Here is a 56,390-nt window from a genome sequence, read left to right on the forward strand (position 1 = left end):
TTTTTTGATTGGTTGACTCTCAACCGTGACGTGTTTGCTGCTTACAAAGCTAGTTTGGGCTTTATTTGGGCTTAATTTTTGTTTAAGTCGCGATAGTTAAAAATCCTTAATTACAATGTTTACTCTCGGATGAAAACTGCACCCTATAACGATAATCATTAGTCATTTGTGATTTAACAAATGACTAATGACAAAAATTTAATAAGTTTTTGTTGGTAGTTGTTGCTCTAATTTAAGCAATGCTGCAACTCGCACCTCTGTAGCAGGGTGACTGGAGAACAAGTTACCTAGAAACTGTCCAGAGATGGAATTGATAATTAATAACGGCTCAAATGCTGGATTAGCATTTAAAGGCATCTGCCTTGCTGAGGCTTCTAAGCGTTGTAATGCCCTGGCTAAAGCACGGGGATTACCAGTTAATTTAGCAGAACCTGCATCAGCAGAGAATTCTCGTGTGCGCGAAATTGCTAGCTGAATAATTGTCGCAGCCACTGGCGCAAGCATTACTGTTAACAAAACTCCCAAAGGATTTGCCCCTCTGTTATCATCTCGTGAACCACCGCCAAACCATAAGCTATAACTCACTATTTGCGCTAGGAATGAGATAGCACCAGCAACAGTAGCAGCAACAGCTTGGGTGAGGGTGTCACGATTAATAATGTGGGTAAGTTCGTGGGCGATAACGCCTTCGAGTTCGTCATCTGGCAATATATTCAAAATACCTTCGGTGACAGCAACAGCAGCGTTTTCTGGATCGCGTCCTGTAGCGAAGGCGTTAGCACCTTGGCTTGGAACAATGTAAACTCTGGGCATGGGAATCTTAGCGCGATCGCTTAATCTCTGCACCATCCGATAAAGTCCTGGTGCTTCCACTTCACTCACAGGCTGGGCGCGGTATACTGCCAGGGCAATCTTATCTGATTGATACCAGGAAAACAAGTTTGTTACTGCTGCCAAGCCAATTCCGATGATCAAGCCACTACTACCGCCAATTACCCAGTAACTAATTGCGATCAAAAGACCACTTAGTACAGCTAGCAAAGCAGCCGTTTTCAATTGATTTGTCATATTTTTGCTCTCCTGCTAATGCTGTGGAAATTTTCTAGAAAACAGCATTACTTAAGCTACATTTTGATTCTATCCAGCTAAACTTAGATATATGGTACAGAAAACCTATCAGAGAAGTACGGTTTTCCTACTTAACTTTTATAAATACTAATTTAGTAGTTTTTGATAGTTGTTCTATTGGTAAAAAAACTATATTAATCGATAACAAAAAGACATCTATCTATAGTAGTAAATTGTTTATCCACGCAGAAATTACAAGTGCGATGCCTACGGTGGGCTACGCTTACGCCATTAGGGATTTCTAAGAAATGTTCATTTTTTCATAATTTTGCATAAGTCCTGTTAAACTCAAATCAATGGCGATGGAGCTCGCCGAAACCGCCTTTCCAGTCCTAAAAATGATCACTGAAAGGCTGATGGCTCCTACTTTCTCCGCTGACTGCGGGAGAGTAGGGCTTGGCTAAATGCATTACCTGACTCCCCTGTAGAAAGTGTAAGTCTACAAATCGCACCTCAAGGAGTCATGGTATGAAACACTTTCGTCAGTTTGAACCGTTTATTGCATTACCACACCTAATTAAATGGTTGCCTATTTCCGTTGTGGTTGGCATTCTTGCTGGAACAGCTTCAGCGGCTCTTTTAGCATCATTAGAATGGGCAACTGATTGGCGAGAATCACATCGCTGGATTATCGCTTTCCTGCCCCTTGGAGGGTTCTTGAGTGGTTGGATTTATCATCAATTCGGTCGGACTGTAGAAGCTGGAAATAATCTTTTACTTGAAGAAATCCATAAACCTAAAAATATTATTCCCTTTCGGATGGCTCCTCTTGTTTTGCTAGGAACAGACCTTACACATTTATTTGGAGGTTCAGCCGGTCGTGAAGGTACAGCATTGCAAATGGGTGCTTCTTTAGCAGACCAGTTAACTAAAATATTACATTTTCAAGGAGCTAATCGGCGAATTTTATTAACGGCAGGTATCAGTGGAGGATTTGCTTCAGTTTTTGGTACTCCCTTAGCTGGAACCGTATTTGGTCTAGAAGTTTTAGCGATTGGTAAAATTAATTACGACGCTCTTTTCCCTTCTTTAATTGCTGCGATCGTTGGGAATCAAGTAACCTTACTATTGGGTTTGCATCATACTGCATACCGACACGCTCCTTCTATACCGACGCTCACAATTTGGGGGTTGATTGCTGCCATTATCGCAGGTGCAATCTTTGGAATTGTCGCGAGATTCTTTGCTCAAGTAACTCACAAAATTGGTCACTTCTTTAAAGCAAAGATATCTTATCCTCCAATGCGTCCTTTAATAGGCGGTGCGATCATCGCAGCAATTGTTGGGTTAAGTGGTACAACGAAGTACATTGGACTTGGTATCCCTACTATCGTTGATTCTTTCTCCACTAAGCTACCTCCTTGGGATTTTGCAGCAAAATTTGGTCTGACTGCTCTAACTTTAGGAGCAGGTTTTAAGGGAGGAGAAGTGACACCTTTGTTTTTTATTGGTGCAACTTTAGGTAATGCTTTGTCGTTGCTTTTAGCATTACCTGCACCACTGTTAGCAGGAATGGGATTTGTGGGTGTGTTTGCAGGTGCAGCAAATACACCTTTAGCATCAACTCTAATGGGAATTGAATTATTTGGTTTGGAATCAGGGGTATTTATTGGTATTGGCTGTGTAGTAAGCTACCTATTTTCAGGTCATTCTGGAATTTATACTTCACAACGTATTGGGTTGAGTAAATACTCTGCTGTATATTTAGAAGAAGGGGTGACTTTGGCTAATTATGGACGAGAAAAAGTTGAGCCGAAAATCGATTTACCAGATGATGGCGAAAAAGGAAGAAGTAATTCTCATGAGTAATTTTTTGATGCAATTAATGGATGATTGAAAAAGTGGCTAGTTTACTGCCGTAAGTATAGCAACGTTGGAGTAGTCATGTATGAGCGATCAGTATTGTATAAAGTAAAGTAGCTATTCAATTAAAAGGAAACTGAGCAATAGTACATAAATTTGCTGGGCAAAAGGTGTCTGAAATCCTGAAATACAAGAAGGGTAGTATAAAACAGGCTCGACTCCCGGAAGAATCGCCCAGTTGGGATAAGTTTTGTGAAATGTTATGGGAGGAGATTGAAGCGGGAGCAGAGGTAAATCAACCGGGTTTTAAAGTTGTTCGCAAGTTATTAAGCGATAAGAGGTTTGACAAATGAAGAATCATGGATTTGGCAAAATAGTTACTTTTCTAAATCAATTAGAACAAGAGAAAATTAGTTACACTCTAGCTCATCATCGAGATGAAACGATTATGGTAAATGTGGCTGTGCCTGGTGAACGATGGGAAGTGGAATTTTTTGAGGATGGTTCGGTTGAGGTAGAACGATTTTTTAGTAGTGGAGAGATTAATGGGGAAGAGGTTTTTAGTGAATTATTTGCTATGTATTCAGAGCCAGATAGGAATTCTATTAAACTTAGCCAAAATGCTAAGTTAACAAATACAATTTGAAGGCGATCGCACCTTTTAGTGGATTAATTTTTACTGCATATAGGAGGTGTGCCGAAATACGTGGCAAATGGGACAAGTTGTAAATAATTATTAAAATACTTGCTTTAATATCCCTTATTGGGTTAAATGTCTAGTTATTCAGATTGCTCTAAGGTCATGCAACGCCCGTTCAGTAATCATTTGAATGTATTCAGACTTGGCGTCAGTGTATGCTTGGCGATTCGACGCGAACTTCTGCGCCAGTTCACGCTTGAGGAGTGCATATCTATGCGCTTCGGAGGAATATTTGATCAGGTAGTTACGAAACAATAGGTGACGACGGAGTTCCTTGCTATCGCGTGGGCAAACATAGAGGTGGTGGCGCGGTGCGTTCGATGGCCAGAGAAAGGCTTCGCGCCCTTTGATACCGAGATCGCCCTGATGCACATATCCAAGGGTGGCAAGCGCAAGGATAGTAGCTCTAATGTCGGCAGTTGATGGCACCACTACATCCATGTCAATAATTGGCTTGGCAGCAAGTCCAGGCACGGATGTGCTGCCAACATGTTCGATAGCTAACGCGCTTTCGCCGAGAACTTCAGCCACAGGAGTTTTCAACTTCTCGAACAGTGAGGGCCAGCTGGGATCATATTCAACGACGACAATCTGTTCAGGCATGAAAGAAGTGTCACTCTTTAATAAACATTATGTGATATTGATCAAAATTACTCTATTAAATTAGCACCCTTATCTATAATTAATCTTTCCAAAACTTTTTAAATTATCCAGATACCTAAGTCAATCAACACCTGTGTTTGCATTAGCACATTTGTTAGGCATTAAGTCAATGCCTCATTTGACAGTAACTCACAATGAGCGATGCCTATTTTATCATTTATTGAATCCTCGCTCTCAATTCTTCTAAAGCTTGAAAACTTCCTACTTGCCAACTACGTTCCACCGCAGCAGGGATAATTTGAGTAATCGCTATATCTTCAAAATTAGGACTAGTGTTAGATTTTATGTATTTCCCATCTCTCAGCAAATAAATAGAAAGACTCCCGCTATCGTAAACCCACAATTCTGGGACTCCAATGGCTTCATAAGCATCGAGAGTAGTTTTTGATGTGACATCAGTCTCAATCGCTAAATCTGGTGGTGGATCATCAGGTTGCAAGCGGCGATGACCAATCATTTGTTGATAATTTTGAATATAAAAGCAAGCATCAGGTTCAACTCCTGCTACACCTTGCCGTTTAAAGGTGGTGGAACCAAAAGGTTGGTATCTGATATCTTTAGCCTTCAGCAATATCTTGACAATATCAGAAATTAAATCTTTGGGTATTTCATGTTCTGGTAAAGGAGCCATAATTTCTAAAGTACTCTGGCTGTAGGCAATTCGTGTAGTTCTTTTTTCTCCCAATTCTTGTAAAATAGATTCAAATTCTTCCCAGCTAACATCTGGAATAGTCACCATGCTACCAGGTGCTAACTGCATCTGGCTAACAGGTTTGAAAACGGTGATAGCAGCAGTCATAATCAGAATATAAGTAGGCTGAGTTTCAATAATTATCTATCAGGTTGCGGTGGGTAATACAGCCCACCGTAACCTTTAGACTAATAGATTGAGTTTAACAAAAGCGATCGCCTTACACCTTAAACTTCTCAGCAATCCGCTTCATCGCCTCTTCCACATTTTCCCGACTGTTAAACGCCGAAATGCGGAAGTAACCTTCACCCGCAGCACCGAAGCCAGAACCAGGTGTTCCTACAACGTTGACAGTTTGCAGTAACTTATCAAAGAATTCCCAACTGGATAAACCATTAGGAGTTTTCACCCAGACGTAAGGTGCATTCACGCCACCATAAACTGATAATCCGGCGGCTGTGAGTTTCTCGCGGATAATTTTGGCGTTTTCTAGATAGAAACTCACCAATCCCTTGATTTGTGCTTGTCCATCTTCGGAGTAAACCGCTTCGGCTCCCCGTTGAACGATGTAAGAAACGCCATTAAATTTGGTGGACTGGCGACGATTCCATAGTTTCCATAGTTCCACATCGTAACCATCGGCGGCTTTTGCTGTAAGTGTCTTCGGTACAACAGTTAACGCGCAACGAGTTCCTGTAAAGCCTGCATTTTTGGAAAAAGACCGAAACTCGATCGCAACTTCTCTTGCACCTTCAATTTCATAAATTGAGTGGGGAAGTGATGGATCGGTAATATAAGCTTCGTAGGCTGCATCAAAGAAAATAATCGAGTTATTAGCTTTGGCATAGTCTACCCATGCCTTTAAATATTCCTTGGTAGCAGTTGCGCCAGTGGGGTTATTGGGAAAGCAGAGATAAATTAAATCGACTTTTTTTGAGGGAATTTCGGCGGTGAAGTTGTTTTCAGCCGTAATCGGCAGATAAACTAAGCCTTCAAACTCGCCTTTCTCGTTGGCATCCCCCGTATTTCCCACCATAACGTTAGTGTCTACATACACGGGATAAACAGGGTCAGTAACGGCGATGATGTTATCATGACCAAAGATTTCCAGAATATTGCCAGTGTCGCACTTGGAACCATCAGAGATAAAGATTTCTGAAGCATCAATTTCGGCTCCCCGCGCTTGGAAATCTTGAGTAGCTATTTTTTCCCGTAACCAGGCGTAGCCTTGCTCTGGGCCGTAGCCTTTGAAGGTATTGCGATCGCCCATTTCTTCCACAGCTTTAATCATAGCTGTGCGGCAAGCTTCTGGCAAAGGTTCGGTAACATCACCAATGCCCAACCGGATCACCTTAGCATCAGGATTCGCTTCAGCAAAGGCATTCACCCGCCGAGCAATTTCTGGAAACAAATAACCCGCTTTCAGTTTCAGGTAGTTGTCGTTAATAGTTGCCATATGTAGATTATGAAAAACGCCCTCAAACAGCTTACTGCTAATTTATAAGGGCGATAACTTTGTTGTGTTGCTAGGAGTGGGGGAGACAAGGGGATAAGGGGACAAGGGAGACTACTAAACCCAATGCCCAATGCCCCATAATTAGATATTTACTGGCTGTTTATTAGTTTCTGATGTGTAATAACTGTTGCGATCGCCAATTTGAAACTGCGTGAGTGATTCTTGACCTGTAATCAATCTTGCTCCCCGATTACGGGTGAAATAGTTCCATGCCCACTGAATCATTACTACTAATTTGTTGTTAAATTCAATTAAGAAGTAGATGTGAATCAATAGCCAAAACAGCCATGCAACAAAACCTTTCAGCTTGATAAAGCCGAAATCGACCACAGCAGAATTGTGCCCAATCATTGCCAAACTACCATGATCGGTATAAGCAAAGGGTGACAAACTATTACCTGTAAGCCGCTTTTGGACTAGCGCTGCTACATATTCACCTTGTTGCTTTGCTACAGGTGCAACACCAGGTAGCGGTTTACCATTTTGATGAGAAAAATTTGCTAAGTCGCCAATTACAAAAATATTAGGATGTCCCTTAATACTCAAATCAGGTTCGACAATAACGCGTCCAACGCGATCGCATTCGGCATCTGTGCGTTCTGCTAGCACTTTTCCCATTGCTGAAGCTTTCACACCTGCTGCCCATAATACTGTTTTTGAGGCAATCTCTTTAACTTCATCGCCTTGTTTGAGGGTAACAATATCATTTTCAATATTCGTTACCAGTGTTTTTGTCTGGACAATCACCCCTAACCGCGTCAGGGATGCTTCCGCTTCTTGTGATAACTCTGGTGCAAAGGGTGGCAGAATCCGATCCAGACCTTCTAATAGCAAAATCCTAGCTTCCGATGTGTCGATGCTGCGGAAATCTTCTGTGAGAGTTTGGTTTGCTAATTCTGCGATCGCGCCAGCCAATTCTACACCAGTTGGGCCACCACCGACAATTACAAAGGTTAACCAAGCACGGCGTTTTTCTGGATCAGTTTCTTTTTCTGCGGCTTCAAAGGCTGTAAAAATCCGGCTACGCATTTCTATGGCATCTTCTACTGTTTTCAAGCCTGGGGCAAATTCTTCCCAGTTGTCTTTGCCAAAGTAGGAATGCTTCGCACCTGTAGCGACAATTAACGTATCGTAAGGTATTGCTTCGTCGCCCACAATTACTTTTTGTGCTTCTGGATCAATATTATTCACCTCTCCCAGCAGCACTTTCGTATTCTTGCTCTTGCTGAGTACAGAACGCAACGGTGAGGAAATATCCGCAGGAGATAGCGCACCTGTGGCGACTTGGTATAGGAGGGGTTGAAATAGATGAAAGTTGCGTTTATCAATCAGGGTAACGTTTACTGCTGCCTTGGCGAGTGTTTTGGCCGCATAAAGTCCACCAAAACCACCGCCAACAATTATTACTTGATGAGGTGGATTATTGTCAAGTGAGTTTACCATAAGAAATATTATCCTGTATTCCGACTATTGTAACTATTCTTAACAAACTTGTATCAAAATTGTCATCATATATTTTGTATTGTTTTTTACATTTGATTGAAGATTAAAGTAATCAAAACGACAGGATAAACAGAACTTTTCAAGATGGAGACTTAGACAATAAGATTTGGCAATATTTGAATTAATTTTTACTTATGTAAATTTATCAAAGGTAGATGTATGATTTATGCAAACTCACTCAGAACTAGTTGATTCTGGTGTTTGTGTCAAACGTGGTGAATGAGTTCGCCGCCAACGAGTAAAGCTATAGATAAGAGCAGCAAAAATTAACAAATAGGGACTGTAAACAATTAACCAAATACTCAGCTTGAGTAAGCCAACGGAAAATGCCCTCAAAGAGTGAGTGGAGTTGTTCCAAGTTTCCTGAACTTGCAAACCAAAGGCAGGTTGGGGACTGGTGCTAGAAACTGCTGCTTCTAGGTTCAGCGTAATAGTGGAATAAGCAACTTGATTTTGTAGGCTTTTGAGTTGGGCATCAATTTGTTCTATTGTTTCTCGGACATTACTCAGTTCTTGGGCAACACTAAGCACATCTCTAACAGAACCTGCCCGATCCATAATTTTTTGCAGATTGGCTTCAGTTTTTTGCAAATTGGTTAATCTAGCTTGGAAATCCACCAGGCGATCGCCTACATCTTCCGCAGTGATATTGCGACTCTCGACAGTGCCCAATTTAGCTAGTTGTTCTAATGTAGATTCCAGCAGATTCTCTGGTATCCGCAATTGCATTGTTGCTGTGTAACGCGGGTTGTCGTTTTTGGGTTGTTGTTGTTTCAACCCGATCAAATCCCCTTGCTGTTTATTGATAATTTGCGAAACAGCATCAATAGTCTGATCTACAGAGTTGACAGTCAAAGAGATTGCTGCCTTTTTGATGAGTTGGGGACGAGAACGGGCTATTGGTGAAGCTTCCGCCTTTTGGGAAATACTGCTTTCATTAGCAGGTGCAGTTGCTTGATTTGCCCTGCCATCGGCTGCAATTGGAGGTAAAGCCTTATTTGCTGACTGATGGGAAGAGGCACAACTGGTGAAAATCACCCCTCCTAATAACACACTCACAAATAAAGCAGATGTGCGCGGTAATTTAGTCGAAGCGTACATAATCTACCCCTAGATGGATGAAGTTAATCCCAGTATTGCTCATATAAAACTCAAAACCTGTATTGTTGCGATTTCTGTAACAAAGATGAAGAGTGCTTTGGTAAAGTAAATCCCCATCCGTAACGTAATTACGAATTACGAATTGTTAATGGCTCATAGTTCCGTGGTTACTCAATTTGAGGTATACTCATAAGCCTGCAAATTAATGACGACGCTTGCTGACAGGAGATGCTTCTATGGCCCGGATGTACTATGACGAAGATGCCAATTTAGACCTTTTGGCTGGAAAAACTATTGCCATTATTGGCTATGGTTCGCAAGGTCATGCCCACGCTCTCAATTTAAAAGATAGTGGTTTGAATGTGATTGTGGGATTATATCCGGGTAGTAAGTCAGTAGAAAAAGCTGAAGCAGCGGGGTTAACTGTGAAGAATGTTGGAGATGCTGCCAATGCTGCTGACTTCATCATGATTTTGTTACCAGATGAAGTCCAAAAAACGATTTACAAAAACGAGATTGAACCCAATTTAGAGGAAGGGAATGTGTTAGCTTTTGCCCACGGTTTCAATATTCACTTTGGGCAAATTGTACCACCGACTAACGTAGATGTGGTGATGATAGCACCCAAAGGGCCGGGGCATATAGTCCGGCGGACTTATGAACAGGGTGAAGGTGTACCAGCGCTATTTGCAGTTTATCAAGATGCCAGTGGTCAGGCACGCGATCGCGCCATGTCTTATGCTAAAGGTATCGGTGGTAGCCGCGCTGGTGTTCTCGAAACTACTTTCCGCGAAGAAACTGAAACTGATTTATTTGGCGAACAAGCAGTATTGTGCGGTGGTTTGAGTGCTTTAATCAAAGCAGGATTTGAAACTTTAGTTGAAGCTGGTTATCAACCAGAATTGGCTTATTTTGAATGTCTGCATGAAGTCAAGCTGATTGTTGACTTGGTTGTAGAAGGTGGTTTAGCCAAAATGCGCGATAGCATTTCTAACACAGCTGAATATGGCGATTATACCCGTGGCCCACGGATTGTTACCGAACAAACCAAAGCTGAAATGCAGAAGATTCTCAGCGAAATTCAATCTGGACAATTTGCACGGGAATTTGTTTTAGAAAACCAAGCTGGTAAACCAGGATTTACCGCTTTGCGTCGCAAAGAAGCTGAACACAAAATTGAGGAAGTTGGCAAAGATTTACGCGCTATGTTTAGCTGGTTGAAAAAAGCTTAAGCAAAAGGGGGAGTCGAACTGTTAAAGTTGCGGCTACACTAGCCTAAAAGCGGAGTGACTTCTCGTAACTCAACAATTAACATTGAATGTTAGGTTTCGCAATCGAACACTCAACCTACAATTATCCTTACAGCTATTTTGAGATAAATAGCTGTAACTTAACCCTATTGGGAGATAACCTTGTTTTTCAGCCGATATATTCTAGAAATTCTCCTCTACACCGGAGAACATTGTACAAAGAAGCCAGGAATTATGTTCCCTGTAGCTTCTTTGGAGTATATCACCATGAAATCTTCTAGTAATTTTGATTGAGTAGCTTAAATCTGACACCTCTTAATTAGGCAAAATTATTAAAAGAATTCTGACTCCTGACTCTTGAATTGTGTTTGATAAATTACCATCCCATTGTTCCTGGACTACCTTTAAATGGCCCGACAATATCAGCAGTAATCCATCCCCCATAGAAATCACCAGGTTGAGACATAACTAGCTCATCATTTACATAGCAAGCATCCATTAAACTAGGATAAAAAGCATAATATTCTTGAATCGTTACAAACTCAGGTGTGGGGTCAAAATATCGCCAAGCAGCGTTATTTATATACTTCTCACCGATGCTGATATCATAATATTGACACTTACCTTTCCATTCACACCAAGTTTTTTTAGGTGTTTCTATGAGATATTCTAGTTTAATGTCTTCTGAAGGAAGGTAATAAACAGGAGGATGGCTAGTTTCTACGACTCTTTTAGCTTTACTTGTTTCTGCTAAAACAATACTATTAACAATTATCCGAATTGATTTGTTGCTATCTTCTAAACGAGCCGGACGCGGATAATCCCAAACTGATTCTTGACCAGGTTGTGGTAGGATAGGATTTGGTTTCATTCTCAATAATCTCCTTTTAAATCTTGAGCAATTCTAAAACCGACGTGTTGATAAAAGTAGGGACGAAACCAGTTGCGATAGGTTGGTAATGCCATTGCACCATTAGTAGCCCAAGAACCACCGAGCATCATCTGATGTTTGCCATCAAAAAAGGGTGCTGCTTGATCTTCGTAAAGCGGATGAGGTTCAAATTCTGGTAGGGCGTTGAAAGTGTCCCCCAACCATTCCCAGACATTTCCTCTAAGATCATAAAGCCCACAAGCGCTATTAGCTGGTTTGAACATTCCCACTGGGCTGGGGGAAATGAATTGTAAGTTGAGATTAGAGTTAGTTGATAAGTGGTTATCCTTACAGGTAAGTAAAGCTTGATTCCATTCGGCTTCACTCATCAAGCGGATTTCTGAGCCTTGAGAGCGACAAAATGCGATCGCTTCGTAGTAATTGACTTCCACAGGCCAGTCTAGGGGTAAGTCTATTTCATCGAATGTGGCTCGATAGCGGTAGCCATCCTGCAAGGGTATCCAGAATTTGGGATGTTGGACATTGTAGAATTGCTTCCAATCCCAAGATTCAGCATTCCAGTAGTCTGGATTGTTGTAACCACCAGCTTGAACAAATTTCAGATATTCTCCGTTAGTGATTAGATATTGACTAGCTAAAAACGGTTTTACTTCAACAGTGCGATCGCCATATTCGCTATCCCAACCGAATGTAAGATCATCCTTGGGTTTTCCTAGTTTCACCACACCACCGGGAACCCGGCGCATTTCATTGTTGGGAATATTCCCTTTGCTAGGTGCATAATTCCAGCCTTGGGGACGTTTTAGGCAATTAGTAGGCAATTGACGCACCAGCATCGAAGAGGTTTCAAAGTGAATGCGACTATGTTCTATTCCCATCAGCAAAGCCCAGAAGGGATGCTGTTGATGAATCGGGAGATCCAAAGAAGTATTTTGAATCACCTTTGTAATAGCTTCTCGTGCTTTGTCTCGATATTGCCAAACTTTTTCTACATCAGGCCAGCTAACCCCTTTCATCGCTGCGTCGAGTTCTGTCGGTGTTTCTGGATTAACTCCGATTTCAAATAGGGTTTCATATTGGGAATTAATTCGAGCTTTAATTAAACCAACTCTAATTAACTTGTTGATGAAAAAAACAGCTGAGTGACCAAGATAAAAAATTAGACGGTTTCTTAATCGATCAGGGTTAAAATAAAAAGTTTCTTCCCTGACCAAACTTTTCATGAGTGTTTCTTCAAGCTCCCAAGAATTTTGAAAGTAGTTGAGCAGGCTTTGTGAACTGCAATCATTCAGTGTGGGGACTTGAGTCGATGTCAGTTTATTTATCGTTGAAACTAAAGGCATGATATTTTTGACAGGAGATTAACTGCACAAGTTACATAAACTACAACTTATTACAAAAATAAGTGTTGTTTATCACATTTTTTCTTGTGTCGTCATGATCAGCGAATTTGCTCAATTTGTAAATAGACAAAGAATGTATTTTAAAATACTTAAACTACGGGTTGCCAGAATAATATCAATAATGAATTAGCGTTCAATTACTTATCTTAACTGAGTTTCAGATGATTTTTCTGGAGTGCAAACATAGCACTTCTCGTTTGTATGGAATACACTCTGACCTTTCTCCTAAAAGGACAGAGTTTCTGGGTTCCTCGTTCCTAGCCTCTGGCTGGGAATGCCTGTTGTGAGGCTTTGCCTCCTAAATTTGCGGCAGAGCCGCTTTTAATGCATTTCTAGCCAGAGGCTAGAAACGAGAATTTTTTGTAGCTACTTTTGGCATCGCTGATTGGTATGCAAACCATGTCAAATATTTTACTCCATTTCCATCCCCTTAGGGGGAGGAAGTTACGTTAATCTAATTCGTAGTTTCTGGGTTAAATTAATCGTGCAGTGATTAACAAATCGTTTGTGCATAATTAAATTTTCTTGATAAAAATTTGGAGTATTAAGCAGCCAGTAGATTGTTTAACTGCAATTCACACTGTTGAAAAATATAATTGATAGTAGCAAAGAGTTTATTTAACTCATAAATTGTGGAAGGTAGGATATTTCTAGTAAATATTTCTCCTTCTAACTTGCCAAATTGCCATGTTACTCCATTAGAAACAATACCGAAGATAGTTATTGACAATTCACCGTTCAGTCTTTGAGCAGCAATCATTTCTGCTAAACATTGTGCCCAACTAGTTTCAAAATTATCTTGTTTTGCTTCTACTAAGATGAAGTATGGCTTGTCAAATACAACTTTCCATAATGGAGAACGTTTAGCCAAAATATATTCAGGAAATCCTGATAGCTTTTCGTCATTATTCAGAGAATAATGACTCCATAAAATAAACTTGCTGCTATATAGTTTCCAAACTTGTTTTAACACTGGGGATATCAAGTTTTCGCATATAGCAAACTCAGAACAGTCAACGGCTCCTTCTCGCATCGTAAATTCTAAATCTTCTCGAAAGTAGTCAGAGACATTAAACTCAAATTCGCCTATAAAATTAGCTTCTGTATAAATAACCTGAAATGCTTTGAGGACTTCACCGATGGTTTTGTAATTACTAAAAGCCATATTGACCTCCTGAATAATTTTGTGTTGCTTTAGCGGTAGAACTCTTATTTATATTGTCTCTTAAATGATTGATGAGAGCATGAGTCCAATCCTGCTTGAATTGCTGATCATCTTCATAGCTCGATATGTCATCAGTTCTATTACTGCTGATTAATTATTGTAAGTATCTCAGTAACTTTTCTGGGTCGTTGTTGACATCAATCCATTGCATCTTGTCAATTTCTAGTTTAACTACACCTAAGCCACGCGATCGCCCTCCACCCAGAGGTATTTGTTCTGTCTCAAACTGGTGCAAACCAATCATCAACAGTCCCAATTCTCAAGGTTCTGCATTTTCTATCACAGCTTTAAAATCAAATTGTGTCGCAGCCGGAACTACTTGGAAATCGTAAAGTTTAGAATCTGCGGCTGCTTTTGAGAGGCTTTGAATTCTCCCCCAAGGGTTGTAGGGTTGGGAGGTTAGGTTTTCCTGTCTTGTTTTCCAGATAAGAGTGAAAAATCAGGTCGATCATTACCTTAAAAGTGCTGCTCACTTCGGTAAAGTTGTGATTGAGATTGAATAATCATCAGATCAACAATATTCACGATAATTGGCAGAGAAAATGGAGACTGGTGTTAAAGGAGAGATTTAGCGTCAACCTCCTCACAATCCATCTGCACCACACAATTTCTTCCTTGTGCTTTTGCCTGGTAGAGTCCCTGGTCAGCAGTAGCAATTAAGGTTGCGGGAGATAATTGGCTATGAGGAGTGATGGTTGCCACACCAAGACTTAGCGTGATGAATTCACTGACCTGAGAATGGGGATGAGGCTTTTTTAACGCACTAACATTGTTCTGAATATCTCTTGCAACTGCAATGGCCGATTCGATATCAGTATTTGGTAAAATAACTGCAAACTCTTCTCCACCATAACGAGCAACTAGATCAGCGGGGTGTTTAACTGTCTGAGAGATTGCCTTGGCAACCTGTCTGAGTGCATCATCTCCTGCCAGATGTCCATGCGTATCGTTGTAAAGCTTAAAGTAATCAACATCGCACAAAATCAAAGATAACGAGGCTTGCTCTCGTGCCAACCGTTGCCACTGTACGTTGAACGTGTCATCAAAGCAGCGTCGATTTGCCACTTGGGTTAGACCATCTGAACAGGCAAGGCGCTGTAATTCATGATTTGCTTGTTGTAATTGGTGGTAAAGTTCTGATTGCTGAATAGCGATCGCAGCTTGTCCGGCTAACTGGTTAAACAAGTTAATCTCCGATTGCTGCCATTGTCTGGCATGATGGCATTGGTGAGCGATCAATAGTCCCCACAAACCGTCTTGCTGCAAGATGGGCACGACAAGATTTGCCCGAATTTCCAAACTCCGCAGGAGGTCAACATGACACGGCGATAGTCCCGCAGTTTCAATATCTTTGATCGCTTTGGTTTTACCTTGTTGATAGTAAGCTGCACGCGTGGATTTAAAGCACGTGTCCATGACGTGAAATCCTAGAATCGACATACACCCTTCTGCTAAGGATTCTACAGCGACTAACCCACTCCAGTCTGGCTCAAACTTGTAGATTATCACTCGGTCTACCTTAAACAGTTGTCGCACCTCATCTACCGTGGTTTGCAAAATCTCGTCTAACTTCAATGATTGTCGAATGCGCTGCGTCACAGCAGCTACAATTCGCTCAGACTCCTTTTGGTGTTGAACCTGCTGCTCAACATGCTTAGAATGTGCCGATGCAACAGTTAACGCGATCGGATCAAAGTGAAGAGTTGTAGTGACAGGCACTGCACTGGGTTTACCAATCAAATAGCCTTGAGCAAAAGTTGCGCCTCGTTCTCGCAGCCAGTTCAGTTCCTCAATGCACTCAATCCCTTCAACGACGCTCTGGATATTTAACTTTTGAGTAATCTCCAGAAGCTTCTCTGTAATCGAAGCTTTGTAAGGGTTTTGATGTACATCTTGAATTAACTCCATATCCAACTTAATAAAGTCTGGACGTAACTGATGCAGCAAGTTTAGGCTGGAATAGCCAGAACCGAGGTCATCAAGGGCTACTAAAAAACCAGCATCCCGGTAGTATTTGAGCACTGTCTTTAGATGGTCTAAATCTTGAAAATTGTCTGACTCCACCACCTCAAAAACAACCCGCTCATGGGAGATGCCTGCTTGATCAATTGCCTCTAGGGTACTGTGTAGGCAAAAAGCTGGATCATAAAGTGACGTTGGTGCAAAATTGATGAAAATCTGCCCGCTTACTTGATGGCGGCTGAATTGAGCGATCGCGCTCAGGCGAGCAACTCGGTCGAGTTGTGGTAAGAGTCCAGCTTCAGTTGCTAACTCCAGAATTGGTCCCGGTAGCACTAAATTGCCTTGTTCATCCAGCCCCCGCAAGAGTGATTCATATCCATAAATCTGCGATGTATCCTTAATTGAGACAATTGGTTGGAAGTAACTGGTGAATCGTTCCGTTGCCAGCATTTCAACCAGCCAGTCGGATTGGTTGAACTTAATAAAGCGTTGTAATGAGGTTATGTCACTAAAATCATGGAGTTGAGGTTGGATAGCACCTTGAAGGAAAAGGACTTGCGTCTCTCTTAATTCTCTCGGTGCAAGTAATTGGGCCAGGTTACGGGCAATTTCTTGTGACTGTCCAGGTCTACAGTCCAAACTCAGACCTGGACGCTTGTGCATCAGTTCATACTTCAGGGCAAACTGCTGTAGATAGGAGGTGACTTTTTTCAGTGTATGGGGAACGGGGAACCAGAGAAAGAGCCTGCCTGCCTCCTTAGTCCGGCAGCGTGCAACATTGCGACAAGCACAGGTTTTGGAGATAGCACATATTTGGCTCATAGCTAACTAATCTGCTCAATCCGATTTCCTTTATTATTCCCACTATTTTTAATGTAAAAGATAAACTACACTTCAAATAGATGAAGATTTGATGAGTTTAGTTAATTGAATAATTTAGTTGAGGAGTTAACTCACCAACACATCCATAAGGTTATACTAAATGCTTAAGTAGTTATCGGTGTATTTTGTGCAATTAAGCCAATTAATGAGGAATTATATTAACAAATTAAGTTACTAACTCAAGGCAAATATCAGTCAAAATAGGAATAACTTTTAGCTGGATTAATTAAGAGTAAATATATTACTTAAAAAAGAATCTAACTTCAATAAACCAATACGCTTCGGTTAAAACTTGATCCTCCCTAACCCTCCTTTTTAAGGAGGGAATTAGAGCAAGCGTATTGCTCAATAAATAACAAAAGCTCTCAAACAAGTCAATAAAGTATCTCCTGTTTTAGGGAGAATACATGATTTAAGTTGCAAACTGCTGAGATAGAGATTGTGATCTCAAGTCAGGGCATCACAACTTTTATCATAAATTTAATTTATCACTATAACAAATAAGACTATTTGATTTTATTATCAAAGTTGCTTTATCCTGAAATCAGTAGAGATTTGAACTTTGAACTCTCTACGGAGGATTGGGACTCCAACCGAGAACTTAATAAGAATAACTTCTACAGTAATCAGTACCGGAGCGCCCATTCCTGAGCCACTCGTTCAGAGTTCAAAGAGCAAAGTAATGCTAAATTACCCAAAGAAGTTTTAGTGTATCTACTTTTCAACTTTGAGAAAGCAAAGAAGGACAATAGCTAAATGCTAGAGCAGCAGATTGATTGCCCCATCAGACCCAAGACAAGTGCAATGATCATGAAACTTTTCCAAATCACTCTAGTGGTCTTAGTACTTTTGATCAACTTAGCAATTGCTTTCCCTTCTTGGGCAGAAAGAGCGCCTTCTTTTACTAGCAATTCTAACTACTTTCAAGTAGGGCAAAAAGTCATTTGGCTTTACAAGGCTCGCGCAGATTCTAGCGATGTCCAAAGAATTCCTGCCGAAGTAGTCAAGTTAAGCTCCAAGCAAGTGCAAATTAAGGTGTACAAACATAACAACGAATTTGTTAATCGTTGGGTGAATCCAAACAAGCTTGAGAATTCCCAAAAAGTTAAAAGGTCAGTACTCTAAAATTGAGCCAGATGGAAGTAAACCAGTCCTAGCCAGCGACAAAAGTCTTTACTGGACAAAGTATTTGGATTTAGGGTGAGATACCAAAAATGTTTCTTCCAAAATGGAATGCTCCCAAGCTAGCCAATTTAGAGTAGCCTGTTGATGGTACAAAAGTCGATGTTTACAACGGGCGTAGTTACGTTACAGCCCTAAACTTCTAAACTATTTTATTTTTTGTAAATTAAAAAAACTGAACCAATCGGCCCAAGGTTTTCTACATAAGTTTTCTGGTTATAATATAATCCTGGAGACATCCCTCCATCAAATAAAATCCCTTCTTGAATCTTACCTAAACAGTTATTGCTAGCAATGCCTTCTAGGACATTATCAAACATATCTGGCAGTAACTCTTGATTAACTTGAGACAATTCAATATTTGAATTAGCTTTTAAGTCATTAACTAATAGTATTACATAGCCTTGATTAGTGATAGCTGCCAGAGAGCGATTAGTTGCATTTTTACAGGCAAATTCTCCCAAATCTTGACAAATATCTTTAAACTTACCCTGACGATAGAATCTGCCATTACCGCCCACTAAATTATAATTTAGAATATCGCTCTTTCTTCTACCAGTTTGGATAGTAGCCTGTCGCTGGTTGGGTGTACCTCCTGATATCCCAAAGGAAGAACGTTTATTTTTAAATGCTCCTGAATACTCTACGCCACGAGAAACATTTAAGCCTTGTGGTTTATCATCAGTACCTATATAGTCGGCATTAATTGCGGCAATGGGTAGTTGGCCGTTTAATTTAGCATTCTCATCGCCGATCAGTTCATGAAACTGTTTTGGTACATATTCTTTACGCAGTTTCCCCCTACTATCTTTGGCGTAGAGTTTATGAGATAGACCAACATTAACTTTGAAATCTAATTCTGCTGATTTGGGATTAAAAATAATCACATTGTTAATACCTCTTTGATTTTTTTTACCTTGATTATTGGTTTTAAAAAAATCAATACTGAACTTAGCATCTTTACCAAGGCAAGTTTTAGATGCTTTTGTGACTGAATTTGCCTCAATCTCTTGACAACCTGATAAAAAGCTTGCACCAATTATCAAGCTAAATAACAAAAATAATTTTTTTGTAGACATATAATGCAAAAAAAACCGCTACAGAATTACTATAGCGGGGAATAATTTGAAATTTTAGTTTGGAGTTAATCTAAGAGCCAAAACTTAAGAGAACCATTCTAAAACAGCTTCTTCTTTGGTGTTAGTATTCCGAGATGGTGTCTCACGATTAAATTTCATTTGAATTGACCGGGTTTGCTCACCATCAGCAGCTACAGCCAAAATCGGATAGTCGATTAAACCATCCTGGAAGGACATCTGGAAGCGGAATGTCCCATCTGGATTTAACTGAATTGCCCGGCCACCAATGGTTACGGTAGCATCAGGTTCAGTTGCACCGTAGACTATCAACTCAGCATCGGCAATTAACCAGAACTGGCGCGGACGAACTGGTACAGCGGAAGCCGAGAAGCCAACACCTGACATTCCTGCACCAGAAGCAGTTAAGCCAGATCCGGTGGGAATTGCCCACAGACCCACACCAGATGGGAAAATGTAGGAGCTAATGGCTTGTTCAGGACGCGCTGAACCTGGTACTTGTTGCTGGGAGCCGAAGATAGAACCAGCAACCCGTTGTGCTTCAGCAGATTCGGCTAAACCAAATATTTCGTCGTAGATGGGGTTACCGTTGCTGTTGCTGTTGCTGTTGCCATTCACATTCACACCATCATTGGCGGTAACTGCAATCTTCTCAGCAGGGTGAACCAGTTCGTACTGAGTCTCACCACGCAAATCTTCTTCAAAGTTGACAGTGATGAAGACATCTTCAATCCAGTCAGAAGGATAGACGGGAGGAATGTGTACTTTAGCAGAACGAGCTAGTACCAACCAGCGACCATCAGCAGCACGATAACCGATATCGATCACATAATCGCGATCGCTAACTGGAACTGGTAGATACCATTCTCTAGCTAGTTCATCAGCAGGATATTCTTGAATACTGTGGGGGCTTTGGTATTCGATATTGATGTCGGTGACATCATAAATCCGTAGTGCGAGTTGTTGTCCTCCTTGTCGGCGCAGTTCCTGTTTATGTTCATTCGGAATATCCCAGTAAGTGTAAGCCCACTGAGGATCGCGCGGTAAGAGGACAATCCGGCTTTCACCATAGCCAGAGGGCAGATCGGCGAGTCCTTCATCAACATCAGCCAAAGATCCACCAGTCCGATCTTCTTGACCTAATTCAAACTTAGCTGCTTCCACGGTTTCTTGTGCCTCCAACGAACGAGATGGACTAAGCAAAGTTTTGCTGCGCTGGACTTCTAAAATTGATGCCAGCAATTGTGATTTACGCATTCGGCTATAGCGAGAGATGCTATATTCGCTGGCAACTCTGCGTAGTTGCCGTAAGGTCATCTCCTCTAGTGGTGGGCGTTCTTTTGCCATTTATTTGGCCTCCAGTAGTTTAAGCGGTAAATGATTTCCCCTGGTTAAAGAATGCTATATAAAATGTCATCCACTCCAGATGAACTTCTTATTCCTGACTCCTGGTTTTGCCCAGTTTTTAAATTGAGATCACTTCCAACCAATTCCTTGTGATGCCAAAATCAGCATTTCTTTGGGATCAAAGAAGTTCTATTTATTATGTTAAATCAATATTAACCACTAAGCATATATCGGGATCAAGGGGTTTCAAGAGGTTTTTTACCTGTTTCACGAATTTATCAGCTCTTCTGGGATCTTATTGTCATGTTTTCATAACATTAGTAGCTGTTTAGCTGTTGAGTAATGGTGATAATGTCAATTTTTCATGACATTAGGTTGTGGGTTAGCCAAAAACCGTAATCCATAAACAAAGGAGTAGGATTCAAAGGGGTTATGTCGTTGATCACAAAACAGGTAAGCCAGTGCGGATGATGGGCGGGATCATTGATATTACCGAACGGCTTGCCGTGCTGCGCGATCGTAATTGGGTGCAAGTAGAATTAGTTAGCTAAAACTTGCGATCACAAGTTTTGGCTAATATCACCCTGAAAATTCGTCAGTCTTTACAAATCGAGCAAATTCTTCAAACTCCTAACTCCCAACTCCTAATCTCCAATCAACTCCACTGCATCTCGTCCATCGCAATTTTGTAAGTAAACTTTGACAACTTCTTCTTTAGCAGTAGGCAACTGCTTGCCAATAAAATCTGGGTGAATTGGTAATTCTCGATGACCTCTATCTACTAATACAGCTAAACGAATCACCTCTGGTCTACCGTACTCGTTGACTGCGTTCAAAGCAGCGCGAATCGTCCGTCCTTTGAAAATAACATCATCCACGAGTACAACCGTTTTCCCCGTCAGGTCAAAAGGAATTTCGCTTTTTGTTGGAGTCCGCAATCCAATTTTATCGAGGTCATCTCGATAAAATGTAATGTCCAAAGCGCCGACTGATACGGGTACACCTTCGAGTGTCTCAATCTGACGCGCCAACAATTCGGCTAATAACGCACCCCTGGTATAAATACCAAGAAGCACTAGTTGAGACAAATCACGTGTCCTTTCCACAATTTGAGAGGCGAGGCGAGTCAAGGTACGACGGATTTCTTTTGATGAGAGAATTTCAACTACTTTGGCAGACATAGCGAGTCATAAGTTAGGAGTGATGAGTTAAGAGTTAGGAATTTTTATTCTTAACTCTTAACTCCTAACTTTTAACTTTATATTTATCATTACCTATTTGGGAGTATTAAGAATATAGCGATCGCTATCCCTAACCATAGCAAAAAACAATATCGAGTCAGCTGCAAAGCATTCTGAATAGAAGTTGCAGTAATCGGATAAATAGCATCTCCTAGCAGTGGTTTGTACTTAGCTACCCCACGATACCAATTTGTACCCCCCATCTGCACACCCAAAAAAGCAGCATAGGCGCACTCACTCCAGCCAGAATTGGGACTAGGATCATTAATTGCATCTCGACGACAAATTCGGTAAACATGCATCGGTTTACCTGATAACAGCGCCAGAGTCACAACTGTTAACCGACAAGGTAGCCAAGTCAAACAATCTTCCAACCGCGCACAGAACCATCCCAAATAAGTATACGGTGCTTCCCGATAGCCCACCATTGAATCAAGGGTACTGCTGGCTTTGTATGCTAAAGCCAAGGGAGTTGGCCCCACAAGTGGCACAAAGATACCAACAATTGCATAAAAAAGTGGAGCCATTACCCCATCGGTAGCATTTTCTGCAACCGTTTCTAAAACGGCTCGTGAAATTTCTGCTTGTGAGAGGTTTTGTGTATCTCGACCAACGTAATTACTTAAAATCTTCCGAGCCTGCCCCAAATCTCCCGCTGTTAAAGGTTGTAAAACAGCCACTGCTGCTGCTCGCAAACTTCTGCCAGCAAAACAACTAGCCAAAAAAATACTATCTATTGCAATTCCCAACAACGGATGAACCCATCTGGCACTTTGAATAATCAAAAAGCCAACAAGGCCGCTACCAATTATTAGGATAATGCCTAGTACAATTCCAGCTAGGCGTTGTGTTAAAGAATTTTGACACAATTGCAGAGAAAATTTAGTCAGGCGAGAAATTACCCACCCCATAACTTGCACTGGATGAGGCCAATCCCAAGGATCGCCAATTAAGTAATCTAAAAGTGCAGCAATTATTAAGACATAGATGCTATTAGTCATAAGTTACTGGTCAAGGGTCAACCAATTTTAGATTTTGGATTTTGGATAATGGAATTGACCCTGACCACGAAAACGAACAGCGGTACGTTCGCGTTAGCGTCTCCAAGAGTTGTCCGGAGCATGAACCAAAAAACCTAAAATCTAAAATTCGTGGTCAAGAGGAGCCAGTCATGTGCGGGAGTTACCTTTGTTAAATGAACTGGCTCTCAAGGGTCAATATTTGGATTATTGACTATTGACTATTAACTCTTTACTAAACCACAAAACTAGCCTCTTCTCCAAGGGAAGCCTGCCAGCTACGAGCATCGTAATAAAGGTCTGCCAGAGTAATACTGTACAAAGCTTCTTTAAGCTTTTGGTTGAGTCTCTGCCAGAGGCTAAATGTTACCCAATCTTCAGCTTGTGCAGGTGCTGGGGTGTGATGGGGTAAATGGCTAGTCTCGCCAACTGCTTCTAAAATTTGTCCTATAGATATTTGTGCAGGCTCTCTTGCCAATTGGTATCCACCGATGCTACCACGAATTGATTTCACTAAAGACGCGCGACGCATTTCTATTAGTAATTTTTCGAGGTAAGGAGCTGGGATATCTTGGCGTTTGGCGATCGCTCTCACTGATACAGGACCATATCTTGGCTGTAAACTCAAATCTAGCAACGCCTTCACACTATAGTGTCCTCTGGTAGTTAGTTTCATTTTGGCAAGGTTTATTGTTTAGTCAATAGTCAATTTTCCAGAGTCCAAATATTGACCCTTGAACGGTAGTTGCTCTTTTTGGGGAAACACGCTTATTACTCCATTTGGGGAGACCCTAAGACCGCACTGCCTCCTCTTCCTTTGATTAAGGATCAGTTTTACTTATCATTCTCTGACTCAGTTATCATCTAAAGCTTGTAAACAACCTTTTGAGCGTTAGTTTAGAAAACTTAAAACTTGTATAGTCTAGCAGTGATTCACTAACTATATATATATAGTTATCAGCATTGCCAGCATTCTGTAAAATAGATTGTCTTGGCAATATTGTTAATCACATAACAATTGTGCCTATGAGTGTAATATACTTGGCTAGGTTGAGATAAAAACTAAAGGATTATGTTCCTATTAGCTCAATGTCAGCTAAAATAAAATCGATTCAAACACTTCAAACATTCATTTTCGACCTAAGTTAATGCCTAAACAGAAAAAAATTGAACCCCTAATCGGTGAAGAACTGCTCAAAAAAGTCAAAGAGCTAGAGAGTGAGAGCAAGGAAGACAAAGCCAAAAAGTGCGGCTACTATACCATTACCAAAAACGGTATAGAACGCGTCAATATGATGAAGTTCTTAAATGCCCTAATTGATGCCGAAGGTATTCAGTTGGACAGTACACCCAGTGCTAATGGGCGTGGTGGACGTAGTGCCAGCTATAGAATTAGTGTGCAATCGAATGGTAACTTACTTATAGGTTCAGCTTATACAAAACAGATGAATCTTAAACCAGGAGATGAATTTCTGATCACTTTAGGCAAAAAGCACATTCGTCTGAGACAGGTAGATCCAGAAGATCGGGAAGATGATGAAGCCATAGAAGCCACAGCTTAATAATACAGTCAAGAGTCCAAAGTCAATAGATTTTAGATTTTGGATTGACCCCGCCAATAAACGGATGGGGCTTGAAGATTTTGAATTTTGGATTTGTGTCACCCACAAGGGGTGAAAACGCGTAGCGAGACATTAGTCTGGCATCAACCTAAAAGACGCAAGGGGAGCGCAGCGTTAGCTAGTCCGCGAACGCGAACAGCGTCTCGTAGAGAGCGTCTGGCTCGCTCTAAGCGAAGGCGAACAGCCTCTCTAAGAGTTGCCATGCCGTTGTGCAAAGCATTTCGCAGCGTAAAGCCTTCTCTTTGAGAAGGCTTTACGCTGCGCTATCGGGTTTTCTTTCAATCTAAAATTGGCACTCAAGAGTTATTAATCAAAAGTCCAAGATTTTTGACCCTTGACTAATTATTAATAACTATATCTGTGGTGGGTAAGACTGGTAAATAGTGGCCAAGTGCCTTACGCGTAACTGCTAAATTGCAGGTTAATGCAATTTGCTCTCTTTCTAGTAAACCCAAAATGCGATCGGGTTTGTCTCGTGCTACCACTGGTAATTGATGCAAACCTCGAAGAGTCATGCGGTCTAAAGCTTCAGATAATAGTTCATCCTGCCATGCGTAGAGGATTTCAGTAGTACAAATGTCTATGAGGGTTTGACTGGATAAATTATCTGGAATTTCAGTTAGCGAATTTGGGTAAGTTTGCCAAAGAGCAAGGGCGCGGTTAATATCTTCCAGAGAAAGTATACCAACTAATTGCTCTGCTTCATCAATTACTAAAGCACTCCGGGCGCGATCGCGGATCATTTCCACAGCTGCATCTAACACTCCAAGGGTTGCAGGTAACTTTTTTGGACAGGGGTACATGGCATCTTCTACCAAAATTTGCTGCACAATTTCCACTTTTTCATCTTTCAATTCAGAAAGACCAATTTGTTGTAGGTTAGAGTTAGAGTTAAAAGTTGGTTTAATCCTTTCCACTAGCCAAACACTCAAACCCACAGCTGCCATCAACGGTAAAACAATTCGATAGTCGCGGGTTAATTCAAACAGCATTAAAATAGCTGTTAACGGCGCTCTGACACTAGCAGCCAGCACTGCTGCCATTCCTACCATTGCATAAGCTGGGGGAGCCGCCATCTGATCGCAAATAGCCGGGAATGCCACAGCCAAAATCTTGGCGTAAGCCGATCCAAAAGAAGCACCTAAAAACATTGCTGGTGCAAACAAACCGCCAATGAAACCACTACCCGTACTAATTGCAGTCATCAGTAGCTTCACTACCAACAGCACCACCAACAAGTAGAGTGGAAACTCCACATCCTGAAGCATTGCTTCTACAGTTTCATAACCGACGCCCAGAATTTGCGGGAAGTGCAAAGCAACTGCGCCAATTATCACACCGCCAATAATTGGATGAATCGGCTCAGGAATTCGTCCCAAAAAGTCAAAACCTGGAACCTTTCCAGCAAAGCAGGCTTTTGCTCCCCGAATTGATTGAGTATAAGCCAAAGAAACTAAGCTGGCCCCTAAACCCAAGCCAAGATAAAGGGGTAATTCCAAAGGACTACGGACTTGGTAAGCAGGTAAATCAAAAGCAGGTTGTGCCCCCAAACCAATTTGGGCAATTAGTGCTGCTACCACCGCCGCTAGCAGCACCACACTCACAGCAGAAGTAGCAAAAGATGTAGCTCCCATTACCACCTCTAGGGCAAAAAATACTCCAGCTATGGGAGCATTAAATCCAGCAGCGAGTCCAGCTGCCGCGCCAGCACCTAACAGCAAACGTTGTCGTTCTTGAGATACATTTAGGATCACAGACAACAACATCCCAAAATTTGCGCCAATTTCCACACTCGGCCCCTCTGGCCCCAAAGAAGCACCGCTTCCCAAAGAAACAGATGCGGCCAGCATCTTCGTAACTGGTCGTAGTGGTCGTCTAATCTCTGTTCCCTGAGAGGAAGCGATCAAAGATGAAAGTTCAGGGCCAAAGTCTTGAGTGCGCCAGCGCATCAAGCCAACGATTAATCCGCCAAGAGTGGGAACGCAGGCTAAAGTCCAAGCACCCCAGACGCCGATTTGACCCATTAAATTTTCCAGCATCAGCTGATGAATCAGCTGGATTGAATAGTGAAAGGTGACTACACCCATACCAGTACCACCGCCAATGAGCATGGCTAAAAACAGCACAACTGTTTCTGGGGATGGTTGAAAACGATTAATTAAGTGAGCTAAACGAGCGGAAGGTGTAGGAAAGGCAGGTTGTTCCGTTACCTTCCTCAGTTGAGTGGGAGGCAAGAGAGTCATTGAGAGGCGGGGTAAATGTAAGAAAAAATTTAAATTTTTATCTGTTACTTCTCATTGTGAGCCATTATTTAGCAACCAGACAAGTAGACTTTATTTGCTTGATTTACAAAGCTTTAGCAAAAAATGTTATTGTGCAAAATTTTTGTGGGCAGAATGGTTAAATGGGAGACAATTGTTATTTAAGGGTGAACGATGCCTAAGTTGGGCTATTTGGCATCGCTAGTGGGGTGCAAGTGAGCGCCAACACTATTACTTTCTAGAGACAACAGAGTTTTTGTGGACTGGGTGGACGCACTCGCAAACATTAACTAGGAGTCATCCTTGCCTAAATCTAGCTATACTCGTGTTACGACCATTGAGCCATCCTTTGTAGTAATACAATGTATGTATGATTTATGCCTGATGTCAGACCATACTTGGAAGTCTGCTAAGTATTGATCGGCATTCAATATAACTATTGTTATAGAGCGAGTAAATGGACTAGGCGGACGAGGTAAATGAATATACACACCTTTGACAATCATTATGTTACTTGCCCAATTTGCCAAAGAAATGCTACACCAAAACTAGTTAAAACGCGTATGGGCTTGTTTTGCTGTCCCTATTGCCAGGAACGGCTAGTAGTTTGCCAAAGCGGTCATTATGTCCGTGATCCGTTTACTTGGAGACAATTGATGATTTCTTCGGCCTTACGTCGTCAAAGCAGACCTTTAGCTAGGATTATCAGAGATTTTGTCCTGCTGAAGCGTCCTATGGTGGCCTTGGCTGTAGGAAGTGCCATTTTCTTTAGTGCGATCGCCCTGACTCAGGAAAGCACAAACTATGATCGGCAAGTTTTTCCCACAACAGAGAAAGTTAATGAACTAGGAAACAACTCTCAGTAAATGGATTACTTTAGTATAAATCAAATCTTACTTTGGTTTTTGTAATATTATAACTAAATACTTCTGTGAAACCGTGTTTTATTGCCCCAAATAGAACACGATTTTACATTATGTCCGTTTAAAGATCCATCCTGCAACAGTCAACTTATTGTGGATGTCCACGGGATACAAGTATTACCGTCAACATACAACGGCTACACTACAGCGAACTTACTATCAAAAGTGTGTTTCATAATACACATTACGATGTGCGATCGGCGTTATCACTGTTAGCTAGTCGCAAAATTACCTTTGAGTTACTTATTAGTGAACAGTGGCCATTAAAAGATTTAGAACAGGTGTTTGGTGAGATGAAGGTGTAACAGGTAATTAAGGTAGCGATGATTCCTTAGTTTTTTGCAGAGTACAGCAGATGATCTTGGTTCTAGCCAAACAATGTAGAAAATCTCGTTAATAAAGAACCCATGAACCCTACTGACATTAGCCTTTTCTAGCTGCTAAACGGGCATAATCTCCTAGCAATTGAGACTTCTGAGCCTCAGATTTGAAGTTAAAAAGCCACATTTCTACCAATCCAATGATGACACTTTTGCGCCATAGTGCTTTTCTCTGACATGTCCTCACTCTTTGCGATTGATCAAAATAAGCTTCTATAGAAATATCTGGCAATAACTGTAAATTCAAGTCACGCATCATTTTCTGCCGGAATTTTAGATGCGATCGCAATAGTTCTTCAGGAGTTACTCCCTGTTGAACAACAATTATCCCCCTTGGGCGGCGTAAAAAGGCATAGACAATAGCTAGATTAGGAGAATTATCTCTAAAACTAACTGACCATTCTTGCTCTAAACCACTGCTAATAGCACAAAACACGATTGAACGCCCAGGTGTTTGTATCACTTCTGCAAAACAAAGATGTTTTGGATGGCAAAAAAGTCTAGCGACAGTAAGGGTAGATTCTGAGAGTTCTAAGTCACTAATTTTAGAAAAACCGAGGGACTCTAAAGCATTCGTGTAGTAGTTGAAAGTCTTAGTATCTATTTGAGATAGAGCTTCTAACTGTGTGGGTACAAAGTTTAATTTACTAGAAATATTTGAGGAAAATAATATCTTAACAACTACCTCAAAGAAGAGAATAAATGGGAATATATTAATAAGTATATAACAGATACTTACCGGAACAAAATTTAGACTTAGTAGATACTGGAGTATTATCTTAGCGCCAAAAGCGTTCCAAATAAACCAAAAGCTAAAAGCATAGATATATGTAGTTGTTTTCATATCTGGATATTTGTAGGTATTTAAATGCCACATCTTGGTAGATAGCCCTATATATTTACTATCACCAGCATCCGAAATTGCTTTATGTATAATTCCCAAAAAATCAATACCTCAAACATTAAAAGACAAGATTTTCTACAGATCCTTCTCCCAAAGCTACGGTAGTGTACACAAATCCTAAAAACCTAGCTTGATGAGGCTTTCCTTGTTCCCATGCGGAACATTTTCTACCGCGAAATAATCTGCGATGTCTTAAGTTGGGTTGACGCTTGAAATAATCTTGCTGACAAACGGGAAAACTATGGTTACTCCCTAATGGGGAAATTTCCATGAAAGTCCTGAACAGTAAAATGCTCAAAAAATCTCTGCTTAACTTTTTGATTTTGCCTTTTTCTCTAACACCCTGGCTGTGCGTGGGAACGCTTTTTGATTCTAAAGTTAATGCTTTACCAGGGCAAAGTACAGAGGAAGTAGGCACCTGGATTAAAGCACATCCTACACTCCGCCCCAGGAGTGGAGAGCAATTGTTTGTCCAAAAGACTGATACAGCTGCTCAACGATTCACTTTTCAAGCGTCGGTATTGCCTGCCGGTAGGGTGGAATTTTCTAAAGACCGTAGCAGAATTCGCAGTGAGCGGATTGCCATGTATGATGCCATTAACGGCATGACATTTGCGCGTCTCCAAGAATCCTTGCGGGTGATTTATGGTTTGGAGATTTATCAAGACTACGATCGCGCTCAGGTAGTGTACGAGTATCCCAACCAGAGCGTAATTAACTCAGCGCGTTTTGCCAAAACTCCAATTCGGGAAGCTTTTAAGGGAGAATTACGAGTAGGCGATCGCTATGTATACTGGGTGGAAATTGCCCAACCCAAAACTGGCAAAGCTTTTATCGGTCAAATGACGATTTTGCTCAAAACTGATCTAGACAAGTTAAAAAATGAACTGCAAATTCGTTAATGGGCATTAAGCATTGCGGTAGAGGGGAAAAACTTACTGCAAGCAACTTCCCCCCTGCTCCCCTGCTTTCCTGCTCCCTCATCTCTTCTCGTTTAAAAATTACTGAATTGGTGTTCTACAACTTCCCCAACCCTACAGGAGCAAGGGTTTGCCATATACCCGAAAAGATACTTTCAGATGCTAAAGAAATTCAAAGCAAATCTTCCTTCAGTAGTGGTGGCCAATCTATCCCGGCTTTATGCCCTGCGGCAAATAACTGTTGCGCTTTAATGCTTAACTGATAAAGGGTCAAAGCTAGTTGCCGGTCTAGGCTCTTTGCATCTTTGAGGTCTTCAAAGACCACTTTCAATGCCAATAAAATTAAGGTGATCTGACCAGGTATCGGCGGTTTACCCTGTTTCATACGCGTTAACAGGGCATCTGGGTTTTCCTCGGTTGTAATTGTCTGATCTATGAGGAGTTTCCGAGCTGTTTCATAATTCATGTAGTCAGTTTAGCGTACATGTTGCTTCAGCAGGAATACCTAATTAAAAAGTCATAAAACTAGCTTCTGATTATTTATAACAATCTTATTTGATTTGTGAAAAGATAGGCGTGGAGAAAATAATGGGGGATTTGCGATGCTGTAGGTTAACCAGTATAGACTAAATATAATATCTTTGAAAAATACGCCCCGCTTGGAATCAGAAGCAAAATGATATCACCGAATTTACTAGAAATTGAGCGTTCCATCCGTACCTTGTCTGTGGAAGAACAACTTTGGCTGCTAGAAAGTATTGCTAGACAAATCCGAGAAAATGAGTATACAAATGATAAATTTGCTGATGCCGAAAATCACAAAGAAAAACTAGAAGTGATGGTTACTGAACCAAGGATTCCAATAGAAATTGCTGCGATAAATGATGAGTTTGCGATTTCTGAAATTCTCTGATATGTAAAAGTAACAATTATGAGTTCGCCAGATTTAAAAAGTCAAATATACAAGTTATCGGTGAGCGCTCGCTTAAAATTCCTTGAGGCGAGATTTGATAGACTTACTCGCAGTGATGCTAAAAACCAAGACCAACAGTTGATGTTGTTAACTAAACAGGGAGAGATAACTGTTTGGTTCGCTCACACTTCTAAACCTCAGGTTTCAGCTAGAGCAATCCTATCTGATTTGTTCAAATTCGCGGTGTCTAAATCCCCGACTTCCTAAAAATTGTCGGTAATCTGACTTTTCACGAATGATTTAGGACTGGGATCGCAATCCTAAATGAGTTGTAAGAAAATTCACCCCCCGCTAACGCCTTCCCCCCGATTCCTTGGGGGGACTACAGGGGGGTCGCAATAATTTCAAATTCTGCGTGTTTGATTTAGGACTGCTATATATAGTTGCCAATCAATAAGTACCATAGATAACTTCTGCATCTAAGTCTTGTAGATTGACTTTTATTTCATTTGTCTTTACTATTCAACCACATTATGATATCTAGGTGGGATAAATACGCTCCGATGATGTTGCTAATTAATCGGGCAATAGGGACGATCTCGCAAAAACAACTTATCAAGGGTGCTCATTACATTGTTTGAAGTTATGTAGCCTTTTGATTACGGCCTATCAACCACTGCGGTAAACTATGCGTTGATTATGATTCTTTCGCAGAGAAGAACACTCGAAAGGAGCGGTTTTTTCAATGTCTCATACAGTAAAAATCTACGATACCTGCATTGGCTGCACCCAATGCGTCCGCGCTTGCCCTACTGATGTACTGGAGATGGTTCCTTGGGATGGCTGCAAAGCTGCTCAAATTGCCTCTTCACCCCGTACAGAAGACTGCGTGGGCTGTAAGCGCTGTGAAACCGCTTGTCCCACCGACTTTTTGAGCATCCGGGTTTACCTGGGCGCTGAAACAACTCGCAGTATGGGTCTAGCTTACTAAAAAGCTCAGTGCTGAGTCACCGAACTTCTGATCGCGATGTGGGTCTACTGTCCAACCGTTTTTTCCAGAACGGTTGCCTTGTATCCTTTGGACATAAGGGAGAGGTGCAAGCCTTTACGCCTCTGGGCAGTGATACAGACCATCAAAGAAAGCCTCCGCACCCTGCGGGAAGCAAGCTACAGAGTTTTCGCTGAGTCCTGAGTTTTGAGGCAAAAGAAGTAAATCAAAAAAACAATTTCTTGATTCTTCATTCAGCCTTCAGAACTCAGAACTCAGTACTGAAGAATTTTAAAGTTTCTTAATAGCAAGCATCTTTAGCAATACTTAGTGGTAGAGGGAGTAAATTACTCCCTTTTTTGTTTGCAAAACGTCAAGTTTGTGCTACCAACTAGACATACTGGATTTAATCATCCTAAAAAAAAGCGGTGTGAACAATGTGCGGAATCGTTGGATATATAGGCACTCAAGCGGCAACAGAGATTTTACTGGCTGGGCTGGAAAAACTAGAGTATAGGGGCTACGATTCTGCTGGAATCGCCACTATTTGGGAAGGTGAGGTAAATTGTGTACGGGCAAAGGGCAAACTGCATAACCTGCGTTCTAAACTCGAACAAATAGAAACGCCCGCCCAAATTGGTATTGGTCACACACGCTGGGCAACTCATGGTAAACCAGAAGAGTACAACGCCCATCCCCACATGGATACAGCAAAGCGAGTGGCGGTGGTGCAAAATGGGATTATCGAAAATTACCGCGAGTTACGCGAGGAACTCAAAGCAAAAGGACACCAGTTTCGTTCTGAAACCGATACAGAAGTAATTCCCCATCTCATAGCCGAATTTTTAAAGAATCTTCCCCCTTCATCTCCCTCATCTCGCTTCTTAGAGGCAATTCGCCAAACCGTTAACCATTTGCAAGGGGCATTTGCGATCGCAGTTATTTCTGCTGACTACCCTGATGAATTGATTGTTGTCCGCCAACAAGCACCTTTGGTAATTGGTTTTGGGCAAGGGGAGTTGTTTTGTGCCTCTGACACCCCAGCGATCATTTCCTACACCCGTGCAGTGCTACCTCTGGAAAATGGCGAAATTGCCCGCCTCACACCTTTGGGCGTTGAGATTTACAATTTTGCTGGCGACAGGTTGAAAAAACAACCCCGACTGCTCAACTTCAATCCTGCATTGGTAGAAAAGCAGGGATTCAAACACTTCATGCTCAAAGAAATCCATGAGCAACCAGGGGTAGTAAGAGCTAGTTTAGACGCATACTTTAATCCAGCCGAATCTACCGAATCGCCAATCAATCTTGGTTTATCTGCGGATTTATACAACGATTTAGAACAAATTCAGATCGTCGCCTGTGGTACTAGTTGGCACGCAGCATTAATCGGAAAATATTTACTCGAACAACTAGCAGGAATTTCAACTCAGGTACATTACGCTTCTGAGTATCGCTATGCACCATCACCTGTGACAGCTAACACGTTGATCATCGGTGTTACCCAATCAGGTGAAACTGCTGATACTCTAGCAGCTTTGGCGATGGAAAAAGAACGTCGTCAGGGAAAAGAACACAAGTATCATGCGCGACTACTGGGTATTACCAATCGCCCAGAAAGCAGCCTTGGTCATATGGTACCGCATGTCATCAGTACTTTAGCGGGAATTGAAATTGGGGTAGCGGCGACGAAAACTTTTACCGCCCAACTGATGGCATTTTATGCTTTGGCATTGGATTTAGCAGCTCGTCGTCAGACAGTTTCAAAAGATGTATTAGAAAAAATTATTAACGGGTTGCAGCAGATTCCCAAAGAAATTGAAGCAACCTTGGAAAGTCAGGAACGTTTAACTGAACAGCTAGCCCATGAATTTGCCGAAACCAAAGATTTCATTTTTGTGGGAAGGGGAATTAACTTCCCCATTGCTTTGGAAGGGGCGTTGAAATTAAAAGAAATCAGCTACATTCACGCCGAAGGCTATGCGGCTGGAGAGATGAAACATGGCCCGATCGCTCTATTAGATGCGAAAGTACCAGTAGTTGCGATCGCAATACCTGGTAGTGTTTACGAAAAAGTTATTTCTAATGCCCAAGAAGCCAAAGCCAGAGATTCTCGGTTAATTGGCGTGACTCCCATCAACGATGGCGAAGCTGCGGAAATTTTTAACGATCTTCTTCCCATCTCTCATGTAGAAGAATTACTTTCTCCGATTCTCACAGTAGTTCCTTTGCAATTATTGGCTTATCATATTGCCGCCCGTCGCGGTTTGGATGTCGATCAACCTCGTAACCTTGCTAAAAGTGTTACCGTAGAATAGTATTATTTTATACTTAAAAAATAATGTATAATGGCTTCTGAAGAAGTTCTATGGCTTGCAGAAGCCATTTTTATGGCAATGATTATAAGTATAATATATTTATTAATACTTAAGTAAGTATTCGCTGGATTTGCAATAAAGGGTAAAATTATCCAAATGCGATCGCAAAAACCCGAATGTATATTTTTACAACGTCTTTATACTACAAACAAGTCTGTAAAAATTTGAGCCGATAACATCCAAGTTAATTACATCTACCAACATTATGAGTGAAATCCACCTACGTCAAATAAAGTCATACCTTCAAAAAACATTTAATGGTTTGATTGACTTATCAGATTATCAAAATAAATCTGAAACAGACAGAGAGTTAATTTTCTTAACAAGAAGTCTAGCTGCATTTACTTTGATGGTTTTAGCTAATATCTCTCCTCAAGAAGCATCAAAATCGATAGTTGATGGTGGACAGGATAATGGAATAGATTCGCTTTATTTTGACAGGCGAGAAAAAATAATGTATGTATTACAGTCCAAATGGAAACAAGACAGTAAAGGTAGTGTTAAAACAGATGAGGTAATGAAATTTACTAGAGGTTTTAAAGACTTGGTAAATGCTAGATATGACAGATTCAACTCAAAATTTAATAATAAAACTCTAGATATTGAAGAAGCGCTGAATGACGCAGGAACAAGATTTGAAATAATTCTTGTCTATTCAGGTCAAACTCCCTTAGCAGATGAACCAAAAAGAGAATTGGATGATCTATTAGGTGAGATGAACGATTCATCAGATATTCTTAGTATGAGAGTATATAACCAGGCATATATATATAACGTTATATCTCAAGGAGCATTGGGCAAGTGTCTGCTAGGGAAGTAGCTGATTGGTGGACTAAACATTCTCCTAAATTGTTCTCTTCAAATATTAGGCTTTTTGTAAAAGATAGTGAAGTTAATGAAGGTATTATCAATACACTAAAAAAAGAACCGGAAAAATTTTGGTATTATAACAATGGTATAACAGCTTTGTGTTCTAGTATTGGGAAAAAACCGCTTGGCGGTAGTGGAAGAGACACGGGTATATTTGAATGCAAAGATGTCAAAGTAGTTAATGGCGCTCAGACTGTTGGATCGATAGCAAGAGCATATCAAAATTCTCCTGAGCAGGTTGAAAAAGCAAGAGTTCTTATTCGTTTTATCTCCTTAGAAAACTGTCCTGAAGAATTTGCTACAGAAATTACTCGATTCAACAATACTCAGAACCGAATTGATCGTCGAGAATTTGTAGCTCTCGATCCAGAGCAAGAAAGAATAAAAAATGAACTTCACTTAGAAGGAATTATTTATACTTATAAGTCAGGTGAATCAATCCCAGATGGAGAAAAAGGTTTTGATTTAAATGAAGCTACGATTAGTCGAGCGTGCAAACAGAATGAGGTTTCTTTCGCCACGCGAGTTAAAGATAAAATTGGTGTTTTATGGGAAGATATAGAAAAACCTCCATACAAAACTCTCTTTAATACATCAGTAAATGGTTCTAACCTTTGGAAATTAGTTCAAATATTAAGAGTAGTAGAGAATAAATTATCAGAAGTACAAAAACAACGAGATGGAAGAGAAAAGTTATTTGCTACTTATAGTAATCGTCTTATACTACACCTAGTTTACAAAGCCTTGGAAAAGAATTTTTTTAGCATATCATCTGATTTAACCCCAGTACAAATTAATGATATTCAATCTATGACCTCAAAGTTCTTGGGTAGTATTATGAGTGAAAGTAGCAACCTATTTCCAACTTCCTATCCAGCAAATATCTTCAGAAATGTAACAAAATGCCAGGAAATTGTGGAAAAAATTTTAAATTGAGGACGATACTGTCGAAGTCCCAGTAATTCGAGTTGGTACAAATGAGGCTTTTCCTATTCTTCAAGGAAATTTTAGAAATGCTGAGTCATTTTCTGCGATCGCCCATTTGGAACCTGAACTTCATAAGTTAAATACAGTTGGAATTCATACTATTGCAGGTATTCCCAAGGAAGGCGTAATTCAGCTAACTAAAAATTCTAGGCTTCGGATTCGGCTACCAGTAGATCAAGTGCATTTGGTTTATCCGTTAGCAGGTAAGCCCCTGAAAATTAGCAAGCATACAATTCGCTTGGGGATTCCTGAAATTTATTTGCTTGAGCCTGCTGAGAGACTGCGATCGCGTATAGTGATTATTTAGGGTTATCAAGAACCGGAATCATTTTTAGCAGCTGCACAGCGTCAGTTAGAACAACTAAGTATCCAGGCAAAAGCTCCCTGAGCGAAGTAACGCTCCCTGAGCGAAGTCGAAAGGAGCAGATCAGGTATCAAGGATTCGGAGGGGATGCTAGGATGAATCAGTGGCAAATGGTTTCTATTGGGAGAAGTTTTGCATACATCACCAACCAAAATTACTGATTTGGCTTTGACTGGAGAGCGATGCGTACGGCGGTAAACTACGCACTTTCGGGAAACTTCCGGGGCGATCGCTCAAATCCAAACCCTCAACAAACCAGGGGAAAGCAGGCGAGTAATACCAATTCGTAATTAGGAAAGCAGATATGGTCTGGTTTTTGCAGTTTGAATATGTTGTCGGATTTTAGAGAATTGGGTAAAACCCTTCGCATACCGATAAATTTCTCTGTTTACCTTCCCTGTAGCAGCTTCCGCCTTCCCTGTAGGAACTTTTGCCAAAACGTTTCCGTGTTTCGCGCAGCCTGTAGCAACTTCCGCCTTCCCTGTAGGAACTTTTGGCTTGACGTTTCCGTGTTTCGCGCAGCCTGTAGCAACTTCGGCCAAGACGTTTCGGTGTTTCGCGCAGTCTGTAGCAACTTCCGCCTTCACGTTATAAGAAACAGACTTCTATTGCAGCATCTTCCCTTAAATAGAATACGCTTTTAAGGTATAGCAAGTTTTGCAGGGGTAAAGGGAAAGGTTTTTCTTTTACCCTTGTTAATATAACGTGAGTTCAATTACTGCGATCGCATACATCACCAACCAAAATTACTGGTTTGGCTTTAACTGGAGAGCGATCGCCATTGAATCTTGGAGCAACAGATCATATTTATTATAGAGAACTTTCATGTGTCGGCTAAACTGTTCCTCGACAAAATAGCTGCTAGAAAATTCACTGGCAAAAGAAACTTGATGAAAATGATAATCTAGATTTAGCAGATTGTAGACAAGTCTCAAGAAATAATCATCTATCCAAAAATCTACATCAAACAGGGAAATGCCATATTTTCCTTCCAACCTGCGATTTAAAGTTTTCAGCAACCAAGACCATTGAGGTTTGAGGGTCGGATCGATGCGGTTACCAAAGATAGGATTAAAAAACTGATTTACTTGAGTTTCTCTCACATCAGTTACTTTAGTTAATAAATCTGCCGCATTCATTGGAGATGAATTAAACCAATAGTTAGCAACTACTAAATCATGTAAATAAGCAACGACAATTTTAGGGTTTTCTTTAATGAACTGTGAGCGACAGACAATTCCTCTGATTGATGGAATTCTCAAACTAACTGTCTGAGATATGGGCAGCTTTCTCACAAAAGCATATCCTTCTAAAATTGAGGCAAAAGTATGACAACACACGTAAGCATCTATAGTTTTATTTGCTAAACTCTTACTTGCTTTCCGAGGCTCTTCATTCACTAATCTGCAATCTTTACTGACATTCATATCATAGAGGTCAAATAGAGTAATGATGAACCTGTGAGCATTTGAACCAAATAAGGTGGAAATTCGTTTCCCTTTAAGCTCTTGAACAGTGTTTATAGAAGAATCTTTAGGCAGAATAATGTTAATATCCTCACCCAAAAGATTATACGAAGCAATTCCAATTAATTTAGAACCAAAACTTAAATCATCAAAGAATTGGCTACCATTATTCAAGAGAGAAATGTCATCTAAAATACAAATATCCAGTTCTCCCCGTTTCATCTGTCGATTCATTTGTTCCCCAGAGGCGAACGGCAGAATTTGTAACTCGAAATCTCGATTAATTTCAATATTTTTGAAAATAGGTTGTTCAAGTGATGACGATGCTCTTTGTAAATCAGAAATATATTTAGTCCCATACCCAGCAATGAACTGTCCGATGGAATCCCTTTGAATACCTATCCTCAGAACATTTTCTTCTTTGGAAGAACAGCTACCTAAAATTAGATTCACATTAGGCAAACTTTCCAAATTATCCCGATCAAGTCTAAAACTTCTCACCAAACTCTCTGCGGATATCAACAACTCACTAAAGCGAGGAACATGAAGATAAATGCCATATTCATTAACATCTTGAATAGTCAGAGTTAATGCTTTGTACTTAGATATTATATCAGCTTGACAAAAGTCAGGTAGAATCGTTAATTTTTGATTTTCTGAAGCATATTTAAGTACATCTGGATAACTATATAGCACCTTTGCATTACTAGATTTACTGATCAAAAATTCATTTTTAGATAGTTCATGATGAACCGCATCTAAAAGCACAACATCAGCTAGATCAATATCATTGATTTTAATTAAGCTATGTTCATTGAGATGCTTATTTGCCCCAAAGGAAACAAGCAGCATTTTATGAGTTGTTAATCTAGTACAGTGGTGTTCTTCCTTATATCCAGAGCAACTATTAAGCAAGAGATCCATCTCTATAAGTTGAGAATTTGAGAAAAATATGCTATTCTGAACTGCAATCTCTTTAATATTTCTCCCTGGAAAACAAAGCTGAAATCGCTGTAAATATTGTTTGAGCCAGACTTCTAAAATTAAATTAGTAGCCCCCAGTATCAAATCTTCGCCCTCAGTGCTAAATGTTGCTTGAAATTCTTCTTGCAGATTTTCTACAGTTTCTACTACATTAAGTGTCTGGGAAATCAATCTCTTCCCTTTATTAGTCAAGCATATAGAGCCAGGAGAGCGATTTAGGAGAATTACTCCGAAATAATCCTCTATTTGCTTGACTTTTTTACTAATTAATGCTTGACTATACCCTAGTTTTTGTCCTGCTTTAGAAAAGCTACCACAGTCATTTACTGCTTTTAAAATTTTGATGTGGTTTAGGGTAATGTCTTCGAGTTTAATCTTATTCATACTAGGTAAAGCAAGATTTTTAATTACAAGGCAATTAAGCTGTTCTGCTGTGTATATTCAGAAATCACTAGTTTATGGAAGCGAATAGTGTCTTCCAACATAGATTCAAATTTGAGTACTATTAAGTCAACGCCAACGGCTTCGTATTCTTTCAAGCGTTGAATAACAGTATAGCGATCGCCAACGAGTTGAGCAGATAAACCCAGATTGGCTTCAATGGTTTGACTGATATCGAGTTTGTTGTGGGCAACTACGTTAGGATCGATTTGCTCTTGAAAATATTTGATCTGCTGCTGATCCGCAGAACGATAAATCGCCTCTAATCTGGCTTCGGCTTGGCCAGTATCTTCACGAACGATCGCAAATGCACTCATTGCTACTTTAATCTGGCGCTGGTAGCGATCGCTAGCCAATCTTTTCACTTTCTGCACCAATGCTGCCGTTTTTTTAGGATGATCAGCATTGATAAATAAATAATCTCCCTGACGAGCCGCTAACTCAATCGCCCGGTCTGATTCACCAGCAATGAAAATGGGTGGTGTTGGTGTAGGCTTATCTGAGAGAATACCACCTGCGATCGTGTAGTATTTACCAACGTAATTAAAAGCTTCAACTGTCCACAGCCCCTTGATTACATCAATATACTCTTCTAATCGCGCGTAGCGATCGCTGTGGGGTAACCAGATATCTCCATAGCTTTCTACTTCTAATTTCCACCAACCTGCAATACCACTCAGAGCAAATCTACCATTACTGAGTTGATTTTGAATGTCTGCACTCAGCTTGGCAACGACCGCAGGTAGTTTAAAACCAGGTTGTACAGCCGCAACAATCTTGATATTCTTGGTATTCAAACTTGTTAAAGCTGCTGTAATCCAGGCGTCAGTCACATTATAGTTAGGGCCATGAACTGCATTCAAGTAATGTTCAGGAATGTAATAGAAGTGATAACCTAACTCATCTGCCTGAACTGCCAGCTTCACCAAATCTTGCGTGGATAAATTAGCCTCATGGTTGACAACTCGCAACCATCCACCACAGACCGGCGACCAAATTCCAAACTGAAGTGGCATAAATTTTTTCCTGTGCCTTTTTCTACGAGACATTAATTAAACTACGGTATTTATATCTTTTTACCGTGGTTTAGTAGTTCACACTACCACATTTATTTCTGCTGTGTATAGTTGCAGATGACACATGAAAATCAGTTGTCTATCACAATATGGAATAGTATCGATACTTTGTTGAGTCCTGATTCCTAGTTTGCTCTGACTAAATCAGGCTGATAACCAGCAAATATCAAATAATAATTAAATACTTAGTAAAATTGGCAGTATTCCATTTTGGAATATGGAAATGGAATTTAAGTATATTGAGTCACGACATCGGAGAAATTATCGTGATACAGTCTGATCCATTAAAAACTACAGTACTTCAGTCGGGTTATGGTATATTACGACCATCAGAACCTGAAATTGTCTACTTGTAAACTCAGAGTAGTTTCCAGCCGCTCTGAAGCTTTAAATTTTGACTAAAATTTTGTCGGCTCAAATTTTAGCTGATTTGTTCCTGATGACAAATTAGGCTTTGTTGCATCATAAGCAAATTTAGACAAATAACCAAGCAGTTTCAATTACAAACGCACAATTATGGTAGATATTAAGTTTGCATACTGGATTCCCAACGTCAGCGGGGGGTTAGTTGTTAGTAAAATTCCCCAACGGACAAATTGGACTTATGAATATAATGCTCAACTAGCTCAGACGGCTGAAGAAGTTGGATTTGAATATGCTCTAGCACAAGCTAGATTTATCGCCAGCTATGGCGCTGAGTACCAGTTAGAGGCATTAACAATTGTCTCAGCTCTAGCTCCAGTCACTAATAAATTAAAGCTAATTGCAGCAGTTCACCCAGGATTATGGCATCCGGGAGTAGTTGCCAAAATGGGTTCTAGCATTGATTTTCTCTCTAACGGACGGTTCGCTCTGAATGTAGTTAGCGGCTGGTTCAAAGATGAATTCACTATCTATGGTGAACATTGGTTAGACCATGACGAACGCTATCGTCGTTCAGAGGAATTTATCCGCGTTCTGAAAGGTTTGTGGACTGAGGATGAGTTTCACTTCAAAGGCGACTTTTATCGGATCAACGGTGGTTGGGTGAAGCCTAGACCAATTACTCAACCGCATCCAGAAATTTTCCAAGGTGGTAACTCAAAAGCGGCTCGGCGCATGGCTGGTCGTGTATCTGATTGGTATTTTATGAATGGCAACACTATAGAAGGTGTGCGAGAGCAGATTGCAGAGGTGTCTGCATTAGCTCGTGAAGAAGGACGCAAAATCAAGTTTGGTTTGAATTCCTTTATCATCGTGCGTGATACGGAAGCAGAAGCCCATGAAGTATTGCGCGAAATCATTGCCCAAGCGGATGTCGAGGCAGTTAAGGGATTTGGCGAAGCCGTGAAACAGGCGGGGGCCTCGACTCGTGAGCATCAGGGGATGTGGGCAAATTCAAATTTTGAAGACTTGGTGCAGTATAACGATGGCTTCAAGTCGGGCTTGATTGGCACGGCTGACCAAGTAGCTGACAAGATTCGCCAGTTTTATGAAGCGGGAGTTGATCTAATTCTTGGTGGCTTCTTACACTACTCAGATGATCTCCCAGCATTTGGTAAGACAGTAATTCCGATTGTGCGCGAACTACAAGCTAATCGTCGAACATCTGATGAGTTGGTTGTGGTCTAGATTAACAGGAATATACTTTGTAGGGGCGGATTTTGTAGATTAAAGCTGTTCTAGATAACGCCTAAACTCCTACAGCAACAATAATTAGCGATCGTAAATACTAAGCCATCTTGTCCATCACCAACATTAGATGGGCAAGATGTCCATCCCTCAACTAGGATGTGCTGATCAAATACAAATATTTCGCGTTGTCTCATAGTAGTGGCGATTATGAGTCAATACAGTTCAGATAAGACCAAAACACTTGTAGAGACGGCGATTTCTCGCGTCTCTTAACTGAACCGTATTGGATTATGAGTCACTCAATCATAATCAAGGAGTTTTAGGATGACATCAATAATTAATACAGAACAGAAGGCATATATTATTCAGAATGACCAAGAAGCGATCGCGATCGCTCACGAACTAGCAGCTGAGTTTGCCAAGGAAGACTCAGAGCGCGACCAAAATCGGCGTCTACCTGCCCAGGAAGTGCAAAAGTTCTCCCAGAGTGGATTGTGGGGGATTACAGTCCCTAAAGAGTATGGCGGTGCTTTTGTATCGAGTGTCACCTTGGCAGAAGTAATTAAAATCATCTCCGAAGCCGACTCTAGCCTCGGTCAAATTCCCCAAAACCACCTCTATATGGTGGAAGCAGTTCGCCTAGATGGCACAGATGAGCAGAAGAAGTTCTTCTTTGATTTGGCTCTACAAGGCAAGCGGTTCGGTAACGCCTTCTCGGAAATTGGCACTAAGTCTGTTACTGATGTCCAGACAAAATTAGAACCAGATGGATCTGACTTCGTACTTAACGGACGCAAATACTACTCTGCTGGTGCACTACTAGCACATTGGGTTCCCGTCATTGCCAGCAATCCAGATGGTAAAACAGTGGTGGCATTTGTCGAACGGGATGCCCCAGGATTGACGCTACTTGATGACTGGACGAGCTTCGGGCAGCGTACCACTGCCAGCGGCACTAGCATTATTGAAAATGTGAAAGTTAAGGCAGAACACGTGATTCCGCACTACTTAGCCTTTGAGAGGGCAACACCAATGGGTGCGATCGCGCAAATCATCCAAGCCGCCGTAGACGTGGGAATTGCCAAAGCCGCAGTCCGTGACACCATCTACTTTGTTCGCAACCATACCCGCCCTTGGGTTGACAGCAATTTAGAAAAAGGATATGAAGACCCGCTAACGCTCTATAACTTAGGCAATGTACAAATTCAGGTTCACGCTGCTGAAGCATTGCTGCGACGTGCGGGTGAGTTTATCGACATCGCCAACGAGTCAGGTTTAGAAGAACCCAAGGTAGTTGAAGCATCGATCGCAGTTGCTGAAGCCAAAGCCTTAGCCACCGAAGCATCACTACTAGCTACCAACAAGTTGTTTGAACTAGCAGGTACTAAGTCTACATTGGAGCAATTCAACTACAATCGTCACTGGCGAAATGCCCGCGCTCACACACTCCACGATCCCGTGCGCTGGAAGTACTACGCTGTTGGCAACTACTTCCTCAATGGTGTCTACCCCCCACGCCATCCTTGGCTGTAATTGTCCTATTCTCTATTGGAGTAACTCAATTTTGGATTTTGGATTTGTTTGGCAATTCAATATGTGGTCTTTCACAGAGCTATCACAGCCCACAAATCTGCTCCCTCTATCCTCTTAGCAGTGGGAGAGTTTTTTAGCTTTCATATCTGCATTGCTGATTAGGAGGATAAAAAACTCGCCGACTTTCGATGAATTATTCTTTGCACCTTTGCTGATTATCTAAAAGGTGAAGGTTGTTCTTACAGTGCCAATTACTGCATCCTCATTGTCATTGTTTTGAGCAGGAGCTGTAATCCAAATTACGCCAGGGGTAATGGCAATGTTATCTGTAAGCTGATACTTGTAAAAGCCTTCAATATGTAAGGATAAATCGTTTGCAGGTGCAGGATTACCACCCCGATAAGGTTCTGCACCCATAAGAACACCACCAAGGTTGCCTTGTTTACCTAAATCTGGGAATGCCAATCCCAGAGCATAGTACCAAATATCTGCACTACCGCTACCTGCCAGATTCTTGGCGTTAGTGTAGCCAAAGAACCCATTCGCTGCAAATCGAGGACTAAATTTATAGAAAGCTTCGACTCCGTAGGAGTTGGTAATCATCCGCTCAAATGGAGTATTGGCTTGAGCTGTCCCGACAAGTGGAAAGCCACTACCCAAGTCAAATATTGCTCCTCGATTTTGGTAGGCATTTACATAGGTCAAACCAATGCCAGAGTTCTTGTTGGGGTTCCATGCTATTTGTCCAAATGCGCTATATTGACCATTAAAAAAACCTCTGTCTGGCTGAGGATTGGCATGATCTCCTGCTAAGTAACCCAAGCTCAATACCAATTGGTCACTGAATCGATAATTGAATCCCCCACCTGCACCACCACCAATACGGTAGATAGGACTAGAGGAAGCAAATTCTGTCAAAGCACGACCACCTCCTGAGGCACTCTCAAGATAGGGACTCAGAGTAGGAACAAAATCATAAAGTACTCCGTTCACGGCTGCTATATAAGCATCGATTTTGTTGCCAACTGGGAAATAGTAAGAGAGCCAATCTAGGGACAAATTGTTGTTACCAGGAGCAAGATTGAAGGTTTGCAAACCTTCGGCTCAACCACCAGGAAGCTGCAAAATAGTAGTGTTTCCAGTACTTAGACGAGTATATAGACTGTCTTTACCTGTAAAACTAGTTTGGAAAACGAGGCGAACTCTATCTTGAAAAACTGTGTTATCACCATTAACTGAGCCTTGGAAAGCATTCGTAATCACAAAAATGGCTTCTGCAGAAAGCTTTGTTGTTGTAGAAAACTGATTAGCTTCTAGTTCCGCAGTCCGAGCTTCTAAACTATCAACGCGACCCCGTAGAGTTGCTAATTCAGAGGCAAATTCTTCTTGCAGTCTTTGTAGGCTAGTTAAGTCTTCTTTGGTAACTAAGTCAGATGTAGCTGTTGCAATTAGCTCGTTGATGCGAGATAAACAAGCATTTAAGCCTGCTGCAAATTCATAGCGAGTGATGGCGCGGTTTCCCCGATAAATGCTATTTGGATACCCCGCAATACATCCATAACGCTCAACTAAAGACTGGAGTGCAAGAAGCGCCCAATCAGTTGGCTGCACATCTGAAAACTGAGATACAGATGTTACTTGAGATATACTGTTTGTCTGTGGGACATTTGTATCACTATTGATTGCAGGAATTTCAGGCGTTTGTACAATGGTTGTTTTCGAAAAATTATCCCCGAAACGTGAAGTTTGGTTGGGGTCTAGGACGCCCTTGGGGATGCCTGCGGCGCTCACTGAGCGACTGGTGAGCGCAATCGAACCATGCCGTTCGCCCAGCGTCTCGTAGAAGGCAGTTGGTATATTTATTTGAGTGACAGCTACCAAATTCCTGTCTTCAGCGTAAACTGATGTACTGGTTAGCAAAGTAACCCCCAAAATCATTGATTCAATGCATAAATTATGAAATGGACGATTAAACATTTCTATCACTCCTCATATTTTTGATTGGGAAAATTTAGTGAAAGCCATCAGACATTTCAGTGACTTGTCAAGCTAAAAATTTATGACTAACCCTGAGAAATGTTGAATTAGTCTAATACTCAAAAATTTTTCTTAATATCGCTATGCTTCCAGATATATCAGTTAATACCTGGCATTCTAATCCCCATATTTCAATATAAAAAACTTTTTCACAACAAAATAATCCCTGTTTAAGCTGGTCTATTTGCTAAGGGAATATCTATCTGTAAAAAATATTTAAACTTTAAACAGAAATCTGATTTCTTTGCCCATTACTTATTATCTACTGTTTCTTTATCTAGTTAAAGTAGATTAATGGATTTAATTTATTAATATTGCATATATAGTCTAGAAAAACAAGTAGATTATCATATTTTTTTTAATGTACTTGTTTTTCTGTTTGACTCTCAACCAAGTATTTTTTGAGCCAGCACTAACACCTATAGCTTTAGCAAAATTAATTTAATTTGAACTTGCTTTATTAGTTAAACTATGCAATGATATCTTTATACTACGGTAATTTTATTGAAACACTGTAGATTGAAAGTTTTTCCAGCCAAATTTATAGTTGCTCCTCACAAAAGGTTAGCAGGAGAAGTTGCAAGATATGCAATTAATCGAAACTAAAGAGTCTCAAAATTATATTGATTTAGCTAAGTCTTTAGCAAAGGAATTTGCAAAGACTGCTGTAGAGCGGGATGCAAAAGGGGGAACACCAAAGCATGAGCGCGATCGCTTGCGCCAAAGTAACTTGCTGAAACTGATCGTACCTACAGAGTATGGTGGTTTAGGGCAAAGCTGGATTACCGTTCTGCAAATTACCCGCGAATTTGCCAAAGTTGATAGCTCCATTGCTCACGTCTTTTCTTACCATCATCTAGGTGTAGTAATTCCTCATATCTTTGGTTCGGCAGAGCAAAAACAGCGTTATTACTCAGAAACTATTCCCAACAATTGGTTTTGGTGCAATGCCCTCAACCCTTTGGATAAAAGAACTACTCTGACACCGGAAAATGATTATTTCCGTCTCAACGGCATCAAAAGCTTTTGCTCTGGTTCCCAAGACTCAGATATATTACCGATCACTGCCACTCATCAAGAAAATGGTGAATTGAGTATTCTGGTAATTCCTACCCAACGGCAAGGTGTTACTGTTAATAATGATTGGAATAATATAGGGCAACGTCAAACAGACAGTGGTAGTGTGACTTTTGAGAATGTGTTGGTGTACCCTGACGAAATTCTTAGTAGAGACAAACCCAGTGAACCCTTCACCACTATTCGTGCGTGCTTAACTCAATTGAATCTTGCTAATATCTACCTGGGAATTGCACAAGGAGCATTTGAAGCTGCTAAAACATATACTTGCACTAATACAAAACCTTGGCTGACATCAGGTGTAGAGAGTGCAACCAAAGATCCTTACATCCTCCAGCACTTTGGCAAAATATGGGTTGATCTCCAAGCAGCCACATATTTAACTGAGCAGGCGGGAGAATTACTACAAGCAGCTTGGGAGCGGGAATGGTCACTTACCGCAGAACAACGGGGAGAATGTGCGATTTTGATCGCTACTGCCAAAGTCGTCGCCACTAGAGTCGGTTTAGACATTACCAACCGCATCTTTGAAGTTATGGGTGCACGCGCTACTAATGCAAAATATGGCTTTGACCGCTATTGGCGTAATCTCCGCACGTTCACTCTCCATGATCCAGTAGATTACAAAATCCAAGATATAGGAAACTGGGCTTTAAATGATCAATTGCCAAAACCCAACTTTTATTCATAGTTATTGACTTTACTTAAGCAACTTGTTGAAGGTAGGCAAATATTCCGCCACAGTGTACTAGTGTCCACTGGGTTAAGAACGCCGTACATTCAAGCAACACCATTCTTTTCGTTTCCACAGGGTAGCAATGACCCAACCATTTTCTTCTAAAGCGTCAGCAACAGCTTTAGATTGTTCTAGCAAAATACCACTGAAGATAGCCCAAGTTTCAGGTTTAGCGATCGCACTCATTTCTGGAACCAATTCAATAATCACATTAGCCAAAATATTGCATACAATACCGTCTACTGGTTTCTCAACCAGTTTTGTCAAAACCTCTACACTTCCCAGTGCTGGTAGTAAACGTTCTGGGCTAATGTCGTTCAGGGCACCATTACTGGTAGTTGATTGCACCGCCAAAGGGTCAGTATCTACTGCATAGACTTTCTCTGCTCCCAGTAGCAGCGCCCCAATGGAAAGGATACCAGAACCACAGCCAATATCCGCAATTACTAGATGTTCATGTTTGCCACTAGTACCCACAAACGACTGAGGAACTCCACTCAGCCGCATTTCCAAGGATTCTAAACATAGCTGAGTCGTGGCATGGTTGCCCGTACCAAATGCTACACCTGGGTCAAGACGAATCACTAAGCGTTCCGTTGTTTCTGGTAATGGTAGCCAAGCGGGGTTAATTAGGAAGCGATCGCCTATTTCCTGCGGATGCCAATATTGTTTCCAGCTAGTCGCCCAATCTTCTTCATCAATCAACTGCCATTGCAGGGAGGGAGATGAAAGTCCCACACAGAGGGCATCTTGACGCAGCCACAGCGATAGCGCTGCCAAATCTAGTAGCTGCGTTTGAATTGTCGGTAGATAAGCCCTGACTAAAGATGAATTTCCTTTGTTTTCACTAGCTGTTCCACGGCAGCCAAAATCTTCCAGTCGCCAAAAGATAGAATCTTCTAGGTCTGGCTCACATAAAATCTGTAGTTCCCACCAGGTGTTTGCCATATAATTTTAGATTTTAGATTTTAGATTTTAGATTGGGGACTAGGTAACGGATAATGACCAATGCGAAAAACAATGAGCAATTAGCCATTACCAATCCAAAATCGTTCGACTGAGCGTTCGCGCAGCGTCTCGTAGAGAAGCCGAAGTCCAAAATCGTTCGACTAAGCGACTTGTGCCAAGTTTAGCCTGAGCGTAGCCGTTGGCGCAGCCTCTCGTAGAGAAGGGCCGCGTCGTAAAGCCTGCGGCATAGCTACGCCCTAAGCGCCAGCCTCTGGTAAGAGTTGGGTGAAGCCGAGGTAAGCCGAAAGGAGCCGAAGTCCGAAATCCAAAATTAAAGTGTTACTGTATACGCGTCCCGAATACCAGGGACTTTTATAATCTCATCCAAAATGCCCTCAGGTAAGGGGTCATCTATACTTAGAGCCATTACCGCATCACCACGGACGATTTTACGACCTACTTGCATACTGGCAATATTCACATTAAAACTGCCGAGTAAAGAACCGAGTTTGCCGATAATCCCCGGCATATCGCGGTGCAGGGTAAACAACATATATTTGCTGGGTGGGACGTTAATCGGGAAACCATCAACATCAGTCAGGTGAATTTCCCGCTCACCCAACAAAGCGCCTGTGACAGAATGAGTCCCTAAAGTACCTGTGGCTTCTAGATGAAGCGTTCCGGCATAGTCTCTAATGGAAGCATCGCGGGTTTCAATCACCCGAATTCCGCGTTCTTTAGCTTCTATGCTGGCATTTACGTAATTTACCCGTTCCCGCAAAGCTTGGTAAAGTAATCCTTTCAGGGCAGCAACTACCAAAGGCTGACTTTTGTTAGTCGCGAGTTCTCCTTGCAGTCGAATATTAAGTACTTCCACCCGTCCGCCAGCTAGCTGTCCCACCAGGTTACCCAGAGTTTCTGATAGTTGCATGTAGGGTTTGAGTTCTTCTAACACATCGGGGCCGAGTCCGGGAATGTTGACGGCTGAACGTGCTGGTAGTCCTAAAAGTACATCCCGAATTTGTTCGGCAACATCAATGGCCACATTTACTTGAGCTTCCGCGGTGGAGGCTCCCAAATGGGGGGTAAGGATGATTTCTTTGCCTAGCGATCGCAACTCAGATTCACCCAGTGGTTCTGACTCAAACACATCCAAGGCTGCACCCCCGATTTTACCCGCTTTCAGAGCTGCTGCTAAAGCTACTTCATCAATGATCCCACCACGAGCGCAGTTGATAATCCGGGTTGTGGGTTTCATCTTTGCCAGGGTTGTGGCATTGATTAAGTGGGTGGTTTCTGGGGTTTTAGGGATATGTAGGGTAATATAGTCTGCTTGCTGGAAGAGTAAATCTAGCTCCACTAGCTGACAGCCAAGTTGTTCGGCTCGGTCTGTAGAAATAAAAGGGTCATAAGCTAGGAGTTTCATCCCCATTGTCTTAGCTACAGTGGCAACATGGGAGCCAATTTTACCCAAACCAACAACGCCGAGAGTTTTTTTGTAGACTTCCGTGCCGACAAAGCTATTGCGATCCCACGCACCGCGTTTCACCGAAGCGTTAGCATCGGGGATGTGGCGAGACAAGGCCAAAATCATCGCTAGCGCATGTTCTGCGGCGGCAATTGTATTTCCCTCTGGAGAATTGACTACCACAATTCCCCGGCGTGTGGCAGCGGGAACATCCACATTATCCACACCCACACCAGCACGACCGATGATTTTTAGCTGGGTGCCGGCTTCAATAATTTCTTGGGTGACGCGTGTACTAGAGCGAATCATCAGCGCGTCATACTCACCAATAATTTGGAGCAGTTCGGCTGGTTTTAGACCTATTTTGACATCAACGGTAGCAACTTGAGAAAGAATGTCAATTCCAGCTTGGTCAATAGAATCTGAGACAAGAACCTTAGACATGATTACTTCATTTAAAGCTACAGGTTTTGCTGCACAAGACTTTTTAGTTTAGTCTTTATCTGTCGCAATTCAGCAAAAATTATTCGTTTTAATATCAACTTAACCTTCTTACGCTCCGTGCTGATAGTATCGAAGCGTGAGTTGCTTCCGGTGGGTACTGCCTCCTAAGTATTTGAACATGAGTGGCTGTTTGCGCCACCCTGTCGCTAAATATAAAGCATGAATAGCACTAAGCACTTATATATTTATTAATAGTTAAGAGTTACCAAAATTTTTTCGGCTTAAGCAACTTCCTTGGTGGGGTAGAAACGGCTGCATTCTTGACTGGGCTGCAACTTTAGCTAAGGCAATGCTCTACACAACCAAAAAACCAGCTAGCAACTATTATATCGTCGAATCTTGGCTGTTTCTCAATACCACAAGTAGTATTCCTTAGTCAAAGCAAAACATTGCATCATCAAGATAATCGGATTGTGACAGTTAGAATTTAGGTATCAAATAAATTTTCTTGCTCATGATTGCAGCAGACCTAAGATTGTCTAGTAGCTAAAAGCTGCCAATTAGTATTAGTAAATTACTTAAAGATATAGTAGTAAAATAGTGACATAGTTAATGTCCGTGCGTCATTAATAGCGAAAGCGAACAGTGTCTTGTAGAGTTGCGTAAAGCCTTCCGCATAGCTTCTCTAGGAGAGGCTGTTCGCGATCGCTTAGAGCGAGTATTCGAGTGTCACAGCCTGTCGTAGACATCGCTAGCAAAGAAATCGCTATAATTCTGGTGAGCCAAATAGAGCCAAATATCCTTTGATTTTTGGGGAAACCAGCCATGTTAGACTACAACTTACCAAGGTACTTGCCTTCAGCCGAGGAACTACCCGACTCTGATGAAACGCCTGTGGATAATGAACTGCAAGAATTGATACCAGGCTTGCTAAAAGCGATCCTGCTGATACTCTGGACAGAACGTATGGACTGGTTATTTGGGATAGATATGGGTATTTATTATCACCCGGATAAACCACCCATTGTGCCAGATGGGTTTTTGAGCTTAGGGGTAGAGCGGTTTTATGATGAAGAGTTGCGTCCCAGTTATGTGCTGTGGGATGAAAATGTTGTACCGATTTTCGTGCTAGAAGTAGTTTCCCAAAATTATCGCAAGGAATACACTACTAAATTGGATGAATATGCGGCTTTAGGTGTACTTTACTACGTGATTTATTCCTCCCGTCGCCGTCGCAAACCGCATTTGGAAGTACATAAGTTAGTTAATGGTAAATATGAATTGCAAGAGGGAAACCCCGTTTGGCTACCAGAAATTGGGCTGGGAATTGGTTGCGAAAGGGGAAATTATTGCGGTGTAACGCGGGAATGGATGTATTGGTATGATGAACAAGGACAACGGTATCTCACGCCCGCAGAACAAATAAAACAAGAAGCACAACGCGCTCAACAAGAAGCACAACGCGCTCAACAAGAAGCACAACGCGCTCAACAAGAAGCGCAACGCGCTCAACAAGAAGCACAACGCGCTCAACAAGAAGCACAACGCGCTCAACAAGAAGCACAGCGCGCTGAAGTTGCAGAACAAAAGGTACAACAATTGACAGAAAAATTAAGAGCGCTGGGAATAGATCCAGATAATCTGGGTTAATTGAACGTGAGTTCGACGAACCTCTCCCTGTCTTGAATTAAAGTTCAAGTTTCTCTCGCCCGTCGGAGAGGGACAGATTTTGCATAGTAAAACCTCTTAGAAGTTTTTTATTCGACTAATTAGGCGAACACTATGTAACGCTCTTTCATCACTCTGGTCAAAGAAAAATTTCAGCCAACTTTTAAACAAGAGACACAAACTGGGTTTTGAGCTTTATTTTCTAACATTATGGCTAGAATTATCTATTTTGGCTGAAAGTCTTGTCCAGCAAGGATTATTGTTTTTTATCTAGAGAGAGTGATGAAAGAGCGATAACCCATCGAACTCACGTTAACTGAAATATTTTGCAATATTTTCAACAAGACTAAAAAATCAGGTTTTTCAAATTTATGTATTCGCTATAAATCTGGGTTTGCTACTAAAAGCTGTCATGAAAAAAATTATTGCTTTTTAGGAATAACGTTCCTGATTCCACTTTTAGTAGAGACAGTATCACCTTTGTAACGAGGGATGATATGAATACTGGTGTGCATAATATTTTGACCTGCGGCTCTGTTAATATTCATTCCTACATTAAAACCATCAGGCTCAAATTCTGCTTGGAGAATTTCTTGTACTTTGTTCACCATAAACCAGCAAGCAGATTGTTCTTTAAATGGTAATTCAAAATAATTGCTAACATGCCGTTTGGGAATAACTAAAATATGCCCTTTACTTATTGGATAACCGTCAAAAATAGCGTAAGCAGTTGCTGATTCAGTTAATAGGTTTAGATTTTTTCGAGGATTACAAAATATACAATAATTAGAGGAATTTCGCTGATGATTATAGTGAATATATTCATATAATTACCGATACTCATCTAAGCAAACTGAACGAAAGGGAAGTTTTACAATACACTGATAAGTAGGTTTTTTGTGAACATAATGTTCTCGAAAACCTTCCTTTTTGATATCTCTTCTTACAGCATAATAAGCTTTACCTCCAGGTTTTAATAAGTGTGATACTTCCATAAGAACATGAGTTTGTTCTTCAATAAATAAAACATTTAAAACATAAAAGCAAATTATTGTATCAAATTTATTATCAGGATATTCTGGAAAATAATAAGGGTCATAGCCTGTAATATCACAACCTTTTTGACGCAATATTTTAACATCATTACCAAAGCCACAACCAAAGTCTAGTATTTTGCCTTGGAGAAGGTTTTGATTTAATAAAAACTGTGCAGGAAATGATAGATAATTTCTTTCGATCGCAGTGAGATGGCTGAACTGATTTTTTTGCTGTTTCATGGAATTTTGGTGCTGATGTCCCAAAATTATTATTCCCAGCATCCCTTTAAATTATGCGATGTCTACGATGGTGACTGAGCGGCTGGTGAGCGCAGTCGAACCATGTCGTACCCCTACGGGGAAGCAAGCTTGGCGCAGCGTCTCCAAGAGTTGTGCGGGCTACGCCTACGCATCAGGGTCAATACCTAGCTCGCGCAACTTAGCTGCTAGTATATCAGCACGTTAGCGTTCTTGTTCAGCACGTTGGGTTTCCTGTTGGGCGCGTTGGCGTTCTTGTTGGGCTTGTTCGCTGCTCCACAACAGCAAATTTCCTTCTCTATCCCACCAGCGCAGCCAATTCATGGTTTGGCGTAATCTTTCACCTTGCCAAATTCCGAGAAATAACTCTAACTCAGGAATCCAGTAACGTCCATTAGCGTCTGCTTGCTGCAAAATATATTGTCCATTTTGCAAGCAGCGTAGTTCTATGCTTGGTTCGTAGGGATCGTAGGTTACGTAGGTTGGAACTTGGAGAATCTTTTCGTAATAATAGAGTTTACCATAGGGTGGAGTTGAGCGAACTGATAGTTCTCCACCTTCTGTGTCTGAAAGAAATTCCATCACTACAGCCACAGCAGCGCCTTCTAAATTTGGGGTATAGCTGCGAGGAACTACATTTGCGGCTACAGACTGCACTTGAGAGACATAAAACCAGTCAGGGGCTTTAACGACAATTTTTTTGTTGACTGTGGCTACAAGTCCAAAATTAGAGCCAATTAGCATCTGGGGTTGGATACGTTCTGCGGTTCCCAAAGCATCGGTAAGCGCAGCAGCGATCGCAGGTTGTTGAATATTTTCCACTGGATCGTCAGGTAAAATGAAGTCGGCTGGAAGTGCTTCCCAAGTAACAATTGGTTCTTTTTGGATGGGGTTAACTTGTAGAACCATAAAACTACTCCTAATATCAATGCACAGTTATTAGTTATTTTTAACAAATCTTCAGCTAGCATCGCTCTTAACTTAGAAGACTCAGAAATCTGGAAATATTCCTTAAGCTAGTGTATATACTCGTAGTCAAGCACTTAGCAGGCGTGAGTATGATAGTTGAGTGGTTCACTCTTTGGATAGGTCAAAAAACGGTTGGATTTCTTGTCAAAACTATTATTAGCGAAGAGTTTGTCAAGGATTTACTCAAGGACTACGCTAAAGATTTTTTCAAATATATCTTTAATAATGCTGTGACCGCGCCTTTTAAGCGAGAACCGCTGGAGAAAGCTGTTGTCATGGCTGTAACAGAATTTTTGCAACTGATGCAGCAGGATTTAGATGATAGTGAACTTGCTGTAGATGAAATCAAAAAGTATGAGCAGCCGCTAAATAAATTTCTCAAGCATCCAGAAGTCAAAGGAATTTTGGGAACTGCTTTTAAAGATGATCAAGCTATAGATACCAAGAAATTAGAAATAATTTGGTATGAACTAAATGCTTCATGTCCCTTACCGGATGATTTTAACTGGAAACGGATTGCCAGGAAATATCTGCAAAAGGTTAAAGAGATTATTATAGAAGTTTCTGAACTGCGAGAGATTCTGGATTCCCGAAATTTAGACAAAATCCAGAACAACACAACAGAGATAGCCGGGATTATTCCTGATTTTGATTTGGAAAGATACCAAGAAGATATTAAGGAAACCTATAGCAATCTTAATTTAGATAGCTTAGATACGAGTACCTATGATTATCGAGATAAACTCAAAGTTTGGGATATATTCATAGCACAAAATGTCCGTGAAATTCATCAAATTATTCCCCGAATTCACGAACTGCCAAAAGAACATCTCCGAAGATTGCGAGAAACTAACGAACTGGAAGCAGAAGTTGAGTTAGAAGAATTAGAACGCTACAAACGAGTTTATTTAGAACAACCGAAACGTTCTGTAGTGGATATTGTAAATGAGCAGCAGACTAATAAATATATCGTGATTCTGGGCGACCCTGGTTCCGGGAAATCTACTTTATTAAAATACTTGGCATTAAATTGGGCTAGGAGTCCTCTGAATAATTCTTTTTCTCTACCGATTCCTGTGCTGATTGAATTACGCACTTATATGCGGCGGCGGGAAGATAAAGAGTGTGATAATTTTCTCGAATTTTTTCATAAATGTAGTGGTGCGATTTCTCACCTCAACCAACATCAACTGCACCAACAACTAAAGAGTGGTAAGGCTTTGGTGATGTTCGATGGTTTGGATGAGGTATTTGATCCTGCTCAACGAGAAGATGTAATTACTGATATTCATCGCTTCACTAATGAATATCGTGATGTGCAGGTGATTGTCACTTCTCGCGTGATTGGCTACAAACCGCAACGTTTGCGAGATGCTGAGTTTCACCACTTTATATTGCAAGATTTAGAACCGGAACAAATTCAGGATTTTATTTACCGCTGGCATGAGTTAACCTTTATCGATACAGTGGATAAAGTTAGAAAACGGGAACGGCTGCAAATAGGGATTGACACTTCACAATCTATTGCAGAACTAGCAGGAAATCCTCTGTTGTTGACGATGATGGCGATTCTGAATCGGAATCAGGAATTGCCAAGAGATAGAGCTACGCTTTACGAACAAGCATCACGGGTATTACTGCATCAATGGGATGTGGAAGCAAAATTGCTTAGACTTCCTGATATAGATCCTTACACCATTGACCTGAAAGATAAACAGTCGATGTTGCGTCAGGTTGCTTACAAAATGCAAGCGGCAAAAACAGGTTTGGCAGGCAATTTGATTAGTCAGGAGGATTTAGAAGCTACTTTAATTGGCTATTTACTAGGAAGGGGAGTTCCCCAAGAGAGAAGAATAGCGCGGTTAATGATTGAGCAATTACGAGAGCGCAACTTTATTTTATGTTTCTTGGGTGCAGATTACTATGCCTTTGTGCATCGGACTTTTTTAGAATATTTCTGTGCTTGGGAGTTTGTCTGGCAGTTTGAGAAGGAACGCAGTATTACAATTGAGTTTCTCAAAACTGAAGTTTTTGGCAAACACTGGCAAGATGAAACTTGGCATGAGGTATTGCTGTTAATTGCGGGAATGATTGATGTTAAGTTTGTTGGTGAAATTCTTGAGTACTTAATGGTGCAAGATGGCGAAGAGGAAAAGTTTATCAACTTGTTTTTAGGGGCTAAGTGTCTTGCAGAAGTGAGAAATCGCTCGGTGATTGCGTCAACCGCTAATAAATTGCTTAACGAGCTAAAAGACTTAACTAAATATGACCTCTGGTACTATTACTCCTTCTTTGATAACGAAGAAACTAAGCTAGTTCAGGAAGTTCGCACTCAAGCAGTTGTAACAGTCGCCGTAATTTGGAAAGATAACCGTGATATCTTACACTGGCTCAAAGACCGCACCACTGCTGATAATCAATGGAATGTGCGAGGTGCAGCCATCGAAGCATTAGCCAGCAATTTCCAAGATGACCCGGACACCCGCTCGATTCTCAAAGACCGCGCCACTGCTGATAAT

At 41.1% G+C, this 56,390-nt stretch carries 44 protein-coding genes, 3 pseudogenes and 1 riboswitch; of the genes and pseudogenes, 20 read left to right on the forward strand and 27 right to left on the reverse strand.

The window, feature by feature from the left end; genetic code table 11:
• Nucleotides 1-198 precede the first annotated feature (198 nt).
• Nucleotides 199-1,068 carry a zinc metalloprotease HtpX gene (locus tag V7K40_RS12705; protein WP_334960014.1) on the reverse strand — a complete coding sequence of 290 codons (870 nt, stop codon included), beginning with the start codon at nt 1,066-1,068 and terminating at the stop codon, nt 199-201.
• A gap of 349 nt (nt 1,069-1,417) precedes the next feature.
• Nucleotides 1,418-1,501: riboswitch (Fluoride riboswitch) on the forward strand.
• A gap of 95 nt (nt 1,502-1,596) precedes the next feature.
• On the opposite strand from V7K40_RS12705, the gene V7K40_RS12710 reads away from it, so the two are divergent.
• Together V7K40_RS12710 and V7K40_RS12715 are read left to right on the forward strand one after the other, a co-directional pair.
• Nucleotides 1,597-2,937: a voltage-gated chloride channel family protein gene (locus tag V7K40_RS12710; RefSeq protein WP_334960016.1), complete on the forward strand. Its 1,341-nt coding sequence runs from the start codon at nt 1,597-1,599 to the stop codon at nt 2,935-2,937.
• A 343-nt stretch (nt 2,938-3,280) separates the two neighbouring features.
• On the forward strand, nt 3,281-3,577 hold the full coding sequence (locus tag V7K40_RS12715) for a hypothetical protein (RefSeq protein WP_334960018.1): 297 nt from the start codon (nt 3,281-3,283) through the stop codon (nt 3,575-3,577).
• A 138-nt stretch (nt 3,578-3,715) separates the two neighbouring features.
• Here V7K40_RS12715 and V7K40_RS12720 read toward each other — a convergent pair whose 3' ends face one another.
• From V7K40_RS12720 to V7K40_RS12740, 5 genes are all read right to left on the reverse strand, one after another.
• Complete coding sequence (locus V7K40_RS12720; RefSeq protein WP_334960020.1) at nt 3,716-4,234, reverse strand: GrpB family protein; 519 nt, start codon at nt 4,232-4,234, stop codon at nt 3,716-3,718.
• Between the two features lie 217 nt (nt 4,235-4,451).
• Nucleotides 4,452-5,093 carry a Uma2 family endonuclease gene (locus tag V7K40_RS12725; RefSeq protein ID WP_334960022.1) on the reverse strand — a complete coding sequence of 214 codons (642 nt, stop codon included), beginning with the start codon at nt 5,091-5,093 and terminating at the stop codon, nt 4,452-4,454.
• A gap of 112 nt (nt 5,094-5,205) precedes the next feature.
• A complete protein-coding gene (locus V7K40_RS12730) occupies nt 5,206-6,441 on the reverse strand; it encodes an LL-diaminopimelate aminotransferase (protein ID WP_334960024.1) in 1,236 nt (411 codons plus the stop codon).
• 141 nt (nt 6,442-6,582) lie between these two features.
• Complete coding sequence (locus V7K40_RS12735; protein ID WP_334960026.1) at nt 6,583-7,944, reverse strand: NAD(P)/FAD-dependent oxidoreductase; 1,362 nt, start codon at nt 7,942-7,944, stop codon at nt 6,583-6,585.
• A gap of 234 nt (nt 7,945-8,178) precedes the next feature.
• Nucleotides 8,179-9,105, reverse strand: a complete 927-nt coding sequence (locus V7K40_RS12740) for a DUF4349 domain-containing protein (protein ID WP_334960028.1) — start codon at nt 9,103-9,105, stop codon at nt 8,179-8,181.
• Between the two features lie 218 nt (nt 9,106-9,323).
• On the opposite strand from V7K40_RS12740, the gene ilvC reads away from it, so the two are divergent.
• The gene (gene ilvC / locus V7K40_RS12745) at nt 9,324-10,337 is read left to right on the forward strand and encodes a ketol-acid reductoisomerase (protein ID WP_334960097.1); all 1,014 of its coding nucleotides are present in this window, start codon (nt 9,324-9,326) and stop codon (nt 10,335-10,337) included.
• 394 nt (nt 10,338-10,731) lie between these two features.
• Here the strand turns inward: ilvC and V7K40_RS12750 are convergent, their stop codons facing one another.
• From V7K40_RS12750 to V7K40_RS12770, 5 genes are all read right to left on the reverse strand, one after another.
• A complete protein-coding gene (locus tag V7K40_RS12750) occupies nt 10,732-11,226 on the reverse strand; it encodes a DUF427 domain-containing protein (RefSeq protein WP_334960030.1) in 495 nt (164 codons plus the stop codon).
• A 2-nt stretch (nt 11,227-11,228) separates the two neighbouring features.
• Entirely contained in the window at nt 11,229-12,590 is a 1,362-nt protein-coding gene (gene ovoA / locus V7K40_RS12755) for a 5-histidylcysteine sulfoxide synthase (protein ID WP_334960032.1), read from the reverse strand.
• A 604-nt stretch (nt 12,591-13,194) separates the two neighbouring features.
• Complete coding sequence (locus V7K40_RS12760; RefSeq protein ID WP_334960034.1) at nt 13,195-13,815, reverse strand: hypothetical protein; 621 nt, start codon at nt 13,813-13,815, stop codon at nt 13,195-13,197.
• A 154-nt stretch (nt 13,816-13,969) separates the two neighbouring features.
• Nucleotides 13,970-14,119 (reverse strand): hypothetical protein, encoded by a 150-nt coding sequence (locus V7K40_RS12765; protein WP_334960036.1) that lies wholly within the window; start codon nt 14,117-14,119, stop codon nt 13,970-13,972.
• 311 nt (nt 14,120-14,430) lie between these two features.
• Complete coding sequence (locus tag V7K40_RS12770; RefSeq protein ID WP_334960038.1) at nt 14,431-16,659, reverse strand: EAL domain-containing protein; 2,229 nt, start codon at nt 16,657-16,659, stop codon at nt 14,431-14,433.
• A gap of 870 nt (nt 16,660-17,529) precedes the next feature.
• Between V7K40_RS12770 and V7K40_RS12775 the strand changes: the two genes are divergently transcribed.
• Complete coding sequence (locus V7K40_RS12775) at nt 17,530-17,844, forward strand: hypothetical protein (protein ID WP_334960040.1); 315 nt, start codon at nt 17,530-17,532, stop codon at nt 17,842-17,844.
• A 209-nt stretch (nt 17,845-18,053) separates the two neighbouring features.
• Here V7K40_RS12775 and V7K40_RS12780 read toward each other — a convergent pair whose 3' ends face one another.
• The 5 genes from V7K40_RS12780 to V7K40_RS12800 form a co-directional block, all read right to left on the reverse strand.
• Complete coding sequence (locus V7K40_RS12780) at nt 18,054-18,980, reverse strand: phosphodiester glycosidase family protein (protein WP_334960042.1); 927 nt, start codon at nt 18,978-18,980, stop codon at nt 18,054-18,056.
• Between the two features lie 84 nt (nt 18,981-19,064).
• On the reverse strand, nt 19,065-20,345 hold the full coding sequence (locus tag V7K40_RS12785; protein ID WP_334960045.1) for a DUF4912 domain-containing protein: 1,281 nt from the start codon (nt 20,343-20,345) through the stop codon (nt 19,065-19,067).
• Nucleotides 20,346-20,989: 644 nt separating this feature from the next.
• Nucleotides 20,990-21,526 carry a bifunctional pyr operon transcriptional regulator/uracil phosphoribosyltransferase PyrR gene (gene pyrR / locus V7K40_RS12790; RefSeq protein ID WP_334960047.1) on the reverse strand — a complete coding sequence of 179 codons (537 nt, stop codon included), beginning with the start codon at nt 21,524-21,526 and terminating at the stop codon, nt 20,990-20,992.
• An 89-nt stretch (nt 21,527-21,615) separates the two neighbouring features.
• Nucleotides 21,616-22,587: an adenosylcobinamide-phosphate synthase CbiB gene (cbiB, locus tag V7K40_RS12795; RefSeq protein WP_334960049.1), complete on the reverse strand. Its 972-nt coding sequence runs from the start codon at nt 22,585-22,587 to the stop codon at nt 21,616-21,618.
• A gap of 253 nt (nt 22,588-22,840) precedes the next feature.
• Nucleotides 22,841-23,281 (reverse strand): Rrf2 family transcriptional regulator, encoded by a 441-nt coding sequence (locus tag V7K40_RS12800; RefSeq protein WP_334949528.1) that lies wholly within the window; start codon nt 23,279-23,281, stop codon nt 22,841-22,843.
• Nucleotides 23,282-23,753: 472 nt separating this feature from the next.
• Between V7K40_RS12800 and V7K40_RS12805 the strand changes: the two genes are divergently transcribed.
• Nucleotides 23,754-24,167, forward strand: a complete 414-nt coding sequence (locus V7K40_RS12805; RefSeq protein ID WP_334960052.1) for an AbrB family transcriptional regulator — start codon at nt 23,754-23,756, stop codon at nt 24,165-24,167.
• Between the two features lie 398 nt (nt 24,168-24,565).
• Here V7K40_RS12805 and V7K40_RS12810 read toward each other — a convergent pair whose 3' ends face one another.
• Nucleotides 24,566-26,470 (reverse strand): chloride channel protein, encoded by a 1,905-nt coding sequence (locus V7K40_RS12810; protein WP_334960054.1) that lies wholly within the window; start codon nt 26,468-26,470, stop codon nt 24,566-24,568.
• A gap of 497 nt (nt 26,471-26,967) precedes the next feature.
• Between V7K40_RS12810 and V7K40_RS12815 the strand changes: the two genes are divergently transcribed.
• Both V7K40_RS12815 and V7K40_RS12820 read left to right on the forward strand, forming a co-directional pair.
• The gene (locus V7K40_RS12815) at nt 26,968-27,354 is read left to right on the forward strand and encodes a hypothetical protein (protein ID WP_334960056.1); all 387 of its coding nucleotides are present in this window, start codon (nt 26,968-26,970) and stop codon (nt 27,352-27,354) included.
• Between the two features lie 224 nt (nt 27,355-27,578).
• A complete protein-coding gene (locus V7K40_RS12820; RefSeq protein WP_334960058.1) occupies nt 27,579-27,716 on the forward strand; it encodes a hypothetical protein in 138 nt (45 codons plus the stop codon).
• A 118-nt stretch (nt 27,717-27,834) separates the two neighbouring features.
• On the opposite strand, the gene V7K40_RS12825 is transcribed toward V7K40_RS12820, so the two are convergent.
• Complete coding sequence (locus V7K40_RS12825) at nt 27,835-28,734, reverse strand: hypothetical protein (protein ID WP_334960060.1); 900 nt, start codon at nt 28,732-28,734, stop codon at nt 27,835-27,837.
• 251 nt (nt 28,735-28,985) lie between these two features.
• Here V7K40_RS12825 and V7K40_RS12830 point away from each other — a divergent pair, with 251 nt between their 5' ends.
• The gene (locus V7K40_RS12830) at nt 28,986-29,597 is read left to right on the forward strand and encodes a hypothetical protein (RefSeq protein WP_334960099.1); all 612 of its coding nucleotides are present in this window, start codon (nt 28,986-28,988) and stop codon (nt 29,595-29,597) included.
• 193 nt (nt 29,598-29,790) lie between these two features.
• Here the strand turns inward: V7K40_RS12830 and V7K40_RS12835 are convergent.
• Nucleotides 29,791-30,081 (reverse strand): annotated as a pseudogene (locus V7K40_RS12835) (Dethiobiotin synthetase); the annotation flags it as partial.
• 210 nt (nt 30,082-30,291) lie between these two features.
• Between V7K40_RS12835 and V7K40_RS12840 the strand changes: the two are divergent.
• The 7 genes from V7K40_RS12840 (at nt 30,292) to V7K40_RS12870 (ending at nt 36,058) form a co-directional block, all read left to right on the forward strand.
• Nucleotides 30,292-30,528 carry a hypothetical protein gene (locus tag V7K40_RS12840; RefSeq protein ID WP_334960062.1) on the forward strand — a complete coding sequence of 79 codons (237 nt, stop codon included), beginning with the start codon at nt 30,292-30,294 and terminating at the stop codon, nt 30,526-30,528.
• An 18-nt stretch (nt 30,529-30,546) separates the two neighbouring features.
• Nucleotides 30,547-30,795, forward strand: coding sequence for a hypothetical protein (locus V7K40_RS12845; RefSeq protein ID WP_334960064.1), 249 nt, complete (start codon nt 30,547-30,549; stop codon nt 30,793-30,795).
• Between the two features lie 478 nt (nt 30,796-31,273).
• Complete coding sequence (psaC, locus tag V7K40_RS12850) at nt 31,274-31,519, forward strand: photosystem I iron-sulfur center protein PsaC (RefSeq protein ID WP_012411495.1); 246 nt, start codon at nt 31,274-31,276, stop codon at nt 31,517-31,519.
• Between the two features lie 434 nt (nt 31,520-31,953).
• Nucleotides 31,954-33,834 (forward strand): glutamine--fructose-6-phosphate transaminase (isomerizing), encoded by a 1,881-nt coding sequence (gene glmS / locus V7K40_RS12855; protein ID WP_334960066.1) that lies wholly within the window; start codon nt 31,954-31,956, stop codon nt 33,832-33,834.
• Between the two features lie 265 nt (nt 33,835-34,099).
• Nucleotides 34,100-34,714 (forward strand): hypothetical protein, encoded by a 615-nt coding sequence (locus V7K40_RS12860; RefSeq protein WP_334960068.1) that lies wholly within the window; start codon nt 34,100-34,102, stop codon nt 34,712-34,714.
• Nucleotides 34,696-35,700 carry an AIPR family protein gene (locus tag V7K40_RS12865; protein WP_334960070.1) on the forward strand — a complete coding sequence of 335 codons (1,005 nt, stop codon included), beginning with the start codon at nt 34,696-34,698 and terminating at the stop codon, nt 35,698-35,700. The genes V7K40_RS12860 and V7K40_RS12865 overlap by 19 nt, the downstream gene beginning before the upstream one ends.
• 97 nt (nt 35,701-35,797) lie before the next feature.
• The gene (locus tag V7K40_RS12870) at nt 35,798-36,058 is read left to right on the forward strand and encodes a type I-MYXAN CRISPR-associated protein Cas6/Cmx6 (protein ID WP_334960101.1); all 261 of its coding nucleotides are present in this window, start codon (nt 35,798-35,800) and stop codon (nt 36,056-36,058) included.
• A gap of 347 nt (nt 36,059-36,405) precedes the next feature.
• Here V7K40_RS12870 and V7K40_RS12875 read toward each other — a convergent pair whose 3' ends face one another.
• The 3 genes from V7K40_RS12875 to V7K40_RS12885 all read right to left on the reverse strand — a co-directional run bounded on the left by V7K40_RS12875 (nt 36,406) and on the right by V7K40_RS12885 (nt 40,022).
• On the reverse strand, nt 36,406-36,702 hold the full coding sequence (locus V7K40_RS12875; protein ID WP_334960072.1) for a hypothetical protein: 297 nt from the start codon (nt 36,700-36,702) through the stop codon (nt 36,406-36,408).
• Nucleotides 36,703-36,861: 159 nt separating this feature from the next.
• The gene (locus V7K40_RS12880) at nt 36,862-38,949 is read right to left on the reverse strand and encodes a LysR family transcriptional regulator (RefSeq protein WP_334960074.1); all 2,088 of its coding nucleotides are present in this window, start codon (nt 38,947-38,949) and stop codon (nt 36,862-36,864) included.
• A gap of 23 nt (nt 38,950-38,972) precedes the next feature.
• Nucleotides 38,973-40,022, reverse strand: coding sequence for an LLM class flavin-dependent oxidoreductase (locus tag V7K40_RS12885; RefSeq protein WP_334960076.1), 1,050 nt, complete (start codon nt 40,020-40,022; stop codon nt 38,973-38,975).
• Nucleotides 40,023-40,598: 576 nt separating this feature from the next.
• On the opposite strand from V7K40_RS12885, the gene sfnG reads away from it, so the two are divergent.
• A complete protein-coding gene (gene sfnG / locus V7K40_RS12890) occupies nt 40,599-41,693 on the forward strand; it encodes a dimethylsulfone monooxygenase SfnG (protein ID WP_334960078.1) in 1,095 nt (364 codons plus the stop codon).
• Nucleotides 41,694-42,020: 327 nt separating this feature from the next.
• Entirely contained in the window at nt 42,021-43,229 is a 1,209-nt protein-coding gene (locus V7K40_RS12895; protein ID WP_334960080.1) for an SfnB family sulfur acquisition oxidoreductase, read from the forward strand.
• Nucleotides 43,230-43,448: 219 nt separating this feature from the next.
• On the opposite strand, the pseudogene V7K40_RS12900 reads toward V7K40_RS12895, so the two are convergent.
• Nucleotides 43,449-45,206, reverse strand: a pseudogene (locus tag V7K40_RS12900) (iron uptake porin).
• A gap of 646 nt (nt 45,207-45,852) precedes the next feature.
• On the opposite strand from V7K40_RS12900, the gene V7K40_RS12905 reads away from it, so the two are divergent.
• Nucleotides 45,853-47,034: an acyl-CoA dehydrogenase family protein gene (locus tag V7K40_RS12905; RefSeq protein ID WP_334960083.1), complete on the forward strand. Its 1,182-nt coding sequence runs from the start codon at nt 45,853-45,855 to the stop codon at nt 47,032-47,034.
• A 72-nt stretch (nt 47,035-47,106) separates the two neighbouring features.
• On the opposite strand, the gene prmA is transcribed toward V7K40_RS12905, so the two are convergent.
• Nucleotides 47,107-48,027 (reverse strand): 50S ribosomal protein L11 methyltransferase, encoded by a 921-nt coding sequence (gene prmA / locus V7K40_RS12910; RefSeq protein WP_334960085.1) that lies wholly within the window; start codon nt 48,025-48,027, stop codon nt 47,107-47,109.
• A gap of 331 nt (nt 48,028-48,358) precedes the next feature.
• A complete protein-coding gene (gene serA / locus V7K40_RS12915; protein ID WP_334960088.1) occupies nt 48,359-49,939 on the reverse strand; it encodes a phosphoglycerate dehydrogenase in 1,581 nt (526 codons plus the stop codon).
• A gap of 825 nt (nt 49,940-50,764) precedes the next feature.
• Here serA and V7K40_RS12920 point away from each other — a divergent pair.
• On the forward strand, nt 50,765-51,589 hold the full coding sequence (locus tag V7K40_RS12920) for a Uma2 family endonuclease (protein ID WP_334960090.1): 825 nt from the start codon (nt 50,765-50,767) through the stop codon (nt 51,587-51,589).
• Between the two features lie 440 nt (nt 51,590-52,029).
• Here V7K40_RS12920 and V7K40_RS12925 read toward each other — a convergent pair.
• Together V7K40_RS12925 and V7K40_RS12930 are read right to left on the reverse strand one after the other, a co-directional pair.
• Nucleotides 52,030-52,884 (reverse strand): annotated as a pseudogene (locus tag V7K40_RS12925) (bifunctional class I SAM-dependent methyltransferase/HIT family protein).
• 222 nt (nt 52,885-53,106) lie between these two features.
• Nucleotides 53,107-53,811 carry a Uma2 family endonuclease gene (locus tag V7K40_RS12930; RefSeq protein WP_334960092.1) on the reverse strand — a complete coding sequence of 235 codons (705 nt, stop codon included), beginning with the start codon at nt 53,809-53,811 and terminating at the stop codon, nt 53,107-53,109.
• Nucleotides 53,812-53,960: 149 nt separating this feature from the next.
• On the opposite strand from V7K40_RS12930, the gene V7K40_RS12935 reads away from it, so the two are divergent.
• Nucleotides 53,961-56,390 (forward strand): NACHT domain-containing protein (locus V7K40_RS12935; protein WP_334960095.1); only part of this gene is annotated, 2,430 nt, incomplete at its 3' end.

Origin of the sequence: Nostoc sp. (assembly GCF_036917195.1) — a bacterium.
Lineage (GTDB): Bacteria > Cyanobacteriota > Cyanobacteriia > Cyanobacteriales > Nostocaceae > Nostoc.

Bases quoted from the DNA above. Each gene is read 5' to 3' on its own strand.
- sfnG (WP_334960078.1), top strand. From the start codon at position 40,599: ATGGTAGATATTAAGTTTGCATACTGGATTCCCAACGTCAGCGGGGGG.
- V7K40_RS12760 (WP_334960034.1), bottom strand. From the start codon at position 13,815: ATGGCTTTTAGTAATTACAAAACCATCGGTGAAGTCCTCAAAGCATTT.
- V7K40_RS12880 (WP_334960074.1), bottom strand. From the start codon at position 38,949: ATGAATAAGATTAAACTCGAAGACATTACCCTAAACCACATCAAAATT.
- V7K40_RS12920 (WP_334960090.1), top strand. From the start codon at position 50,765: ATGTTAGACTACAACTTACCAAGGTACTTGCCTTCAGCCGAGGAACTA.
- V7K40_RS12705 (WP_334960014.1), bottom strand. From the start codon at position 1,068: ATGACAAATCAATTGAAAACGGCTGCTTTGCTAGCTGTACTAAGTGGT.
- psaC (WP_012411495.1), top strand. From the start codon at position 31,274: ATGTCTCATACAGTAAAAATCTACGATACCTGCATTGGCTGCACCCAA.
- V7K40_RS12750 (WP_334960030.1), bottom strand. From the start codon at position 11,226: ATGAAACCAAATCCTATCCTACCACAACCTGGTCAAGAATCAGTTTGG.
- V7K40_RS12740 (WP_334960028.1), bottom strand. From the start codon at position 9,105: ATGTACGCTTCGACTAAATTACCGCGCACATCTGCTTTATTTGTGAGT.
- glmS (WP_334960066.1), top strand. From the start codon at position 31,954: ATGTGCGGAATCGTTGGATATATAGGCACTCAAGCGGCAACAGAGATT.
- V7K40_RS12930 (WP_334960092.1), bottom strand. From the start codon at position 53,811: ATGGTTCTACAAGTTAACCCCATCCAAAAAGAACCAATTGTTACTTGG.
- V7K40_RS12840 (WP_334960062.1), top strand. From the start codon at position 30,292: ATGATATCACCGAATTTACTAGAAATTGAGCGTTCCATCCGTACCTTG.
- V7K40_RS12775 (WP_334960040.1), top strand. From the start codon at position 17,530: ATGAAACTTTTCCAAATCACTCTAGTGGTCTTAGTACTTTTGATCAAC.
- prmA (WP_334960085.1), bottom strand. From the start codon at position 48,027: ATGGCAAACACCTGGTGGGAACTACAGATTTTATGTGAGCCAGACCTA.
- cbiB (WP_334960049.1), bottom strand. From the start codon at position 22,587: ATGACTAATAGCATCTATGTCTTAATAATTGCTGCACTTTTAGATTAC.
- V7K40_RS12810 (WP_334960054.1), bottom strand. From the start codon at position 26,470: ATGACTCTCTTGCCTCCCACTCAACTGAGGAAGGTAACGGAACAACCT.
- V7K40_RS12845 (WP_334960064.1), top strand. From the start codon at position 30,547: ATGAGTTCGCCAGATTTAAAAAGTCAAATATACAAGTTATCGGTGAGC.
- V7K40_RS12815 (WP_334960056.1), top strand. From the start codon at position 26,968: ATGAATATACACACCTTTGACAATCATTATGTTACTTGCCCAATTTGC.
- V7K40_RS12730 (WP_334960024.1), bottom strand. From the start codon at position 6,441: ATGGCAACTATTAACGACAACTACCTGAAACTGAAAGCGGGTTATTTG.
- V7K40_RS12735 (WP_334960026.1), bottom strand. From the start codon at position 7,944: ATGGTAAACTCACTTGACAATAATCCACCTCATCAAGTAATAATTGTT.
- V7K40_RS12785 (WP_334960045.1), bottom strand. From the start codon at position 20,345: ATGGCAAAAGAACGCCCACCACTAGAGGAGATGACCTTACGGCAACTA.
- pyrR (WP_334960047.1), bottom strand. From the start codon at position 21,526: ATGTCTGCCAAAGTAGTTGAAATTCTCTCATCAAAAGAAATCCGTCGT.
- V7K40_RS12860 (WP_334960068.1), top strand. From the start codon at position 34,100: ATGAGTGAAATCCACCTACGTCAAATAAAGTCATACCTTCAAAAAACA.
- V7K40_RS12830 (WP_334960099.1), top strand. From the start codon at position 28,986: ATGCTCAAAAAATCTCTGCTTAACTTTTTGATTTTGCCTTTTTCTCTA.
- V7K40_RS12805 (WP_334960052.1), top strand. From the start codon at position 23,754: ATGCCTAAACAGAAAAAAATTGAACCCCTAATCGGTGAAGAACTGCTC.
- V7K40_RS12770 (WP_334960038.1), bottom strand. From the start codon at position 16,659: ATGAGCCAAATATGTGCTATCTCCAAAACCTGTGCTTGTCGCAATGTT.
- V7K40_RS12800 (WP_334949528.1), bottom strand. From the start codon at position 23,281: ATGAAACTAACTACCAGAGGACACTATAGTGTGAAGGCGTTGCTAGAT.
- ovoA (WP_334960032.1), bottom strand. From the start codon at position 12,590: ATGCCTTTAGTTTCAACGATAAATAAACTGACATCGACTCAAGTCCCC.
- V7K40_RS12765 (WP_334960036.1), bottom strand. From the start codon at position 14,119: ATGATTGGTTTGCACCAGTTTGAGACAGAACAAATACCTCTGGGTGGA.
- V7K40_RS12895 (WP_334960080.1), top strand. From the start codon at position 42,021: ATGACATCAATAATTAATACAGAACAGAAGGCATATATTATTCAGAAT.
- V7K40_RS12725 (WP_334960022.1), bottom strand. From the start codon at position 5,093: ATGACTGCTGCTATCACCGTTTTCAAACCTGTTAGCCAGATGCAGTTA.
- V7K40_RS12905 (WP_334960083.1), top strand. From the start codon at position 45,853: ATGCAATTAATCGAAACTAAAGAGTCTCAAAATTATATTGATTTAGCT.
- V7K40_RS12885 (WP_334960076.1), bottom strand. From the start codon at position 40,022: ATGCCACTTCAGTTTGGAATTTGGTCGCCGGTCTGTGGTGGATGGTTG.
- V7K40_RS12720 (WP_334960020.1), bottom strand. From the start codon at position 4,234: ATGCCTGAACAGATTGTCGTCGTTGAATATGATCCCAGCTGGCCCTCA.
- V7K40_RS12780 (WP_334960042.1), bottom strand. From the start codon at position 18,980: ATGTCTACAAAAAAATTATTTTTGTTATTTAGCTTGATAATTGGTGCA.
- V7K40_RS12710 (WP_334960016.1), top strand. From the start codon at position 1,597: ATGAAACACTTTCGTCAGTTTGAACCGTTTATTGCATTACCACACCTA.
- serA (WP_334960088.1), bottom strand. From the start codon at position 49,939: ATGTCTAAGGTTCTTGTCTCAGATTCTATTGACCAAGCTGGAATTGAC.
- V7K40_RS12715 (WP_334960018.1), top strand. From the start codon at position 3,281: ATGAAGAATCATGGATTTGGCAAAATAGTTACTTTTCTAAATCAATTA.